The 57,671-nt window shown below is 44.0% G+C and carries 49 protein-coding genes (2 of these 49 cut by a window edge); 46 read left to right on the top strand and 3 right to left on the bottom strand.

Features of this window, described 5'->3' with window-relative positions:
- From NQ541_RS10230 to purD, 24 genes are all read left to right on the top strand, one after another.
- Positions 1 to 1,133 carry the 3' portion of a GldG family protein gene (locus tag NQ541_RS10230; protein ID WP_005609888.1) on the top strand. It extends 298 nt beyond the left edge of the window, so 1,133 of the gene's 1,431 nt are visible here — the last part of the coding sequence; the start codon falls outside the window, past its left edge; the stop codon is at positions 1,131 to 1,133.
- A gap of 9 nt (positions 1,134 to 1,142) precedes the next feature.
- Complete coding sequence (locus NQ541_RS10225) at positions 1,143 to 2,039, top strand: DUF4340 domain-containing protein (RefSeq protein ID WP_005609889.1); 897 nt, start codon at positions 1,143 to 1,145, stop codon at positions 2,037 to 2,039.
- 81 nt (positions 2,040 to 2,120) lie between these two features.
- Positions 2,121 to 2,528, top strand: coding sequence for a zinc ribbon domain-containing protein (locus tag NQ541_RS10220; protein ID WP_005609890.1), 408 nt, complete (start codon positions 2,121 to 2,123; stop codon positions 2,526 to 2,528).
- 136 nt (positions 2,529 to 2,664) lie between these two features.
- Positions 2,665 to 3,411: a J domain-containing protein gene (locus NQ541_RS10215; RefSeq protein WP_005609893.1), complete on the top strand. Its 747-nt coding sequence runs from the start codon at positions 2,665 to 2,667 to the stop codon at positions 3,409 to 3,411.
- A 184-nt stretch (positions 3,412 to 3,595) separates the two neighbouring features.
- The gene (locus NQ541_RS10210; RefSeq protein WP_207635036.1) at positions 3,596 to 4,492 is read left to right on the top strand and encodes a polysaccharide deacetylase family protein; all 897 of its coding nucleotides are present in this window, start codon (positions 3,596 to 3,598) and stop codon (positions 4,490 to 4,492) included.
- 23 nt (positions 4,493 to 4,515) lie between these two features.
- Positions 4,516 to 7,230: a translation factor GTPase family protein gene (locus NQ541_RS10205; protein ID WP_005609896.1), complete on the top strand. Its 2,715-nt coding sequence runs from the start codon at positions 4,516 to 4,518 to the stop codon at positions 7,228 to 7,230.
- Positions 7,227 to 7,907, top strand: a complete 681-nt coding sequence (locus tag NQ541_RS10200; protein WP_005609898.1) for a response regulator transcription factor — start codon at positions 7,227 to 7,229, stop codon at positions 7,905 to 7,907. Before NQ541_RS10205 ends, NQ541_RS10200 begins: the two co-directional genes overlap by 4 nt.
- Complete coding sequence (locus NQ541_RS10195; protein ID WP_005609899.1) at positions 7,907 to 8,845, top strand: sensor histidine kinase; 939 nt, start codon at positions 7,907 to 7,909, stop codon at positions 8,843 to 8,845. Before NQ541_RS10200 ends, NQ541_RS10195 begins: the two co-directional genes overlap by 1 nt.
- Before the next feature lie 87 nt (positions 8,846 to 8,932).
- Positions 8,933 to 9,598 carry an ABC transporter ATP-binding protein gene (locus NQ541_RS10190; RefSeq protein ID WP_005609900.1) on the top strand — a complete coding sequence of 222 codons (666 nt, stop codon included), beginning with the start codon at positions 8,933 to 8,935 and terminating at the stop codon, positions 9,596 to 9,598.
- Positions 9,595 to 12,309 carry an ABC transporter permease gene (locus tag NQ541_RS10185; RefSeq protein WP_005609901.1) on the top strand — a complete coding sequence of 905 codons (2,715 nt, stop codon included), beginning with the start codon at positions 9,595 to 9,597 and terminating at the stop codon, positions 12,307 to 12,309. Before NQ541_RS10190 ends, NQ541_RS10185 begins: the two co-directional genes overlap by 4 nt.
- 86 nt (positions 12,310 to 12,395) lie before the next feature.
- Positions 12,396 to 13,037 carry a CD225/dispanin family protein gene (locus NQ541_RS10180; RefSeq protein ID WP_005609903.1) on the top strand — a complete coding sequence of 214 codons (642 nt, stop codon included), beginning with the start codon at positions 12,396 to 12,398 and terminating at the stop codon, positions 13,035 to 13,037.
- A gap of 9 nt (positions 13,038 to 13,046) precedes the next feature.
- Complete coding sequence (locus tag NQ541_RS10175) at positions 13,047 to 13,511, top strand: DUF2752 domain-containing protein (protein WP_005609904.1); 465 nt, start codon at positions 13,047 to 13,049, stop codon at positions 13,509 to 13,511.
- A gap of 226 nt (positions 13,512 to 13,737) precedes the next feature.
- Positions 13,738 to 14,664: an orotidine-5'-phosphate decarboxylase gene (gene pyrF / locus NQ541_RS10170; RefSeq protein WP_005609906.1), complete on the top strand. Its 927-nt coding sequence runs from the start codon at positions 13,738 to 13,740 to the stop codon at positions 14,662 to 14,664.
- Positions 14,665 to 14,691: 27 nt separating this feature from the next.
- Positions 14,692 to 15,474: a dihydroorotate dehydrogenase electron transfer subunit gene (locus NQ541_RS10165; RefSeq protein ID WP_005609907.1), complete on the top strand. Its 783-nt coding sequence runs from the start codon at positions 14,692 to 14,694 to the stop codon at positions 15,472 to 15,474.
- Positions 15,474 to 16,376 (top strand): dihydroorotate dehydrogenase, encoded by a 903-nt coding sequence (locus NQ541_RS10160; protein ID WP_005609909.1) that lies wholly within the window; start codon positions 15,474 to 15,476, stop codon positions 16,374 to 16,376. The genes NQ541_RS10165 and NQ541_RS10160 overlap by 1 nt, the downstream gene beginning before the upstream one ends.
- A gap of 13 nt (positions 16,377 to 16,389) precedes the next feature.
- Positions 16,390 to 17,070: an orotate phosphoribosyltransferase gene (gene pyrE / locus NQ541_RS10155; RefSeq protein ID WP_005609912.1), complete on the top strand. Its 681-nt coding sequence runs from the start codon at positions 16,390 to 16,392 to the stop codon at positions 17,068 to 17,070.
- 13 nt (positions 17,071 to 17,083) lie between these two features.
- Positions 17,084 to 17,233 carry a hypothetical protein gene (locus NQ541_RS10150; protein WP_005609915.1) on the top strand — a complete coding sequence of 50 codons (150 nt, stop codon included), beginning with the start codon at positions 17,084 to 17,086 and terminating at the stop codon, positions 17,231 to 17,233.
- 54 nt (positions 17,234 to 17,287) lie between these two features.
- Positions 17,288 to 17,758, top strand: a complete 471-nt coding sequence (locus tag NQ541_RS10145) for a VanZ family protein (RefSeq protein WP_005609920.1) — start codon at positions 17,288 to 17,290, stop codon at positions 17,756 to 17,758.
- Complete coding sequence (locus NQ541_RS10140; protein ID WP_005609923.1) at positions 17,736 to 18,107, top strand: hypothetical protein; 372 nt, start codon at positions 17,736 to 17,738, stop codon at positions 18,105 to 18,107. Before NQ541_RS10145 ends, NQ541_RS10140 begins: the two co-directional genes overlap by 23 nt.
- Positions 18,108 to 20,264, top strand: a complete 2,157-nt coding sequence (locus NQ541_RS10135; RefSeq protein WP_005609926.1) for an aminopeptidase — start codon at positions 18,108 to 18,110, stop codon at positions 20,262 to 20,264.
- A gap of 13 nt (positions 20,265 to 20,277) precedes the next feature.
- Entirely contained in the window at positions 20,278 to 20,790 is a 513-nt protein-coding gene (gene purE / locus NQ541_RS10130; protein ID WP_005609927.1) for a 5-(carboxyamino)imidazole ribonucleotide mutase, read from the top strand.
- Positions 20,791 to 20,802: 12 nt separating this feature from the next.
- A complete protein-coding gene (purM, locus tag NQ541_RS10125; protein ID WP_005609931.1) occupies positions 20,803 to 21,828 on the top strand; it encodes a phosphoribosylformylglycinamidine cyclo-ligase in 1,026 nt (341 codons plus the stop codon).
- Positions 21,822 to 22,448 carry a phosphoribosylglycinamide formyltransferase gene (purN, locus tag NQ541_RS10120; RefSeq protein ID WP_005609934.1) on the top strand — a complete coding sequence of 209 codons (627 nt, stop codon included), beginning with the start codon at positions 21,822 to 21,824 and terminating at the stop codon, positions 22,446 to 22,448. The genes purM and purN overlap by 7 nt, the downstream gene beginning before the upstream one ends.
- A gap of 152 nt (positions 22,449 to 22,600) precedes the next feature.
- Positions 22,601 to 23,875: a phosphoribosylamine--glycine ligase gene (gene purD / locus NQ541_RS10115; protein WP_005609937.1), complete on the top strand. Its 1,275-nt coding sequence runs from the start codon at positions 22,601 to 22,603 to the stop codon at positions 23,873 to 23,875.
- Positions 23,876 to 24,262: 387 nt separating this feature from the next.
- Here purD and NQ541_RS10110 read toward each other — a convergent pair whose 3' ends face one another.
- On the bottom strand, positions 24,263 to 25,219 hold the full coding sequence (locus NQ541_RS10110; RefSeq protein ID WP_023920915.1) for an Rpn family recombination-promoting nuclease/putative transposase: 957 nt from the start codon (positions 25,217 to 25,219) through the stop codon (positions 24,263 to 24,265).
- An 876-nt stretch (positions 25,220 to 26,095) separates the two neighbouring features.
- A complete protein-coding gene (locus NQ541_RS10105) occupies positions 26,096 to 26,692 on the bottom strand; it encodes a GTP pyrophosphokinase (RefSeq protein WP_005611516.1) in 597 nt (198 codons plus the stop codon).
- 423 nt (positions 26,693 to 27,115) lie between these two features.
- Between NQ541_RS10105 and NQ541_RS10100 the strand changes: the two genes are divergently transcribed.
- The 6 genes from NQ541_RS10100 to NQ541_RS10075 all read left to right on the top strand — a co-directional run bounded on the left by NQ541_RS10100 (position 27,116) and on the right by NQ541_RS10075 (position 37,354).
- Positions 27,116 to 27,928 (top strand): aldo/keto reductase, encoded by an 813-nt coding sequence (locus NQ541_RS10100; RefSeq protein WP_023920916.1) that lies wholly within the window; start codon positions 27,116 to 27,118, stop codon positions 27,926 to 27,928.
- 110 nt (positions 27,929 to 28,038) lie between these two features.
- On the top strand, positions 28,039 to 28,347 hold the full coding sequence (trxA, locus tag NQ541_RS10095; RefSeq protein ID WP_005611525.1) for a thioredoxin: 309 nt from the start codon (positions 28,039 to 28,041) through the stop codon (positions 28,345 to 28,347).
- Between the two features lie 166 nt (positions 28,348 to 28,513).
- A complete protein-coding gene (locus tag NQ541_RS10090) occupies positions 28,514 to 31,891 on the top strand; it encodes a PD-(D/E)XK nuclease family protein (RefSeq protein WP_005611529.1) in 3,378 nt (1,125 codons plus the stop codon).
- Positions 31,892 to 31,976: 85 nt separating this feature from the next.
- On the top strand, positions 31,977 to 35,747 hold the full coding sequence (addA, locus tag NQ541_RS10085) for a helicase-exonuclease AddAB subunit AddA (RefSeq protein ID WP_005611538.1): 3,771 nt from the start codon (positions 31,977 to 31,979) through the stop codon (positions 35,745 to 35,747).
- Positions 35,744 to 36,010, top strand: coding sequence for a DUF1294 domain-containing protein (locus NQ541_RS10080; protein WP_005611539.1), 267 nt, complete (start codon positions 35,744 to 35,746; stop codon positions 36,008 to 36,010). Before addA ends, NQ541_RS10080 begins: the two co-directional genes overlap by 4 nt.
- Positions 36,011 to 36,151: 141 nt before the next feature.
- Positions 36,152 to 37,354, top strand: coding sequence for an LL-diaminopimelate aminotransferase (locus tag NQ541_RS10075; RefSeq protein WP_005611540.1), 1,203 nt, complete (start codon positions 36,152 to 36,154; stop codon positions 37,352 to 37,354).
- Positions 37,355 to 37,486: 132 nt separating this feature from the next.
- Here the strand turns inward: NQ541_RS10075 and NQ541_RS10070 are convergent, their stop codons facing one another.
- Positions 37,487 to 38,095, bottom strand: a complete 609-nt coding sequence (locus NQ541_RS10070; protein ID WP_005611541.1) for a TetR/AcrR family transcriptional regulator — start codon at positions 38,093 to 38,095, stop codon at positions 37,487 to 37,489.
- A 477-nt stretch (positions 38,096 to 38,572) separates the two neighbouring features.
- Here NQ541_RS10070 and NQ541_RS10065 point away from each other — a divergent pair, with 477 nt between their 5' ends.
- The 16 genes from NQ541_RS10065 to NQ541_RS09990 all read left to right on the top strand — a co-directional run.
- The gene (locus NQ541_RS10065; RefSeq protein WP_023920920.1) at positions 38,573 to 40,663 is read left to right on the top strand and encodes an efflux RND transporter permease subunit; all 2,091 of its coding nucleotides are present in this window, start codon (positions 38,573 to 38,575) and stop codon (positions 40,661 to 40,663) included.
- 14 nt (positions 40,664 to 40,677) lie between these two features.
- A complete protein-coding gene (locus NQ541_RS10060) occupies positions 40,678 to 43,173 on the top strand; it encodes a YhgE/Pip domain-containing protein (RefSeq protein WP_005611545.1) in 2,496 nt (831 codons plus the stop codon).
- Between the two features lie 167 nt (positions 43,174 to 43,340).
- Positions 43,341 to 43,559 (top strand): small, acid-soluble spore protein, alpha/beta type, encoded by a 219-nt coding sequence (locus NQ541_RS10055; protein WP_005611550.1) that lies wholly within the window; start codon positions 43,341 to 43,343, stop codon positions 43,557 to 43,559.
- 89 nt (positions 43,560 to 43,648) lie between these two features.
- A complete protein-coding gene (locus NQ541_RS10050) occupies positions 43,649 to 44,317 on the top strand; it encodes a WecB/TagA/CpsF family glycosyltransferase (RefSeq protein ID WP_005611552.1) in 669 nt (222 codons plus the stop codon).
- 235 nt (positions 44,318 to 44,552) lie between these two features.
- Positions 44,553 to 45,644: a PucR family transcriptional regulator gene (locus NQ541_RS10045; protein ID WP_044940796.1), complete on the top strand. Its 1,092-nt coding sequence runs from the start codon at positions 44,553 to 44,555 to the stop codon at positions 45,642 to 45,644.
- 35 nt (positions 45,645 to 45,679) lie between these two features.
- The gene (gene ftsE, locus NQ541_RS10040) at positions 45,680 to 46,366 is read left to right on the top strand and encodes a cell division ATP-binding protein FtsE (RefSeq protein WP_005611556.1); all 687 of its coding nucleotides are present in this window, start codon (positions 45,680 to 45,682) and stop codon (positions 46,364 to 46,366) included.
- Complete coding sequence (gene ftsX, locus NQ541_RS10035; protein WP_044940799.1) at positions 46,356 to 47,306, top strand: permease-like cell division protein FtsX; 951 nt, start codon at positions 46,356 to 46,358, stop codon at positions 47,304 to 47,306. Before ftsE ends, ftsX begins: the two co-directional genes overlap by 11 nt.
- Positions 47,307 to 47,316: 10 nt before the next feature.
- A complete protein-coding gene (locus NQ541_RS10030) occupies positions 47,317 to 48,438 on the top strand; it encodes a murein hydrolase activator EnvC family protein (RefSeq protein ID WP_005611561.1) in 1,122 nt (373 codons plus the stop codon).
- Between the two features lie 126 nt (positions 48,439 to 48,564).
- A complete protein-coding gene (locus NQ541_RS10025; RefSeq protein ID WP_005611564.1) occupies positions 48,565 to 49,779 on the top strand; it encodes a S41 family peptidase in 1,215 nt (404 codons plus the stop codon).
- A 429-nt stretch (positions 49,780 to 50,208) separates the two neighbouring features.
- A complete protein-coding gene (aspS, locus tag NQ541_RS10020; protein WP_044940802.1) occupies positions 50,209 to 51,540 on the top strand; it encodes an aspartate--tRNA(Asn) ligase in 1,332 nt (443 codons plus the stop codon).
- 126 nt (positions 51,541 to 51,666) lie between these two features.
- Positions 51,667 to 52,851, top strand: coding sequence for a hypothetical protein (locus tag NQ541_RS10015; protein ID WP_005611568.1), 1,185 nt, complete (start codon positions 51,667 to 51,669; stop codon positions 52,849 to 52,851).
- A complete protein-coding gene (locus NQ541_RS13255; protein ID WP_081442968.1) occupies positions 52,848 to 53,033 on the top strand; it encodes a hypothetical protein in 186 nt (61 codons plus the stop codon). The genes NQ541_RS10015 and NQ541_RS13255 overlap by 4 nt, the downstream gene beginning before the upstream one ends.
- A gap of 39 nt (positions 53,034 to 53,072) precedes the next feature.
- Complete coding sequence (gene gatC, locus NQ541_RS10005) at positions 53,073 to 53,366, top strand: Asp-tRNA(Asn)/Glu-tRNA(Gln) amidotransferase subunit GatC (protein ID WP_044940817.1); 294 nt, start codon at positions 53,073 to 53,075, stop codon at positions 53,364 to 53,366.
- Positions 53,367 to 53,382: 16 nt separating this feature from the next.
- On the top strand, positions 53,383 to 54,873 hold the full coding sequence (gene gatA, locus NQ541_RS10000; protein ID WP_044940804.1) for an Asp-tRNA(Asn)/Glu-tRNA(Gln) amidotransferase subunit GatA: 1,491 nt from the start codon (positions 53,383 to 53,385) through the stop codon (positions 54,871 to 54,873).
- A 2-nt stretch (positions 54,874 to 54,875) separates the two neighbouring features.
- Positions 54,876 to 56,309 carry an Asp-tRNA(Asn)/Glu-tRNA(Gln) amidotransferase subunit GatB gene (gene gatB / locus NQ541_RS09995; protein WP_005611575.1) on the top strand — a complete coding sequence of 478 codons (1,434 nt, stop codon included), beginning with the start codon at positions 54,876 to 54,878 and terminating at the stop codon, positions 56,307 to 56,309.
- Between the two features lie 303 nt (positions 56,310 to 56,612).
- On the top strand, positions 56,613 to 57,671 hold the start of the coding sequence (locus NQ541_RS09990; protein ID WP_005611576.1) for a discoidin domain-containing protein. The gene runs 4,272 nt beyond the window's last position; only the first 1,059 of its 5,331 coding nucleotides appear in the window; it begins with the start codon at positions 56,613 to 56,615; its stop codon lies beyond the right edge, outside the window.

Here is a 57,671-nt window from a genome sequence, read left to right as displayed (position 1 = left end):
AATATGCGGCACTGTCGGATAAGATCAAGGTGGAATGGATCGACCCGGTTCTGCATCCGTCAGCTTTGACAGAATACAATACTTCACAGAATACGATCTATGTATCCTGCGAGGCAACAGGAAAGTCGACAACCATTTCTTTTGATAAGATCCTGGTATCAGATTCTTCTTCTTATTACTATTCAGGTTCATCGAGTTATACCTCCTTTGATGGTGAGGGACAGCTCAGCAGTGCGGTAAACTATGTGACCAGTGATGTCCAGAAGAAGATCTATACTGTAACAGGACATGGAGAGGACTCCCTTTCTACAACGATCACGGATCTGATGACAAAGAATAATTATACAACCGAGGAACTGAATCTTCTGATGAAAGATTCTATACCGGATGACTGTGATCTTCTGTTGATGGATGGCCCGACGAATGATCTTTCTGATGATGAGGTCAGCCTTCTGAGCGGATATCTTGGAGAAGGCGGCAAGGTGATGTGTCTGTTGGGAGATACAGGACTTGATTCTTTACCGAAACTTGCAGGACTTTTGAAAGATTATGGAATTGAGGGGGCAGATGGTTATATCGCAGATCCACAGAGATGTTATCAGAATCAGCCGTATTATATTTTCCCGGTACTGAATTTATCCGGTGATATGGCAGACGGAATCAGTTCTCAGATGGTACTTCTGATGAATTCCCGCGGACTGACGACAACGGATCCGGCAAGAGATACGATCACAACGAGTGCCTTTATGACAACTTCTGAGCAGGCATATGCAGTGACAGAAGAAGATCAGAAGCAGGGAACGTATGACCTGGGAGTGGTTGCAACTGAAACGATCAGTTCCGACAGTACTGAGAGCAAAGAGAGCAGACTGACGGTTATCTCTGCAGGCAGCCTGATCGATCAGCAGATCACGGATGCATTTTCACAGCTTGAAAATACGCAGGTATTTATGAATGCAGTGACAGCAAACTTTGACGGTGTGACCAATCTTTCTATTGAGGCAAAGAGCCTTACAACAGAGTACAATACTGTTCAGCATGCAGGTGGATTCAGCATTCTCGTTGTATTTGGTATTCCGGCAGTGGTTCTGATCGGTGGTTTTGTCGTATGGTTCAGAAGAAGAAAGGCCTGAGGTGTCAGTATGAAAAAGAAAAAAGGACCATTGATTTTAACAGGAGTGCTGGTCATCCTTCTGATTGTTTATTTTGGACTAAGCTCCTGGAATAAAAAGCAGGATAAAAAAGAGGAAAAAGAAACGGTCAAAGTGACGGATCTGGATGAGTCAACGATCACTGCGATCAAGTATCAGGTGGCAGCAGGTGAAATGTCTTTTGAAAAAGAAGGAGATACCTGGTATTATTCAGAAGATAAGGATTTCCCGTTGAAGCAGAGTAAGCCGGAGGCGATCGTAAAGGCGGCTGCCCAGATCACCGCGGACCGGAAACTGGAAGACGGAGACAGCCTGGACGCATATGGACTGGATGACCCGAATTATTCCATTGAGATCACGGAAGAAGACGGAACAGTAACAACGGTCAGCTTTGGAGATTCTACCGGAACAGATTATTATGTAACGGTGGGCGATACCGGTACAGTCTATACGGTCGCATCCAGCGTGCTGGATGATTTCAAGACGGAGTTGTCTGATTTTGCACAACTGGATGAATATCCGAGCATCGGAAGCGGCAATTTGAAAAAAGAAGTAATCACGGAAAATGGAACGACTACGACCTATGATTCAGAAAATGAAGATCAGGAAGAAGAGATCGCTGCGGTTGCAGGCGGACTGGGTGCGGTGTCACTGACAACGGTTGCTGATTATTCTGTGGAAGATGCAGACCTGGCAGGCTATGGACTGGATGAAGCCAGTCGGATCACGGTTGAGGCTACTTATACAAAGAATGAGGATGAAAAGACGATGAAAATGTATATCGGCAGTGAAGATGGAAACGGAAACCGTTATGTGATGCTGGATGGATCGAAGATCGTCTATCAGATTTCAGACGAAGTATGCAAAAATGTTCTGAATCAGGAATAATTTTAGATTTATTTAATTGACTTTGATTGAAAAACGGAGCAGAATAAAGTCCATATTAATTTAAGACAGGAAGTGCAGATCATGAAAGAAAAGTTTATGCGGTTTATGCAGGGAAGATACGGTGTGGATCAGTTATCGAAAGCATTGCTGGTGATCGGTCTGATCAGTGTATTGCTGGCTTCGTTTTTCAGGGGAAGTCTTATTGGGACAATTTTTTACTATGTCGGATGGTTCCTGATCATTTACTGTTATTTCAGGATGTTCTCAAAGAATGTATCAAAGCGTTATGCGGAGAATCAGGCATATCTTGCAAAGTCGTACAAGATCCGTTGCTTTTTTGCAAAGCAGAAAGATCTGTTCCGGCAGAGAAAGCAGTATCATATTTATAAATGCCCGGGATGCAGTCAGAAGATCAGGATTCCAAGAGGCAAAGGAAAGATCGAGATCCGTTGTCCGAAGTGTGGCACAAAGTTCATGAAAAAGAGCTGAGTAAGTATTTGTTATTACTTGTCACTACCTTCTGTTGTTATGTGGCACAAAGTTCATTAAAAGAGCTGAGAAAGTGCAGGCAGAATGTGGGAAAGCGGACAGTGGAAAAAGAGAATGAGAGGAAATTAAGAAAAAGATGTCAGATCCATATCAGATTTTAGGAGTAGACCAGAGTGCATCGGATGAGGAGATTAAGAAGGCATACAGAAAACTGAGCCGTCAGTATCATCCGGATGCGAATATCAACAATCCTCATAAAGATGAGGCAGAGGCTAAGTTCAAGGAAGTCCAGCAGGCATATCAGCAGATCATGGATGAGCGGGAAAAAGGCTACTCTTCGTCAGGAGCAGGAGGCGGTTCACAGGGCAGCGGATACGGTGATTATGGTCCGTTTGGCGGCTTTGGCGGTTTTGGAGGTTACGGGAATTTCGGTGGCTACGGAAACGGGACTTCCGGAAGAACAGCAGGTATGAGCGAGGAAGATGCACATCTGCAGGCGGCAGCCAATTATATCAGAAGCGGACATTTCAGGGAGGCACTGAATGTCCTTGACGGAATTGCAAACCACAGTGCCTTATGGTATTTTCTGAGTGCTTCTGCAAATTCGGGACTGGGCAATAACGTGACGGCACTGGAGCATGCCAGGGAGGCTGTCCGGCTTGATCCTCAGAATATGCAGTATCAGATGCTGCTGCAGCGGCTGGAAGGCGGTGGAAGCTGGTATCAGACACGACAGACGATGTATGGATTTCCGGGTACATTTGATAACAGTTATTGCGTGAAGTTATGCGTGGCAAATCTGATGTGCAATCTTTGCTGTGGCGGAAGCGGTCTCTGCTGCGGCGGAGGTAATTATGGTGGAGGCAACGGAACATTTCTGTAAAGTGCAGGAAAGAAATGTAACAATTCTTAATGAAAGCGTTCATCTTTTTTAAAATTTGTATTTTATAATAGGCATCAGTCGGGTAAGAAGCATCAGTCAGGAGTTTTCCCCGGCTGATGTTTTTTCTATATGGATTGATTCATGATCCGGGAAAACCCTATTACGAATGAGGAGCAGATAATAGATGGAAGAACACAGAAGAAGTCGTCAGAACCGGTATGGAAGGATTTTATGTGGACTTGTATTTTTTGCACTTTGCGGTACAATTTTCTGCATGGGATTGAATGCGAAAGAAGCAAGACAGGAGGCCAGAAAAGCTGAGGCTGTAAAAGAGGCAGAGGCAGAAAAGAAAAAGGCAGAAAAAGAAGAAAAGAAGAAAGAAAAAGAAGCAGAGGAGCAGCGGAAGAAAGAGCTTTCGGTGCAGCCGGGTGTTGCAGTGGGGACAACGGAAGCGAGTGATGAAAAGATTGTATATCTGACATTTGATGACGGCCCTTCGGAGAATACGCAGAAAGTGCTGGATATACTGGATCAGTATGATGCCAAAGCAACTTTTTTTATTACGGGGCAGAAACCGGAGTACCGTCCGATGATAAAAAAAGCATATGATGCAGGGCATACGATCGGTCTGCACAGTTTCTGTCATGATTATGAGACCGTATATTCTTCAGAAGAAGCGTACCTGAAAGATCTGGAAGAAGTGGGAGAGATCGCAAAGGAGCAGATCGGATTCGTCCCGTGTTTTATCCGTTTTCCGGGTGGCTCGTCCAATACGGTTTCAAGGAATTATATGGAGGGAATCATGAGTGTACTTGTGCCGAAAGTACTTGAGCTGGGATATCAGTATTATGACTGGAATGTCAGCAGCGGGGATGGAGGAACAGCTACGACAGAGGAAATCATTGCACAGTCGGAGACAGACAAGTATCATCAGGTAATGCTGCTGTTTCATGATGCAGCAACAAAAGAGACAACGATCGAGGCATTGCCGACCGTTCTGGAGTATTATAAAAATCTTGGCTATTCTTTTAAAGCAATCGACAGAGAAAGCCTGGTTGTGCATCATCAGGTGAATAATTAAGGAGAAGGAGAAAGAGAAGATTTATGAGCGGACAGGAAAGAAAAACAGGAAAAAGAGTACTCAATGTTGGCCTGCTGGCTCATGTAGATGCAGGAAAGACGACCCTTTCGGAAAGTATTCTTTATCAAAGTGGTGCAATACGAAATTTAGGCAGGGTCGATCATCAGGATGCTTTTCTGGATACAGATGAAATGGAACGGGAACGTGGAATTACGATCTTTTCCAAGCAGGCGGTGCTTACCTGGAAAGATACGGAGATCACATTGCTGGATACACCGGGACACGTTGATTTTTCAGCGGAGATGGAGCGGGTACTGCAGGTGCTGGACTGTGCGGTGCTGGTGATCAGCGGGGCAGACGGTGTGCAGGGACATACGGAGACTTTGTGGAAACTTTTAACAAGATACGGAATACCGGTGTTCCTTTTTGTGAATAAAATGGATCAGGAAGGGACGGACTGTGGAAAACTTCTTGCAGAACTGAAATCCCGGTTTTCAGAAGGATGTATTGATTTCGGCAGAGTGGAAACCGGAGCAGAAGAAGTGATCGAAGAGATTGCAGTGTGTGATGAACAGACGATGGAAGAATATCTTGAGAAAGGCAGTGTCGCCGCTGCCTCGATCCGCCGGCTGGTCGCAGAAAGAAAGATTTTTCCATGCTATTTTGGTTCGGCGTTACATTTGCAGGGTGTGGAAGAACTGATGAACGGGATCTGCACATATCAGATGCAGAAAGAATATCCGGCAGTATTCGGAGCGAAGGTTTATAAGATTGCGAGAGACGGTCAGGGAAACAGGCTGACTTACCTGAAAGTGACCGGTGGCACGCTGAAGGTGAAGGATGTGATCGGTGAAAATGGTGATAAGGTAAATCAGATCCGTGTATATTCCGGTGAAAAGTATGAGCTTCTTTCGGAGGCAGATGCGGGAAAAGTCTGTGCAGTGACCGGTTTGGCGGAAACATATCCGGGGCAGGGACTTGGAGCAGAAAAAGATTCTGAGCTGCCGATCCTTGAGCCGGTGCTGACGTACAGGATCATTTTGCCGGATGACTGTAATGTTCATACGATGTTAAGAGATTTGAAGCTTTTGGAGGAAGAAGAGCCGGAACTGCATGTCGTATGGATCGAAAAGAGTCAGGAGATCCATGTGCAACTGATGGGCGATGTGCAGATTGAAATCCTTCAGAGAATCATAAAAGAACGCTTTGGAGTACTGGTTGAGTTCGGGGAAGGCAGCATTGTCTATAAAGAGACGATCGCAGCACCGGTGGAAGGTGTCGGGCATTTTGAACCGTTACGCCATTATGCAGAGGTACATCTGCGGTTAGAACCGGGAGAACGCGGATCAGGAATACAGTTTGATTCAGAATGCAGTGAGGATGTGTTGGATCGGAACTGGCAGCGGCTGGTGCTGACCCATCTGGAGGAAAAGGAACATAAAGGAGTTCTGACGGGATCGGTTATTACAGATATGAAGATCACACTGACTTCAGGAAAAGCCCATCTGAAGCATACGGAGGGCGGGGATTTCCGACAGGCAACTTACCGGGCTGTGCGGCAGGGACTGAAAAAAGCAGAAAGCGTACTGCTTGAACCGTATTATGAGTTCAGGATCGAATTACCTTCTGAAAATGTGGGACGTGCCATGACGGATATACAGAACCGTTTCGGAAAATTTGAGGCACCGGAAACGTTGGGAGAAATGACTGTGCTGACGGGAATTGCACCGGTATCGACTTTAAGCGGTTATCAGAAAGATGTCATTGCATATACAGGTGGAAGAGGAAGAATTTCTCTGACCCTGAAGGGGTATGATCTCTGCCATAATCAGGAAGAAGTTGTAGCGGCGAGAGGGTATGATTCAGAGCTGGATCTTGCGAATCCTACCGGTTCGGTCTTTTGTGCCCATGGTGCAGGATTTGTCGTGGACTGGGATGAAGTCGAAGAATATATGCACATGGAACGCACACTGGATCAGACGGGAGAAGAAGGACTTGCGGAAGTCACACTTCCGAAGCGGCGGCATTCCAGTATTGAACTGACACAGGAGGAACTGGATGCAATTTATGTAAGAACTCCTGATCCGGTGAAGCAGAATCATGGTCCGGTGACAGTCTGTGCAAAGGAAAAGGACAGAGAACCGGGCAGTGCCTATACAGATCCGAAATGGGAAAGACGCAGACGGGAAAAGGAAGTCCGACAGGAATATCTTCTGGTGGATGGATACAATATCATTTTCTCATGGGAGGAACTAAGAGAGCTGTCCGAAAAGGATATTGGTGCGGCACGCGGGAAACTTGCGGATATCTTAAGCAACTATCAGGGATACAGAAAATGTACGCTGATCCTTGTGTATGATGCATATAAAGTTGAAGGCAATCCGGGTGAAGTGATGAAATATCATAATATTTATATTGTCTATACCAAAGAGGCGGAAACGGCAGACCAGTATATCGAAAAGACTGTAAGACGGATCGCAAAGGATGCTGCTGTAACTGTGGCAACTTCAGACGGACTGGAGCAGGTGTTCATCTTAGGACAGGGTGCGAACCGGATGTCTGCTCCGGGACTGAAAGAGGAAATTGAGAGGACGCTGGCAGAAGTCAGAGGTGAGCATCTTGGAAAGAAGGGCAGTGTCGGAAATTATCTTTTTGATTATCTGGATGAAGAGACTGCAGAGGAGATGGAAAAAGTCCGACTGGGGAAAGCAGGAAAGAATGGACGGGATAAAAAATGACAATCGGGATTATTGAAGATGACCGCCTGTTAAGCCGGTCTTTGAAAGTCGTGCTTGAGAAGGAAGGTTATCGGACTTTGCAGGTTTATACAAAGAAAGATGCAGGGCAGATTCTGCAGGGAACAGAGGAGCTTTTACTGGTTGATATCGGTCTCCCGGACGGAAATGGTATGGAACTGTATCACACCCTGATGAAAAAATGGAACAGAAAGATCCCCGCAATTTTTCTGACGGCAAGGGATGAAGAGCAGGAAATGCTGAAAGCATTTGACCTGGGAGCAGAAGATTATGTTGTGAAACCATTTTCCATGAAAGTGTTATTAAAAAGGATTGAAGTAGCTTTCAGACGAAACCGGGGAGAAGATGCCGGTGAACAGATTCTGAAATGCAGAAATCTCAATCTGTATCCACAGCGAAAAAAGGCAGTGTCAGGGGAGAATGAGATATCTCTTACGGCAAAAGAGTATCAGCTCCTGGAATATCTGATGAAAAATCAGGGGCAGGTTCTGACCAAAGAAAATATTTTGGAGCATGTATGGGGAATTGATGGTCAATATGTAGTTGATAACAGTGTCAGCGTGCTGGTCGGCCGTCTGCGGAAAAAGATTGAAGCTGCGGGAGAACGGCCGTATATTCAGAACGTATTTGGACTGGGATACCGGATGGAGGAAGAGTAATGGATCTGACAGAAATTTTGTGGTGGAGTGCTGGGATGTTTCTTTTGGGGATTCTTGCCGGGGCGGCCGGAATGTACCGGGTTCAGAGAAAAGAACGAAGCCGGGAATTAAAGAAGATATCAGATACTGTGCAGCGAATGACCAGCGGAAAAGAACTCCCCGATTTTTCTGACTGCGAAGAGACAATGGATTCCAAAATCCGGCATCAACTGCTGCGGCTGCAGGAAATTTTAGTCAGTCAGAAACAAGATGCACAGAAAGAACGGAAAGAACTTCAGGAACTGATTTCGGAAATCGCACATCAGATGCGGACACCATTGACAAATCTGAAAAATTATCTTGACTTTTTATCAGAAGAAATCGAAAAGAAAGGGACAGAACCGGAACTGTCTTATCTGAAAGCCATTCAGAGCAGTGAAGAAAAAATTTATTTTCTGACAGAGCATTTTATCCGTATTTCAAGATTAGAGCATGGTCTGATTCAGATCAGAAAAGAAGAGCGGGATCTTCTTAAGACTCTGCGGAATGCACTTGGTCAGATTTTGGATCAGGCAGAGAAAAAAGAAATCCGGTTCGAGTTTGAACTTCCTGAGAAAATGCATGTGATGCATGATGCAAACTGGCTGGGAGAAGCGATTTTTAATCTGTTGGATAATGCGGTGAAATACAGTCCGCAAAATGGAAAAATAAAGATTAGCCTGCAGGAAAATGAAATGTTCACAACTTTCAGTATCAGAGATTACGGAATCGGAATCGAACCGGAGGAAAAGAATCTGATCTTTCAGAGATTTTACCGCGGAAAGCGGGTGACGGATGAGGAAGGCTTTGGAATAGGTCTGTATCTTGCAAGAAAAATCCTATTTTTACATGAAGGACTTTTAACGGTAAAGCGGTGTGAACCGGGAGTAGAAATGAAACTGTCTTTGCCACGGCAATAAAAGATTTTGCATTGTTAGAAATTTGTTAGATTTGTTCTTTAAAATAATGGCAGGAGAAAAAGAACAGATCAGAGGAGAGGAAGGACAATGAAAATCGTAAAAGCGGTGAATCTGAAAAAATATTTTGTTACAGAGAATTACGAAGTACATGCAGTGGATGGTGTTACACTGGAGATAGAAGAAGGAGAGTTTGTGGCTGTTGTCGGAACATCAGGGAGTGGAAAAACTTCACTTCTCAATCTTCTGGGAGGCCTGGATGTGCCGGACGAGGGCGGAGTATGGATCAGAGGAAGCAGTCTGAAAGATATGGAAAGCGAGGAACGGACCATTTTCAGACGAAGGAATATCGGGTTTATTTTTCAACAATATAATCTGATCCCGATGATCAGCGTCTATGAAAATATCGTGCTGCCCCTCCGCCTTGACGGTGCAGAGATCGATCAGGAGTTTTTTGAAGAGCTGACGGGAACACTGGGACTGAAGGAAAAACTCGGGCAACTGCCGGAAACGCTGTCAGGCGGTCAGCAGCAGAGAGCAGCGATAGCAAGAGCCTTAATGACAAAGCCGGCGATTGTCCTCGGAGATGAACCAACGGGCAATCTGGATTCTGTGACCAGTATGGAAGTTGTGGGACTTTTGAAAAATTGTGCAAAGAAATATCATCAGACTGTGATCCTTGTGACACATCAGGAAGAAGTTGCACAGATGGCGGACCGGATCATAAGGATCGAGGACGGGAGGATCGCAGAATGATTCCGAACAATAATCAGGAGGTTCTGTCCATACTGGCAGAGAAGTTAAGGAAAAAGAACCGTGGGCGTAATATGGTACTGCTCTGTGCGGTGGCGGTCGGAATTGTTACACTGACACTGATTTTCGGAACTTCTGCCGGAAAGATCCAGGCAGAGTATACGAAAGCGGTACGCCGGGCAGGTTCAACAGCATCAGCAGTACTGGAAAATGCGACAGAAGACCAGTACCGGCAGATCTGCTCCCTGAGTTATATAAAGAATGCAGGGAAAAGAGTGAGAGCCGGAAGAGCAGAGAGCGGGGAAAAGAAGCTCGGTGAGATCAGTCTGTTAGATCAATCTGCATGGGAAAAAATCATCCGTCCTGCTTATACAGATCTTCAGGGGCATTACCCAAAAGAAAAGCAGGAGATCATGGTCTCTGTAAAAATGCTGGAGGATCTGGGAATCACTGAGCCGACGGCAGGAATGAAAATCCAACTGACGGTAGTGACCGGATGGCAGGAGAAAAAAGAAGAACTATTTTACCTGAGCGGGTGGTATACCTCATATACAGATTCGGGTTCTAAAGCTCAGCAGGGATATATTTCTGAAAAAAAGGCGGCAGAGTGGGGAATCATATCGGAGAAAAATTCGGAGATACTGATCTGTCCATCAGACCGGATGAGCCGTGAAGAGGCAGAAGAACAATTATATAAAGATGTAAAACGGACGGATACAGGACAAAGAATTACCGTGACAGATCCTGCATTTCTGACAGCGGTAGATCAACTGACCGGAAGTTATGAAATGGCAGTTCTCGGAGTGATTTTGATTCTGGGCGGAGTCTGGTTTCTTATCCATAATATTCTCGAGATTTCCATGATCGGGGATATCCGTCAGTTTGGATTGCTTTATACGATCGGAACAACGAAAAAGCAGTTGCGGAAAATCTGCCACAGGCAGATGGCAGGCTGTATGCTTGTGGGAAGTGGACTCGGAGTGGCGTTTTCAGTGCTTCTTTTATTCTTTGGTATTCCCGGTCTGCTGGGGCAGGAATATCTGCGGGAATATGGTGGCACAAAAGAATTTTCCGTATTTCGACCTGAAATCCTGATCGCAGCAGTTGGTTTTACCCTGCTGATCATTGAAGCTGCCATTCAAAAAAATATGAATCGGATGATCCGACTTTCCTGTATAGAAAGCATGCATTATACAGGAAAGCAGAACCGCAGTCGAAAAAGACGAAGTACAGAAAGGCAAAACGAAAGGAACAGACGAAAGATATCAGCAGAGCTTCCATTGCTGGCATGGAGAAATGTGACAAGACAAAGGGCAGGATTTGTGCTGACGGTGCTGTCATTGTTTTTAGGAGTGGAAACACTGCTTTGTACAGTTGTGGTTACGGGTGGAAGTGATGCAACGAATATCTATATGCAGAAACCGGATTTTATCCTTGCGGGGGATTTTTGCGAGGAGGCAAAAGAAGGAATCAGGAGTGAACCGGATGAAGAGGCACTGGACCCATTGGTGACGGATGCAAATACAGCAGATTTGCTGTGGAATAATAAAACGGATGACTTTGCTCCGGATTTTGCACCCATTTCTGAATCAGTGAGAAAAAAGATCCTGGCTCTGAAAGGTGTGGATCGGGACAGATCAGAGTGTACAGAGGGAGCTTATATGAACGCAGTGATTTCGGAAACAGGGTGGAGTCCTTTTTCTGATGAATATTTCAGAGTGAGTGCAGAAAGCTCAGATGAAGGAGAAGAGGAGACCGATGTAGAAAAATCAGATACAGAAATGGAACGTTCCGGTTTCCCGGAGACAGTGCATATTTTGAGTGAAAAAGACATGGACAGCCTGAAAGAGTATGCAGAAGAAAAAAATCTGTCAGTGGATATGGCTTCAGTAGAAGATGGCAGAGGAGTACTGATTTATCAGGAATATGGCTTCACACCGGAACAGAAAAAAATGACAGCAGAAGTAAAGGGAGAACCGGTAAGTTTTTGCAGTCCTGGATCGGAGTATGATAAAGAGTCTGCAGAAGTCTTTACTTTAAATGGATATTTGGATGGGAGAGCAAAAGATTTTCCAGAACTGAAACTGGGCTGGCATGGAGAAAATATGGTGTTCTTTCTTGTAAGTGAAAAAGGATTTGAACGACTGGGAATAGAAAAAGAAACCTTTTATATGGAAGTGAATGTGAAGGCGGGACAGGAGCAGGAAGTAAAATCAGCGATCAGAGCCATTCTCACAGAAGAAAATCAAAGAAGGACGGATCAGGGAGAAAATGGGATTCTGCTTCTTTGCAGATCGGATCTGCTGAAAAGAATGTCCGACCGGATTCATGGAAATCAGATGATCCTCGGGAGTATCGGAATGATGCTGCTATTTGCAGGACTGACCAATTATTTCAATGTAATGATTATGGGAAGATATTCAAGAAAGCAGGAACTGGCTGTGATGGAGAGTATCGGAATGACAAAAAAGCAAAAAAGGAAGATGTTTTTCTGGGAAGGAAACTGGTATTTTCTCTTGATGGAAGTGCTTGTACTGACTGTCGGAACAGGCATCCTGTGGCTTGTCAGACTTTATATGGAAAAGCAGGCTGTATATTTCAGATTTCAATATCCGGCAGGATGGCTGGCAGGAATCAGTCTTGGTATGCTTGGGATACTGGCTGGCAGCTGTTGTTCTTTCAGACGGGGAGAAAAGGTTCACTGTACGCAATGATATGGACAGATGAAAAAATAATAGAAAAAACTATATATTTTGTCGATTTAGTGATATGATAAAAGAAAAATGAGAGAGGTGCAAATATGAATTGTAAGAATTGTTATCAGGAAATTCCTGATGGAAGTAAGTTCTGTCCACATTGCGGTGCGAAGCAGAATGAAGTACAGCCCAATGCAGAACAGGAAAATGCAGTGAAGAATGATCCGGTACAGGCAACGGGGGCAGCAAAGACAACTGAAAATGCAGCGGGTTACCAGGATGTATCAGGTTATCAGAATAACGGCGGCTATCAGGATGCAGCAGGTTATCAGAACAACAGCGGTTATCAGGATGTATCAGGTTATCAGAACAACGGCGGCTATCAGGATGCAGCAGGTTATCAGAACAACAGCGGCTATCAGGATGCAGCAGGTTATCAGAACAACAGTGGTTATCAGAACGTGACCGGTTATCAGAATAACGGGCAGAAACCGGAAATTAATTATGTACCATATCTGGTACTTTCCATTATTTCCACAGTATGCTGCTGTCTTCCGTTCGGTATCGTAGGTATTGTATTTTCAGTGAAGATCAACAGTGCAATGAATGCCGGTAATTATGAAGAAGCAGCTCAGAATGCAAAGATGGCAAAAATATGGACGATTGTATCTTTTGTAGTCGGACTGGTTGTAGGAATTTTATACTTTATGTTTGGAATAATAGTAGGAATTGATAATTATTATTAAGAGGCCGAAATGCAAAGGGTGATAAAATTAAGAAACTGGTTTGCACAAAGCCGGAAAAACCGGATTTTATTTCTGGCAGTGATCGGGTGTATGGCAGGGATTGGAGCAGGCTATCTGTATTTCCACAATCCGTTAAAATATCCGCTGCCATGCCTTTTTCACGTGATCACGGGATTGTACTGTCCGGGATGTGGAGCAGGGAGAGCGAGCTACAATATCCTGCATGGAAATTTTCTGACTGCTTTCTGCTACAATCCGGTCATGGTTTTTCTGCTGCCGTTTCTCGGAATTTATTTTGTGACGGTTGCAGCAGACTGGGCATTGACAGGAAAGAATCATGTGGATAAAAAGATCAATCCTAAAATACTTATAGGGATTTTAGTTTTTCTTCTGATTTTCGGAGTGATCAGGAATCTTCCATTTTATCCGTTCAGGCTGTTAGTGCCGGGAGGACTGGCAGAAGTTCTTATGTAAAATTGAATGAGAAAGATAAAAAGTACTTTGAAGCAATTCAGAGTACTTTTTTGCCCTTAAAAAAGCTTTAAGAAAATTCAGCAAAGAAATCCTGTGATCTGAAAAAAGAAATTCTAAGATGTCGGTTGTGAAAATGCAGGGGAGTATGGTATTATATAGGTTGAATGTAAATGACGATACTCAAAAGGCGGATCGTCTGGCTGAAGGAAAGATGGAGGAATGAACAATGATTAACAAACTGGTAGAAAAGATCAAGAAAACCGGAGCACCGATCGTAGTCGGACTTGACCCGATGCTGAGTTATATCCCACAGCATATTTTAGATAAGGCATATGCAGAATACGGAGAGACTCTGGAAGGGGCGGCTGAAGCTGTCTGGCAGTTTAATAAGGAAATTGTAGACAAGACTTATGATCTGATTCCTGCTGTTAAACCTCAGATCGCGATGTATGAGCAGTTTGGTATTCCGGGACTGGAGGCATTTAAGAAGACTGTGGATTACTGCAAGTCAAAAGATCTGGTTATTATCGGAGATGTAAAAAGAGGAGATATCGGGTCAACTTCCGCAGCATATGCGACCGGACATCTTGGAAAGATAAAAGTAGGAAGTAAAGAGTATGTTCCGTTTGGAGAAGATTTCGCAACAGTCAATCCATATCTGGGGTCCGATGGTGTGAATCCGTTTATTGATGTATGTAAGGAAGAAAAGAAAGGACTTTTCATTCTTGTTAAAACTTCCAATCCGTCCAGCGGAGAATTTCAGGACAGACTGATCGACGGAAGACCGCTATATGAGCTGGTTGGAGAGAAAGTTGCCGAGTGGGGAGCTGAGTGTATGGGTGATGAGTACAGCTATATCGGAGCTGTTGTAGGAGCAACCTATCCTGAGATGGGAAAAGTACTCAGAAAGATCATGCCGAAGTCTTATATTTTAGTACCGGGATATGGAGCACAGGGCGGAAAAGGAAAAGACCTGGTTCATTTCTTTAATGAAGACGGACTGGGTGCGATCGTAAATTCTTCCCGTGGAATTATCGCAGCTTATAAGCAGGAAGCTTATGCAAAATTCGGAGCAGAGAATTTTGGCGATGCATCCAGAGCAGCAGTAGAAGCGATGATTGCAGATATCAGCGGGGCACTTGCAGCAAAATAAGTGAAGTTCAGGTAAAAGGAGTACAGTATGGCAAAGCAGAAAGAGAATGCGGTGGTAGCATCTCAGGAGCAGCTGGCAGACGGAATCTACAGCATGTGGATTCAGACGCAGGCAGCAGACACGGCAAAGCCGGGGCAGTTCATTTCCATGTATACGACAGATGGAAGCAAGTTACTGCCACGCCCGATCAGCATTTGTGAGATCGACCGTACGCGGGGAATGCTTCGGGTGGTTTATCGTGTGACAGGAGAAAATACAGGAACGGAGCAGTTTTCAAAGCTGAAATCAGGGGATACGATCCCGGTGATCGGACCGCTTGGGAATGGATTCCCGTACGAAAAAGCAGAAGGAAAGAAAGTCTTCCTGATGGGAGGAGGAATCGGTGTACCACCGATTCTGGAGCTGGCGAAGCAGATGAAGTGTGAAAAGAAGCAGATCCTTGCAGGATACCGGGATGCACAGACTTTTTTGAAAGAGGAGTTTGAGGCAAACGGAGAACTGTATATTTCCACGGAAGACGGAAGTGTCGGAACAAAGGGAAATGTTATGGATGCGATCCGCGAGAATGGACTGAAAGCAGACATGATTTATGCGTGCGGACCAACGCCGATGCTGCGTGCCATTAAGCAGTACGCAGAAGAGCAGGGAATCGAATGTTACATTTCCCTGGAAGAAAGAATGGCGTGTGGAATCGGTGCCTGTCTTGCGTGCGTATGCAGGTCAAAAGAAAAGGATGCCCACAGTAATGTGAATAATAAGCGGATCTGTAAAGACGGTCCGGTATTCCTGGCGACGGAGGTGGAGATCTGATGGATATGAGTGTAAAGATAGCCGGAGTAGAGTGGAAGAATCCGGTGACAGTTGCATCAGGAACATTTGGCTCAGGAGAAGAGTTTTCTGAATTTGTTGATCTGAACCGCCTGGGAGCTGTAACGACCAAAGGTGTGGCAAATGTGCCATGGCCGGGAAATCCGACACCGCGTGTGGCAGAAGTTTATGGTGGAATGATGAATGCCATCGGATTGCAGAATCCGGGGATTGATCTGTTCTGCAAAAGGGATATCCCGTATCTGAAGAAGTTTGATACAAAGATCATTGTGAATGTCTGTGGTCATGCACCGGAAGAGTACCTGGAAGTGGTAGAACGACTGGCGGATGAGCCGATCGATATGATGGAGATCAACATTTCCTGCCCAAATGTGAATGCAGGTTTTCTCGCTTTTGGGCAGGATGCAAAGCATGTAGAAGAATTGACCGGACAGATCAAAAAGATTGCGAAGCAGCCGATCATCATGAAGCTGACGCCGAATGTAACGGATATTACTGAGATCGCAAAGGCTACAGAGGCAGGAGGAGCGGATGCAGTTTCCCTGATCAATACACTGACCGGTATGAAGATCGATATCAACCGGAAGACATTTGCCGTAGCAAATAAAACCGGGGGAGTTTCAGGTCCGATCGTAAAGCCGATCGCAGTCCGTATGGTTTATCAGGTGGCACAGGCGGTCAATATTCCGATCATCGGAATGGGTGGCATTTCCTGTGCGGAGGATGCGATAGAATTTCTGCTTGCAGGAGCAAGTGCGGTGTCGGTCGGAACGGCAAACTTCCATGATCCGGCAGTGACTTTGAAGGTGATCGACGGAATCGAGGCATATATGAAAAAGAATGGCTTTGAGACTGTAAAAGATATGGTTGGAATTGTAAAATAGGAGGACAGGAACGATGGAAGCATACAAGAAAGAATTTATCGAATTTATGGTAGAGAGTGATGTTCTGAAATTCGGAGATTTCACACTGAAAAGCGGAAGAAAATCTCCATTCTTCATGAATGCAGGAGCATATGTGACAGGTTCTCAGTTAAAGAGACTGGGTGAATATTATGCAAAGGCGATCCATGATACATACGGGGATGATTTTGATGTATTATTCGGACCGGCATATAAGGGTATTCCGCTGGGAATCGTTACTGCGATCGCATACAGTGAACTTTACGGAAAAGAAGTCCGTTACTGTTCAGACCGGAAAGAGGAAAAAGATCATGGAGCGGATAAGGGAAGTTTCCTTGGCAGCAAATTAAAAGACGGCGACAGAGTCATCATGATCGAAGATGTTACAACATCCGGTAAGTCCATGGAAGAAACTGTTCCAAAGGTAAAAGGTGCGGCTGATGTAACGATCGTAGGACTGATGGTTTCACTGAACCGTATGGAAGTCGGTAAAGGCGGCGAAAAGTGTGCATTGGATGAAATAAAAGAACTTTACGGATTTGATACAGCGGCGATCGTTACAATGGAAGAGGTCGTAGAGTGTCTGTATAATAAAGAGTGCAACGGCAAAGTTGTCATTGATGATACATTAAAAGCGGCGATCGACGCATATTATGAAAAGTATGGAGTAAAATAAGGAGACACATTTTATGGAAAAGGCATATCGTACAATGAAGAACAGTGGTGCAGGCAGTATTGTAATTGGAATTATCATCCTTGTGACAGGTGTGGCTGCGGGAGTCATTTCCATTGTGAATGGTGCAAGTCTGTTAAAAAATAAGAACGAGATTACATTTTAAAAGGGCAGTCCCCTCCCGGGAAAAGGAGGGGGCTTTTTATGAAGGTGCAGGATTTTGACGAATAAAGAAGCGAAGAGAGTCAGGACGCTGGGAAAGGTTCTGTTTATTTTATATATATTTTTTCTGGTATACTTCCTTTTTTTATCAGATTGGTATGGCAGAGAAGGCGTGATGGAAGATTATCATTATAATCTGGTTTTGTTCAGGGAAATTAAACGGTTTATTCTTTACCGCAATCAGTTGGGAACATTTGCGGTATTTTCTAATCTGTTTGGAAATATACTTATTTTTATGCCTTATGGCTACTTTCTTACAATGGCGGGGAAAAGAAAAAGTTTCTTTAGAACGTTATTTTACAGTATGGGTCTGAGCCTGGGGGTAGAAGTGATGCAGTTGCTTACAAAAGTTGGAAGTTTTGATGTAGATGATATCCTGCTCAATACTGTTGGCGGAGTACTGGGATTCCTCATCTATATGACAGGAGATCTGATAAGGAGAAGACATGTTCGGAATAGGAAAAAGTGAAGAAGAACGTCGTAGAGAAAAAGAACGAAAGAAACGCGGGATGAGAAAGTATGGACAGTCCTACCTGAAGCCATCGCGGAGAGGAAGTATTTCCTGCTGGTGTACCGGAGGTTCACTGGTGATTCTGGCAGGATGTATTTTATATGCATTCCTTTCCAGGGGGAAAGCGGCAGGGATTGTGGGAGGACTTTCAGTGGTATCCTTTGTGATTGATATATATGGAATGTACTGTGCAGTACAGGGATTTTTAGAAAGAGACAGACGGTATTTAAATTGTAAAATCGGACTTGGTGTTGGTGTTATCACGCTGATCTTATTTATGGCAATCTTGGTAGGAGGTCTTGGATAGATGAGTTTATCAGAAATTCAGAAAGAAAGAAATGAACAGTGCCGGGAAAGGCATGAACTGGCGGTCAACCGGATCCGGTCTATGGTGACGGAAGAGACGGTCGAGAAGGCATACGTGGGATATTTTCAGGATGTGGCATTATTTTTACTGGAGCTGGAGAATACAAGACGGAAAGTAGCTTCAGGAGAATGGGAAAACTACACGCTGGAGCAGATGCGTAGCTTAAATGAAATACTTTACAGTGACATTCTGGATAAAAATTATGAACGGAGTTATGCAAATCCGGAATATGCAGTGAGCAGTTTTGGAACAGAAATGGGACAACTGCTCAGTTTACTTTATGCAGAATTGCGGGGCGGCATCTCTTATGCGTTTGAGGAGAAGACAGATTATCTGACCATTCTGTATGAGTTATTTATCGAGGTGTATAACTGTTTTGAGAATGCTGCACTGGAGGAAGCATCGGAACAGAGCACAGCGGATGAAAAAGAAAGCGGAGCAGCCGGGGCAGAGAAGCAGATTCCATCCGCAGAACAGATCCGGGAGATCTTATACTGGTATGCCAGTGATTACTGCGATGTATTTCTTGCAGACCGGATTCTGGAGCAGATCGATCCGTCCTTTTCTTTTGCGGCAGATCTGATCGAGACGGCGGACCTTGATTCGGATGAATATTTATACCGTTTTGGCGAGTACATTTCCAAAAATGAACTGGGAACAGCACATCATCTGAGAAATCTTCCGCAGGAGACTTTACAGAAGATGGCAGATGTCTATACAGAAGGTTACCGGATCGGATTTATTAATACCGGAAAGGATCTGTCAAAAAAGAAGGTCGTAAATATCCGCTACAGCCTTGGATTTGAAAAAGTGGTTCGTCTGGCGATCGAAAATTTTAAGAAGATGGGACTGAAGCCGGTGATTTACCGTGCCGCTGCCAGTGTGATCACAAAGAGAGAGCATCATAAGATCGGGTATTATGGCTGTATCGCGAACCAGCAGTACGAGTATGACCACCGGCAGGATCAGGCATTATTTATGGATAAGCGGTATATTGAGCGGAAACTGGAAGTGATGAAGACCGTCTACGAACAGAACCGGGAACTGGCAGCAGGATTTGCAGGTCCGGCAGTCATGGAGATTTTTGGAGAGACGCCGTTTTCACCGATAGCGAAAGACTCTGCCCCGGCTTATTCGGAGGCACAGAGAAGTCTTGCACTTCTTTATGACAGCCGTTCCGGGCAACTGACGAATGAATATATCAAAGGAGATGAACGCAGTTTTACGATCATCGCATATCCCGTTCCTGAGATTGGTTCAGACTATGCAGAGATTTTCAACGAAGTGATCCGCATTAATACACTGGATGCGAAACTGTATGAGCAGGTGCAGCAGACCATGATCGATGCCCTGGATCAGGGAGTCTATGTCAGGGTCAAAGGAAAAGGAGAGAATCAGACCGATATGCATGTAGAACTGTACCGGCTGAAAGACCCGGCAAAAGAGACGATCTTTGAAAATTGCGTGGCAGATGTCAACATTCCGGTAGGGGAGGTATTCACATCACCGGTACTGGACGGGACAAACGGAGTCCTGAATGTCAGCAAAGTTTATTTAGATGGTTTACAGTACCGCAATCTGAAACTTACGTTCAAGGATGGAAAAATCACAGATTATACGTGTGACAACTTCTCAGACGAAGCCGAGAACCGGAAATATATTTATGATAATGTACTGAAAAATCATGAGACTCTTCCTCTGGGAGAGTTCGCCATCGGAACGAATACGACTGCCTATGTGGTGGCAAGAAAATATGGCATTGAAGATAAGATGCCGATCCTGATCGCAGAGAAGACAGGACCTCATTTTGCGGTGGGAGATACGTGCTATTCCTGGAGTGAGGAAATCCGTGTATACAATCCAAATGGAAAGGAAATCGTTGCGAAAGACAATTCCTGCTCGCTTCTGCGAAAGGAAGATGTATCCAAAGCATACTTCAACTGTCATACAGATATAACCATACCTTATGAAGAGTTAGAAGAAATAAGTGTAGTGACAAAAGACGGCACAGACATTATACTATTAAGAGACGGAAGATTTGTATTACCTGGCACGGAAGTGCTGAATGAACCATTAGAAAAGGATACAGACCACTGAAGGAGGAAATGAAATGCCAAAAGTAGGAATTGTCATGGGCAGCGACTCAGATCTGAAAGTAATGAGCAAGGCAGCGGCAACGTTGGAAAAGTTCGGCATTGATTATGAGATGACGATTATTTCAGCACACCGTATGCCGGATGTATTTTTTGACTGGGCAAAGGCAGCCGAAGGAAAAGGAATCAAAGTGATCATCGCAGGTGCAGGAATGGCAGCTCATCTGCCGGGAATGTGTGCGGCGTTGTTCCCGATGCCGGTCATCGGAATCCCGATGTCAGGAAAAAATCTTGAGGGGATGGATGCACTTTATTCTATCGTTCAGATGCCACCTGGAATCCCGGTTGCAACAGTTGCCATCGACGGAGGAATGAATGCGGCAATTCTTGCAGCAAAGATGCTTGCAATGTCCGATCCGGAACTTCTTGAGAAATTAAAAGCGTACTCTGCCGAGATGAAAGAGACGGTTCAGGCGAAGGCAGACCGGCTTGCAGAAGTAGGTTATGAAGAATATCTGAAAGAGAAATAAGGAGATAAAATTATGGATTATAAGACATCAGGTGTTGATATCGAGGCAGGATACAGATCAGTGGAACTGATGAAAAAATATGTAAAAGAGACGATGAGACCGGAAGTTCTCGGAGGACTCGGCGGATTTTCAGGTGCATTTTCACTTGCAAAGATCAAGGAGATGGAAGAGCCGGTTCTGCTCTCAGGAACAGACGGTTGTGGAACCAAGGTAAAGCTTGCAATGGTGATGGACAAGCATGATACGATCGGTATTGATGCGGTTGCCATGTGCGTGAACGATATTGCATGTGCAGGCGGTGAGCCACTGTTCTTCCTGGATTATATTGCATGCGGAAAGAATTATCCTGAGAAGATCGCATCCATCGTGAAAGGTGTGGCAGAGGGATGTAAGCAGTCGGATGCAGCACTGATCGGTGGAGAGACGGCAGAGCATCCGGGACTGATGCCGGAAGATGAGTATGATCTTGCCGGATTTGCGGTAGGTGTATGCGACAAAAAAGAGATGATCACGGGAGAAAATCTGAAAGCGGGAGATGTCCTGATCGGTATGGCATCCTCCGGTGTGCATAGTAATGGATTCTCTCTTGTAAGAAAAGTGTTTGATATTACGAAAGAGTCACTGGATACATATTATGAAGAACTTGGAACTACTTTAGGCGAGGCTCTTCTTGCTCCGACAAGAATCTATGTAAAGGCACTGAAGAGTATTAAAAATGCGGGAGTTACTGTAAAGGCATGCAGCCATATCACAGGCGGCGGATTCTACGAGAATATTCCGCGTATGCTCAAGGACGGTACGCACGCAGTAGTGGAAAAGGACAGCTATCCGGTACCACCGATTTTTGCAAAGCTTGCGAAAGACGGAGAGATTGAAGAGCAGATGATGTATAATACGTTCAACATGGGACTCGGAATGATTCTTGCTGTTGCTCCGGAAGATGTAGAGAAAACCATGGATGCGATCCGTGTAGCCGGAAATGCACCGTATGTAGTAGGCAAGATCGAAGAGGGCGAAAAGGGAGTGACCTTATGCTAAGAGTTGTAGTGATGGTTTCCGGCGGCGGAACAAATCTGCAGGCGATCCTGGATGCGGTGGATGCAGGCAGGATTACGAATACAGAGATCGTCGGAGTTATCAGCAATAATAAAAATGCATATGCACTGACGCGGGCTGCGGAACATGGGATCAAGGCAGAATGTATTTCGCCGAAGGATTATGAGTCCAGAGCAGAATTTAATGAGGCATTGATCGGGGGCGTAGATTCCTATCAGCCGGATCTGGTCGTACTGGCAGGCTACCTGGTGGTGATCCCTCCGGAAATGATCGCAAAATACAGAAACCGGATGATCAATATTCATCCTTCCCTGATCCCGGCTTTTTGCGGAACAGGATTTTACGGACTGAAAGTGCATGAGGCAGCACTGGAACGTGGCGTAAAAGTAGTTGGTGCTACCGTGCATTTTGTAGATGAAGGGACAGATACAGGTCCGATCATTTTACAGAAAGCAGTAGAAGTAGAGAACGGAGATACACCGGAGATCCTTCAGCACAGAGTGATGGAGCAGGCTGAATGGAAGATCCTTCCAAAAGCGATCGACCTGATCGCAAATGGCAGGGTGAAAGTAGAAGGTCGCAGAACCGTGATCGAAGATTAAAGAATATCACGTGCAGAAGCAATGCACAGGAAAATGCGTCTGCTAAGAGCAGGCGTGTTTTTCATTTTAACAGATTGCAACAGATATTTTACAACTTTAAATAACAGGATGATCACGCAGCAGTTGCGTGGCGAGTTCAGGAGGAGAAGACCATGAAAATATTAATCGTAGGAAGCGGCGGAAGAGAACATGCGATTGCAGCAAGCGTTGCGAAAAGTCCAAAGGCAGAGAAAATTTACTGTGCACCGGGAAACGCAGGAATTGCAGAGTATGCAGAATGCGTAGCGATCGGTGCGATGGAATTTGAAAAGCTGGCAGCATTTGCAAAAGAAAAAGAGATTGATCTTTGTATTGTCGGAATGGATGATCCATTAGTTGGAGGACTGGTTGACACACTGGAAGAGGCAGGGATTCGCACATTCGGACCAAAGAAAAATGCAGCGATCCTGGAGGGATCTAAGGCATTTTCAAAAGATCTGATGAAGAAATATCATATCCCGACAGCAGCTTATGAGAATTTCACAGACCCGGATGCTGCAATCGCTTATCTGGAAAATGCGAAATTCCCGATCGTTCTTAAGGCGGACGGACTTGCACTTGGAAAAGGTGTACTGATCTGTCAGGATTTAGAAGAGGCAAAAGCCGGTGTAAAAGAGATCATGCTGGATAAGAAATTTGGTTCTGCAGGAAATGAGATGGTCATTGAAGAATTTATGACGGGACGTGAAGTTTCAGTTCTTTCCTTTGTTGACGGAAAGACCATTAAGACTATGACCAGTGCCCAGGATCATAAGAGAGCCGGTGATGGAGATACCGGACTGAATACAGGCGGTATGGGAACGTTTTCGCCAAGTCCGTTCTATACGAAAGAAGTGGAGGACTTCTGCAACAAATATATTTACCAGGCAACCGTAGATGCGATGGCAGCAGAGGGACGCCCGTTCAAGGGAATCATCTTCTTTGGACTGATGCTTACGGAAGATGGTCCGAAAGTACTGGAATATAATGCCCGTTTTGGTGATCCGGAGGCACAGGTTGTATTACCACGTATGAAAAATGATCTCATTGAGGTAGCTGAGGCCTGTATCGATGGAACGTTGGATCAGATCGATCTTCAGTTTGAAGATAATGCAGCAGTATGTGTGGTACTGGCATCGGACGGCTATCCGGTTAAATATGAAAAGGGATTCCCGATTGAAGGACTGGATGAGTTCAAAAAGCATGACGGATATTACTGCTTCCATGCTGGAACAAAGTTCAACGAGGATGGAAAGATCGTGACAAATGGTGGCCGTGTCCTCGGAGTAACTGCAAAAGGAAAAGACTTAAAAGAAGCCCGTGCAAATGCCTATGCAGCAACAGAGTGGGTGAAGTTTGAGAATAAATATATGCGGCATGATATCGGAAAGGCGATTGATGAGGCGTAAATTTGTAGTTGTTGAGGTGAGATGCTTGTAAATCAGAAAGCTTCTTTGTGGCGAATCGGACGCGGAAAGCAGAGATATTCCTTCGCAGTGCAGGCTCGCTTTACCTCAGCCCGTTGACCGTTTGTAACTCGAAAGTGGAAATCTTCGTGCAAAGGCACTCGATTTACTTTCTCTAACAAACGCTGCAAAGTGTCTTCGGAACGCTCCTGCTAATGCACCTGCTTAGGAACACCCTGCTTTCCGCTGGCAGTCGCAGTAAGAAGTTTTTCTGACTCCACAGCGTATCCACTCAACAATACAAAATTTAAAAGATAAAAAAAGCCGGTTTTCTATTTCTTCTTGAAATTTCGTGTTTGTTGGGATATTTTCCCCCAACAAACATAAAATTTATCCAACTACAGCCAGTATCCTGCTAATTCCATCAACAGGTTCTCTCAGTACTGCTGCAATCGCATCTAAAGAATAACCAAGTTTTTGCATTTGAAAGGCGACATCTTTTTTATGGGCTGCTTCTCCCCGTTCCATACCATCCTGAACGCCATCATTATAAATATCTTCCAGTGCTTTACACATATCCAGTTCCTCCTTTTCTTCCTTCTCTACGTTTATCTCCATAAGCTGCCGGGAATTTAAGAATGCTCCAAGTGCATGATAAGTCTCCAGATCCAGCTTTTGGAAATAGTCTTTATGATTTGCCAAATATGTACGCAATGCGTATTTATCCTGACTACATTGTAGCATACCGAAGATGATTTGTAAATCACTTTGAAAAGATTCTAAATTTTTCAGTCTTCTGACATCGACGAGGTTAATGTGATAATTGGGAAGATACTTTTTCATCAGTTCCGCATGGCTCTTTTCTGTACCAAGATCGAACATCTGATGCAGTTCCAAAGGTCCATCCCATTCCTCTGTCCCATAATAGAAGATCAAAGTAATCACCGGGATGAGTTTATCATTTTTTTGAAAGCGGGAAAGAAATTCAGCCGAAGAAAGACGGGGTGGATGTTCTTTCCATTTGACCCGCACCTGTTCCGCATATTCCATGCTGTCATAGAGCATTACTTTCAACGGTGCAGCGTAATGAATGGCAGTCTGTGATTCCACCGCCAGCAGCATCAGCACAGCCTGATCCTGCCAGTTCATGATGATATCGCGGTATTGCTTTTTTACAATATTTTTCCCCTGAGCGTCCTGAAGACTGACTGCGGTTGTCTCCGGGCTGGGGTGAAGATTCTCCGGCAGGATCACGGCTTTTCCCTGAAATAAAATGGCATTGAACAGGTCTGCGAACCGTTTCGTATCCTTAAGCCAAAGATTAACATTTACATCTGCTTGTCCCATAGGCAAGTCCTCCTTAATAAAAATATAATCGTTATCATCAAAATGAAAATCTCTGACCGAAATGGTCTTGAAATATGAAATGCTCTCCATACTGGACATCAGACGTAGAAAATGGGAATTGGATCTGTCTGAGATTTTGATGTGAGATGAGTATAAGATAGTGTAAGAAAAAAATCAATTAAAAGAGTTTAAAGTTTGTATGAAATAAGTATAAAATTTGTATTTGTTGGGGTGAAAATATCGCGACAGCAGGAAGTGTTTCTGACAGAAGAGCGTTCATATCCGCCCTTGTTGTTGCATCGCAGTGCAGGATCCGCTTTACCTCAGCCCGTTGACAACTTGTAACAGGAATGTGGAAACACTCGTGCAGAGGCACTCCTGTTTACGTTCCTTAACAAGTTGGGCAAAGTGTCTTCGGAACGCTCCTTGTCAATGCACTGCTCACGCAACAACAAGTGTGGATATTAGGCTTTTCAAGTCAGAAAACTTTCCTCGCATCAGGATATTTTCTTTCAACAAATACGAAATTTCAATAAGAAATAAAGAGCCGAAAGGCTATCAACCCTTTTGAAATTTGTATTGTTGAGTGAATACGCTGTGGAGCTAAAAACTTCTTATCGAGATGGTCAGCGGAAAGCAGGATGTTCCTGAGCAGGTGCATTAGCAGGGAGCGTTCCGAAGACACTTTGCAGCGTTTGTTAGAGAAAGTAAATCGAGTGCCATTGCACGAAGATTTCCACTTTCGAGTTACAAACGGTCAACGGGCTGAGGTAAAGCGGGTCCTGCACTGCGAAGGAATATCCCTGCTTTCCGCGTCCGCTTCGCCACCAAGAATTTGTATGTCTTCTAAGCGTATCACCCCAACAAATACAAATTTCACCCACAATTCTCACTATACACTTCAAAGGATTTCTCAATCCCATCAAGTATTTCTGCATACTGCCGGAAAGCACTTTTCATTTCGAGTTCATCAAAGGGCTGGGATTTATAGCAGATCCGGTGTTCCATGGCAGCCCAGAAATCCATGGAAATGGTGCGAAACTGAATTTCCACCGGATAGTATTCCATGCCATCCAGTGAATAAATAGGAACTCCCAGTACAAGATGATAGCTCCGGTAACCGTTCGGTTTTGGATGTCGGATATAATCTTTTTCGCAGACGAGGATCAGGTCAGTCTGCTTTTTTAATGATTCAGCAAGCTGATAAATATCGCGTTCAAAAAAGCAGATAACGCGGATACCGGCAATATCTTTCAGTAATGTGCGTGCATCCTGCACACTTCCGTTAGAATGTTTCTTTTTTAATTTATTTTCCATACTTATTTTTTCCTTGATCCGGTGGGTGATTCCATGGATTGGCCGGACATCCTCATTGTCAGCGGCACAGTGATTTAAAATCTCCAGTCGGGTAAGGATCAGGTTCATGGCATCTGTATAAGGATGGATCAAAGTATGATATTGTTCATTTGTCATAGAATTTATACTCCCTTCAATTCGATTGACAGACTCCCCTTAATGTCAGATGTTATTTTAGGATGAAAATGTGATAAAAAAGTGCTGGAAATATTATGAAATTATAAAATTATGTCGGGGTCAAAAGCCCCCGACTTTGATGCCTACGGATTGCTCCGTGCTACGCACTCCCACAATCCTACCCAATATTCGCATATCGTGGGATTAACATCCCACTTTTATGCTCATATCGGGGCGGGTCCTAAGGTCTTTCACCCACCTATGAGCAAGCTCATGTGGGCTTAGACCTTTTGACCCTGGCATCATAAAATAATATCTGTATTGATAACGCAATGCGGATATGGTAAGATACAGAAAAGATTTAACCGCAAGAAAAAGTATGTTATACTGTAGTCGTATCGCAAAATGAAAGGGAGGCTTATTATGTTTCGATTAAATAATGGTGTTGAAATTCCAGAGATGGGTCTTGGTGTCTATAAGATGAATGCGGGAAAAGAAATGGACGATGCAGTAAGATATGCATATGAACAGGGTTATCGCTTATTTGATACGGCTCAGATGTATAAAAATGAAAGCGGACTGGGTGAAGCGTTAGAGAAGAACCGGATTCCCAGGCAGGATATTTTCCTGATCAGCAAGGTAGATAATTGTAACCAGGGGTATGGGCGGACGATTGAAAGCTTTGGAGAGTCTTTAGAACGCCTGAAGACGGATTATCTGGATTCGTTTCTTGTACACTGGCCGGGACAGAACCGGGAAAGAATGCTTGATACATGGAAAGCAATGGAAAAGCTGTATACTGATGGAAAGGTCAGGAGCATAGGTGTATGCAATTTTGAAGTCTGCCAGTTGGAGTATCTGCTGGCAAATTGTAAAGTCAGACCGATGATCGATCAGATTGAGCATACGCCGTTTATGCATGATGAGAAATTACTCGGATTTTGCAGAGAAAATGAGATTCAGGTCATGGCATGGGGACCTTTATTGCGGGGAAATCTGGACGAGGATGAGATTGGCAGGATGGCTGCGGGATATAATAAGACGTCTGCTCAGTTATTGTTGCGTTGGAATGTCCAGCAGGGGATTATCCCAATTCCAAAGTCGAAAAATAAAGAACGGTTATTGCAGAATATTTCGATATCCGATTTTGAGATTACGGAAGAAGATATGAAAAGGATGAATGCAATGAATCAAAATAAAAGAACAAGTTATGATCCGATGGTATTTGATTTTTAGAAAAAAGTGCTTATTTTCAGGTGAAACTGGAGATTAATAAAAAAGAAAAGTTAAAATGCAGAAAAATGCAGGAAAGTAACTTAGTGATTCGTTTATAGGAGGAAAGAAAGATGTCAGTTGTTAAGTTAACGGTAGAAAATTTTGAGCAGGAAGTTCTTCAGGCGGAAAAGCTGGTACTGGTAGATTTTTATGCAGACTGGTGTGGACCTTGTAAGATGATGAGTCCGATCGTGGATGAGATTGCTGAGGAGGAATCGGAAATCAAAGTGTGCAATATCAATATTGATCAGGCGATGGAGATTGCACAGAAATACCGAGTAATGAGTATCCCGACCTTTATTGCGTTTAAGAACGGTGAGGAAGCAGGCCGACAGATCGGTGCAGTATCAAAAGGTGAGTTGTTAAGTCTTATAAAGTAAAGCAGTTCATCGATACAGGAACGATACAAAGTGATTGCGGACAACGGGCAGATGCAGGAACGGTGTGGGAAGAGTGACCGGTCTGTATCTGCTTTTTATACCAAAGTATGCAGAAGAAACTGCCGGTGGCAGATGCTCTGTATACCATAGCATTTGGAGGAAATGAATGTCACTACAGTTTATTTTGGGAAATTCAGGAAGTGGAAAATCTCATTATCTTTATCAGCAGATCGTGAATGAATCAATGGAACACCCGGAAAAGAATTATCTGGTTCTTGTACCGGAGCAGTTTACCATGCAGACGCAGAGAGATTTATGTGCGGCACATCCGAGAGGCGGCATCATGAATATTGATGCATTAAGCTTTATGAGACTGGCATATCGCGTATTTGAAGAAGTCGGCAGGGAAGAACAGCCGGTTCTTGATGATGAGGGGAAGAATCTTGTGATCCGGAGGATTGCGGGGAAGCTCGAGGATGACCTGAAAGTATTGAAAGGAAATCTGAAAAAGCAGGGATATATTAGTGAAGTAAAGTCTGTTATCTCAGAATTTGTACAGTATGGTGTTGATTTTGACAAGCTGGATGACTTTATGGAGGGACTCAGTCAGGAAAGTTATCTTTATTATAAATTGCAGGATATCCGTAAAGTATATGAAGGATTTGAAGAGTATCTGCGGGATCGTTATATTACCAAAGAAGAGATGTTGGATGTACTGGCGAGAGCGGTATGTGACTCAGAACTTCTTAAGGGGAGCGTGATCGCACTGGATGGATTTACGGGATTTACTCCGGTTCAGATCCGGCTGATCTCAGAACTTTTAAAAGTCAGTGAAAAGGTGATAGTTACGGTTGAAATTGACCGCAGGGAAGATCCTTTTATTTATCGGCATCCTTACCAGCTTTTTGCGTTGAGCAAGCAGATGGTTACATCTCTTGTAAAGACTGCACAGGATGCAGGGGCAGAGGTTGAAGAATCGGTCTGCCTGTATGAAAAAGTGCCATACCGGTTCAGAGAAAATCCTGAGATGGCATTTTTAGAATCGGAACTTTTCCGTTATTCAAGGAGACAGTATAAAAAGAAAAAAGAAGAATCGGAAACCTGCAGCGGAGCAATTTCGCTTCATGAGACGAAAAATCCGAGAGAAGAAGCCAGGTATGTGGCAGAATCAATCCGAAAGCTGGTGCGTGAAAAAGACTACAGATATCGGGATATTGCGGTTATAGCTGCGGATCTGAACCTGTATGCGGATGCATTGGAGAAAGCGTGTGAATTATTTGAAATTCCGGTTTTTATGGATCATAAAAAAAGTATTTTGCTCAATTCATTTGTAGAATATCTGCGGAGCCTGCTGGCGATGGCAGAACAGAATTTTACCTACGAAAGTGTATTCAGGCATTTGAGGACCGGATTGTGCGGTTTTACGGATGAAGAGATTGACCGATTGGAAAATTATTGTCTGGCACTGGATATTAAAGGGTATAAAAAATGGCAGCAGGCGTGGGTCAGAAGAACTCCGTCAACCGGAGAAAAAGAACTGGAAGAACTGAATCATCTGAGAGTGATCTTTGTAGAAAAGACGATGGGACTGATACAGGTTCTGAAGCAGAAGAAAAAGACTGTCAGAGATGTGACGCAGGCAGTATATGAATATCTTGTTCAGGAAAAGCTGCAACAGAAAATTACACAGTTGGAGAAAAAATTTCAGGACCGGGGAGAACTGGCACTGGCGAAAGAGTATGCACAGGTATACAGGATCGTTATGGAATTATTTGATAAATTTGTAAGTCTGCTGGGTGAAGAAGAAATCGCTCTGAAAGATTACTGTGAATTACTGGATGCAGGACTGGAAGAGGCGAAGGTAGGAGTCATTCCGCCAAGTCTTGATCAGGTTATGATCGGAGATGTAGAACGTACAAGGATCAAGAATATCAAAGCTTTATTCTTTGTAGGGGCAAATGATACACTTTTACCGGGAAATACAGGAGTGGGCGGATTGTTGTCTGAATGTGACCGGGAGCAGTTTCAGAAGAAAGAAATCTCACTTTCTCCGGGAGCAAAAGAAAAGATTTATATTCAGAAATTTTATTTGTATTTAAATCTTACCAAGCCGACAAAATTTCTCTTTTTATCCTGGGCAAAAGCGTCAGGAGAGGGAAAATCTCTCCGACCGTCGTATCTGATCCAGGAGTTGATGCGGTTGTTCCCGGATTTAAAACCGGTGGATGAGGAAGAAAAGTCATGGCAGCAGTGTGAGATGACAAGAAGGACCGGGATTCTCAGACTGGCGGAAGGGCTGAGAGAAAAAGAACAGGGACTGGATGCACAATGGAAAGAACTTTATACATGGTTTGCAGGCGATGAAAAAAGCAGATCCGTGGTTGAAAAGCTGTTGAGAGCAGGATTTTATAAAAAAGAAGCCGGTATGCTGGGAAGTCAGATGGCTGAAAAGCTGTATCTTGATCCTGAACGCGTGAGTGTGACGAGGCTGGAAAAGTTTGCTTCCTGTGCCTATGCTCATTTCCTGAGTTATGGTTTACGGCTTTCTGACCGGGAAACCTACGGATTTGAGGCGATGGATCTGGGAAATATTGCACATCAGGCATTAGAACGTTTTGCAAGAAAAGCAGAGGAAGAGAAACTGGACTGGGTAACAATGCCGGAGGAACGCAGGACAGAGCTGATAGATGAAAGTGTGGAAAGCAGCGTTCTGGATTATGGAAATACAGTCCTGTTTTCAAGTGCAAGAAATGAATATATGATCTATCGGATCAAGCGTCTGATCCGCCGGTCTGTATGGGCATTGACCCGACAGATGGAGCAGGGAGATTTTAAACCGGCAGGATACGAATTTAAATTCGGAAGTGGTAAGATCGACAGGATTGATACGTGCGAAGATGAGAACCGGGTTTATGTCAAGGTGACAGATTATAAGACGGGAAGAAAGGTCTTTGATATTACTTCTTTCTATCATGGTCTTCAGCTTCAGTTGCCGGTGTATCTGAATGCAGCATTGGAAGCAGAGGGAAAGAGATATCCGGGAAAGGAGATAGTTCCTGCAGGAATTTTTTATTACAGGATACAGGATCCGATCGTGGCAAGAGAAAAGACAGACGAGAAGACGGAAGAAAGTATTTTAAAAGAACTGAAACTGGATGGGCTTGTGAATGGTGAAGAGGAAGTAATTGAACATCTGGAGGCGAATCTGACAGGAAGTTCGTTATATTATCCGCTCCGCAGGAATCAGAATGGATTACTTGGGAGTGCATCAAAAGCTCTTCCACAGGAGAAGTTTGAGACGGTACTTGCTTATACCAGGTCGAAGCAAAAGGAACTGAAAGCGGAGATGTATGAGGGAGAGGTAAGTGCATTGCCGTATCTGCTTGGTGAGGATACAGGATGTGATTTCTGTGCCTGCAAAGATATCTGCGGATTTGACCAGCGGATTGAAGGGTGTGAATACCGTCAGTTGCAGAAATATTCACTGGAAGAAGCAGTCGAATGTATGAAGGAAAAGCTGGGAATAAAGAAAAGTCAGAAATAAAGAAAAGCCAGGGATAAAGAAAAGCCAGGGATAAAGAAAAGTCGGGAGTAAAAAAGCCGGAAATAGAGAAGGAGACATAGGCAGTATGGCAGTGAAATGGACAAAAGAACAGCGGCAGGTTATTGATCTGCGTGACAGAAATATTCTGGTTTCGGCTGCTGCCGGTTCAGGAAAGACAGCAGTACTCGTTGAGAGGATCATCTCAAGGATCACGGATGAAAAGAATCCTGTGGATGTGGATAAGCTGCTTGTTGTCACATATACAGAGGCAGCGGCAGCCGAAATGAAAGAAAGGATCGCGGCAGCGATTGAAAAAAAACTGGAAGAATTTCCGGGAAATCTGAATCTAGAGCAGCAGGCATCGTTAATACATAGTGCGATGATCACTACGGTGCATAAATTCTGTCTGTCGGTAATCCGGGATCATTTCCATGTGATCGGAATCGATCCGTCATTCCGTGTGGGAGAAGAAGGGGAGCTACGTCTGCTTAAACAGGATGTACTGGATGAAATGCTGGAAGAACATTATGCAAAAGATGAGGAAGAGTTCCGGGAATTTGTGGAAAAATATGGAACAGGCAGAACGGATAAAAAGATTGAGGAACTGATTCTTCAGTTGTATGAATACTCAAGAAGTTATCCTGATCCACGTCAGTGGCTGATCTCCTGTGCAGAAGATTATGAAATTGACAGAGAGCATTTGGAAGATTCAAGAATGGTGCATACAGTGGAAGAACGTGTCAGACAGCAACTGGGCGATCTGTATGGACTGGTCAGACAGGCGATGGAAATCTGTCAGCTCCCGGCAGGTCCGTATATGTATGCAGAGGCATTGGAATCAGATGAAAAAGAACTGAAAAAGCTGGAAAGGGCAGACTCTTATGAGAAAATGAGTGAGGTTCTGATGGATTTCAACTGGAAAAAGCTTTCGGGTAAAAAAGATGAGACTGTCGATGCGGAGCTGCGGAAATCCGTCCAGGCTGTCCGGAAGCAGTTGAAAGCTCTGATTGATGGGATTCAGAAATCTTATTTCTATGCAACGGCAGATGAATGGGTTGCAGATATGCAGGATTCCGCTCAGGCAATGAGGACGCTGACCGGACTGGTACAGGAGTTTGCTGACCGGTTTGATGAAAAAAAGCGGCGGAGAAATATGATTGATTTCAGTGATATGGAGCAGTTTGCACTGGCAATCCTGACGAGAAATACAGAGGGGAAAATCGTGCCATCTGCGGTTGCTGAAGAATATCAGGAGCGGTTTGCCGAAGTGATGGTGGATGAGTATCAGGACAGTAATCTGGTGCAGGAAACGATCCTGACGAGTGTGTCAGGGATGAGTAAAGGCAGAAATAATATGTTCATGGTAGGGGATGTAAAGCAGAGCATATACAGATTCCGTCTCTCAAGACCGGAACTTTTTATGGAGAAGTATGATACTTACAGTGTGGAAAGCAGTCCCTGTCAGAGAATTGATCTTCATAAAAATTTCCGAAGCAGGAAGGAAGTACTGGACAGTACAAACTATCTTTTTGAAAAGCTGATGTTCCGGGAATTTGGAGGGATCGAATATGATGAAAATGCGGCTCTGTATGCGGGAGCAGAGTTTCCACCGATACCGGAAGATGCCGTCTTTACGGATAAGACAGAAGTTCTGATCTTTAATCAGCAGGATATGAAGGCAAGAGATGCCAAAGAGGCTGAGGCAAGAATGATCGCACGAAGGATCAGGGAAATGATGGGATCGGGATATATTTATGATAAAGGCAGTGATTCTTTTCGAAAGATACAGTATAAGGATATTGTAATCTTAACGCGGAGTATCCAGGGATGGGCAGAGAGTTTTTCAGCAGTGCTGGCAGAAGAAGGAATCCCGGCATATTCAGTGAGCAGAGAGGGGTATTTTGAAACGTATGAGATCAGCGTCCTTTTAGACTATCTGCGGATTCTGGATAATGCGAGGCAGGATCTTCCACTGACAGCAGTGTTGACTTCACCATTTGTCGGGCTGGATGCGGAAGAACTGGCACAGATCCGGCTGGCATATCCGAATCTGCCATTTTACGAGTCTGTCTGGCTGTGTGGGGAAGAAAAAACGGAAGAAACCGGAGCAGACGGGAGTGGAGAAACCGGAGAAAAAGAAAAGAAAGAAAAGAAAAAATCAGATGCAGAAGCGGAAAACCGCAGCGGAGAGATTTCAGAAGCGGTCAGAGAAAAGCTGGCAGAGTTTACGAGGCAGGTCAGATACTTCAGAAGCATACTTTCCTATACTCCGATCCATGATCTGCTGGCAAAGATCCTTGAAGAGACAGGATACCGGACTTTTATTGCTGCGATGCCGGGAGGAGAGCAGCGGATTGCAAATGTGGAGATGCTGATTGAAAAGGCGTGTGCATTTGAGGGGACAAGTTATAAAGGACTTTTTAATTTTGTCAGATATATTGAGCAGTTGAAAAAATATAATGTTGATTATGGAGAAGCCGGAATTATGGATGAACAGGCAGATACGGTACGCCTGATGAGTATCCATAAAAGTAAAGGACTGGAATTTCCAATTGTATTTGTAGCGGGAATGGGAAAAAGTTTTAATATGCAGGATCAGAGGGGAAGTATTGTGATCCATCCGGACTGGGGAATTGGAATTGATGCAGTTGATCTGGAACAGAGAACGAAAAATCCAACTTTTCTGAAAAGAATGATACAGGAAAAAACAAAGCTGGAGAATCTTTCGGAAGAACTGAGAGTTCTTTATGTTGGCATGACCAGGGCAAAAGAGAAGATGATCCTGACCGGTACAGCGAAGCTTGGGGAAGAAGAACTTCTGGCATTGGAAATGATGGAAGATATAATAAAAAGAGAAGAAAAGCAGAATAGCTGGAAAGCAGATGAAAAAGATTCGCTTGCACTGTATCAGATGGAAGGGGCAAAGACCTGCTTTGACTGGATCTTACCGGCACTGATGAGAGATTGGAAAAAGGCAGAAAAATGGATACAGGTGCGGCTTGTTACAAGAGAAGAATTATCCTATGGGGCAGCAACAGCAGGTCAGGCAGAAGTACTGGCGAGAGAAGTGCTGGAACACTGGGATACAGAAAAGTCGTATATGCCGGAATGGAAAGAGCTTCTGTCAGAACAGATGAATTATACTTATCCTTATTTACAGGAAGAGCAGATGAAATTGAAATTTACAGTCTCAGAACTGAAAAAGAGAATTTACGCAGGAGAACAGATGCGTGAAATGCAGGAAGACGGTGGCGAGGAACTGTATCAGGAACCGGAAATTGTTCCGTTAGTACCGGGATTTATGCAGGATCAAAAAGAAGGCCTGACCGGGGCGTCCAGAGGAACTGCTTATCATAAGCTTATGGAATTATTAGATTTTACCAGGCAATATACGGAAGCTGCTTTGAAAAATGCAGTGCATGATTTTGAAAAGAAGAAAAAGATGACTTTGGAGATGGCAGCCTGTATCCGCATATCTGATATTTTATTATTCCTGGAAAGCAGCAGTGGAAAAAGAATGTCAGCGGCAGCCGGAAAAGGGAAGTTATGGAGAGAGCAGCCTTTTGTACTGGGGGTGGATGCAGATCAGGTCTATCCGGGATTTTCCGGTGAGCCAGGAAGTCAGGAAAAGGAAGTGATTCTTGTTCAGGGAATTATAGATGCTTACTTTGAAGAGGAAGACGGGATTGTAGTACTGGATTATAAGACGGACAAGGTGAAGAGTGCAGAGCAGTTGAAAGAACGTTATCATGCACAGTTGGAATATTATGCACAGGCATTGGAGGGGCTTCTTGAAAAACCGGTGAAAGAAAAGATTATCTATTCATTTACGCTAAGAGAGGAGATCAGGTTATGAAATGGCTTATGTATTATCTGATCGTGGTGAATTTGTTGACCTGGATCATCTACGGAATTGATAAGTGGAAGGCAAAGCGACGTGCGTGGAGAATACCGGAGAGAACACTGTTGCTTTTGGCGGCTGCCGGTGGCTGCACAGGGGCATTGGCAGGGATGCTGATGTTCCGGCACAAGACAAGAAAACTGAAATTCATGATTGGAGTACCGGTTATTTTTGTAGTGGAAAGTATTTTCTTTGTATATATTTTTCTGAAATTGTGACAAATTGCACATAGAATAGTCAGAAAAAGCGGTCCAGAGAATGGATTTTTAGAAATTGCAGTCAGCTTCTTTTCTAATTGGAGAAATTCTGCTAATATTACTTACAGAGTACTTTAGTCGGTTAAAGAAAGGGAGAGAAAAATGCCAAAGTTAAATGAAAATTATCAGAATGTAAAAGACAGCTACCTTTTTGCAGAAATTGCCAGAAGAGTAAAAGTATATGAGGAAACGCATCCGGACAAAGCAGATCAGATCATTCGTCTTGGAATCGGCGATGTAACTCTTCCACTTACGAAGAGCGTGATCGAGGCACTTCATGAGGCAGTTGATTCCCAGGCGGTGTCTGAGACATTTATGGGATATGGCCCAGAGCAGGGATATGAGTTTGCACGCAAGGCGATTGCAGATTATTATGCAAGGAATGGCATTGAGGTTGATCCTGCAGCAATTTTTATTTCAGACGGAGCTAAGAGCGATACAGGAAATATCACAGAACTTTTTTCAAATGATAATGTAGTTCTTGTCCCTGATCCGGTTTACCCGGTTTATGTGGATACAAATACGATGGATGGAAAGAAGATCATCTATATGAACGGAACGGAGGAAAATGACTTCCTTCCGATGCCGGATGATAAAGTAAAGGCAGATATCATTTATCTTTGTTCTCCGAATAATCCGACCGGAGCAAGCTACAATAAAGAGCAGTTGAAAGCATGGGTTGATTATGCCCTGAAGAATGATTCGGTAATCCTTTATGACTCTGCCTATGAGGCATTTATTACCGATCAGGATCTTCCACGGAGTATTTATGCTATTGAGGGTGCAAAAGAATGTGCGATTGAATTTTGCTCTCTGTCCAAGACAGCAGGATTTACAGGAACTCGTTTCTCCTATACGGTTGTTCCGACAGAGCTGGTGTTTACGGCTTCTAATGGAGCAACATTAAGTCTTCATGACATGTGGAACAGAAGGCAGTCTACAAAATTTAACGGTACGCCATATATCATTCAGTATGCGGCAGCAAGGGTCTTCACAGAAGAGGGCATGGCAGAGTGCCAGCAGAATATTGAATACTATAGAGAGAATGCACGTATGATCGCAGAAACTCTGAAGAAGAAAAATATCTGGTTTACAGGTGGGGTAAATTCTCCATACATCTGGTTTAAATGCCCGAAAGAGATGGAATCCTGGGAGTTCTTTGATTATCTGCTTGAGAATGCACAGATCGTGGGAACACCGGGAGCAGGGTTTGGTGAGAATGGAAAGAATTATTTCAGACTGACTTCCTTTGGAAAGCATGAGAAGACAGCCGAGGCAATGAAGCGTTTTGACGAATTATTTTAGGAATTGTTTCAGAAATTGTTTCAGGTTATCGGTAAAAAGGTTCTCCGTATCAGGCAATGTCTTAACGAAATGATCTACGTGAGAAAAACTGAAAAAAGAATGTTGAGGGCTTTTGCTCCCAACATTCTTTTTTTAAACCGGAGTTTCTGTAATATATACTTTGCAGATCTGCCTGAGTGCGGCGTGCATATAAGGCATATATTCTTCCATCGACACCGGCTCGTTATGAAGAATACAATTATAGCTGGTAGAACTGATAAATTCGATCAGGGTGAAGAGTAAAAGTTTTGGAGAAGAACATTCTACGTGATACCGCTGTAAGGAATCGAGATAGTGGTTGTAAAACTTCTGGGAAACCAGCGATCCGGTTCCGACCGCATCCTGAAATACTCCCCACGAAAGGTTCTTGGAAAGAAATTTCATCAGTCCCTGCTGATTTTGAAAGCGTTCAATGATATAGTCCGTTACAAAAAGAATTTCTTCCTCGAAGTCAGGGATAACGGCAGCATCCAGTGCCTTATGTGCATCGTCAAAAAGCTGGCTGGCTTTAAATGCGATCAGCTTATCCCGCAAGTCATATTTATCTTTAAAATACAAATAAAAAGTTCCCTTTGCCAGTCCGGCCTGATTTACAATGTCGGATACGGTTGTCTTTGCAAAGCCTTTTCCTGTAAAAAGGTCAAATGCTGTCTGAAGTAGTGTATTCATTTTCAATTTTTTATTATCTTCTACTTTTCCCATATCCAGTTGCCTCCTTTATGATAATAAAAATGATGTCGGGGTCAAAATCCCCCGACTTTGATGCCTACGGATTGCTCCGTGCTACGCACTCCCACAATCCTACTCAATATTCGCATATCGTGGGATTATCATTCCACTTTTATGCTCATATCGGGGCGGGTCCTAAGGTCTTTCACCCACCTGTGAGCAAGCTCATGTGGGCTTAGACCTTTTGACCCTGGCATCTAAAAATTCATGACGATAAATTTTATCAAATTAAAATATCTGCCTGCACACCAGAGTATTTTACTACCAGATTCTGCAGAAATTCAAGCAGATTTTTTACTGATTTCTCTTTCTAGTATGGCACATTTTTCGTGAAAGTCAATAAAAAATGACTAAAATTCATTTTTTTGATCTTCTAATATTGACTATTAGTCATTTTGAGCTATACTAGAAGAGGCTAAAATATATGAGACAGTTTAGGAGATGATACAAATGGTCAAAGTTGGCAAATGGATTGCCAGGCACAGGGTTCTGATGCTGATCGTCGGATTCCTGCTGATTATTCCGTCAGTGATCGGAATGGCAAAGACGAGAGTAAATTATGATTTGCTCAGTTATCTTCCAGAACATCTGGAGACAGTAAAAGGTCAGGATATTCTGGTGGATGAATACGGGATGGGAGCATTTTCCATGGTCGTGGTCGAGAACATGGATCTGAAAGATGTTCAAAAACTGGAAGAAAAATTTGAGAATGTTTCTCATGTAAAGGATGTTTTGTGGTATGATGATGTTGCGGACATCAGCCTTCCGGTAGAGATGATCCCAAGCAACCTGCGAGAAGCCTTTTTCAAGGGTGATGCAACGATGATGCTTGTATTATTTGATAATACGACATCTTCAGATGACTCCATGGATGCAGTCGGTGAGATGAGAAAGATCGCAAATGAGCAGTGCTTTATCAGTGGAATGACAGGTGTTGTAGCAGATATCAAGAATCTGGCACTGAAAGAACTTCCGATCTATGTTGTGATCGCAGCACTTTTAAGTCTGATTGTTCTGGAACTGACTTCGGGTTCTTTCGTTGTTCCGATCCTGTTCCTTCTGAGTATCGGACTGGCGATTCTCTATAATCTGGGAAGTAATGTTTTTCTGGGAGAGACTTCCTATATTACGAAAGCACTGACAGCGGTTCTGCAATTAGGAGTTACGATGGACTATTCCATTTTCCTGTTGAACAGTTATGAGGAGAATAAAAAGCGGTTTCCGGGAGAGAAGGAGCGTGCCATGGGGCATGCGATCGCCAATACATTTAAGTCTGTTGCAGGAAGTTCTGTGACGACGGTTGCCGGATTTGTTGCCCTGTGCGTGATGACTTTCGCACTTGGACGGGATCTCGGAATCGTTATGGCGAAAGGTGTACTGATCGGAGTGGTCTGCTGTGTAACAGTTCTTCCGTCACTGGTACTGGTTTTTGACAAACCGATTGAAAAGACGCAGCATAAACTGCTTTTAAGCAACATGGATAAGCCTTCTGCATTTATTACAAAGCATTATAAGGCATGGATCCTTATTTTTCTGCTCCTTCTGTTCCCTGCGATTTACGGAAATAATCATACTAAGATTTACTATAATATTGCAGAGTCTCTTCCGGAGACATTGGACAGTAATGTGGCGAATGCAGAACTGAAGAAAGATTTCAATATGAGCAATCTGCACATGGTCATGATGGATAAGAACATGGATGCAAAGCAGAAAAAGAAGATGCTTGAAGAGATTGATGAAGTAAAGGGTGTCAAATGGACAATCAGCATGAATTCTCTGATCGGTCCGACCGTACCGGATTCCATGATCCCGGATGACATGAAAGAGATGCTTCAGAGCGATGATTGTGAACTTGCCTTTGTATGCTCAGAGTATGAGTCGGCAACAGACGAGGTCAATACGCAGATTTCAGCCATTGATAAGATCGTGAAGTCTTATGACAAGAGTGGAATGGTCATTGGAGAAGCTCCACTGATGAAGGATCTGCAGGATGTAACGGATGTGGACTTAGTGAATGTAAATGCTATTTCCATTGCAGCGATTTTCCTTATTATCATGATCATATTCAAGTCGATCTCCCTGCCGATTATTCTGGTAGCGGTAATTGAGTTTGCAATCATGGTTAATATGGCAATCCCGTTCTATCAGGGAACCAGCCTTCCGTTTGTGGCAAGCATTGTAATCGGAGCAATCCAGTTGGGAGCAACGGTAGATTATGCGATCCTGATGACAACCCGTTATCAGAAAGAACGTCAGCGTGGAAGAGAGAAGATGGAAGCAATCAGTATTGCACATAAGACCAGTATGCCGTCTATTATCAGCAGTGGACTGAGCTTTTTCGCAGCAACATTCGGAGTAGCCTGCTACTCACAGGTAGAGATGATCGGTTCGATCTGTACCCTCCTTGCAAGGGGAGCGATCATCAGTATGATCGTAGTTATCATGATCCTGCCTGCAATGTTTATGATATTTGACAAGGTAATATGCAAGACCTCGATTGGTTTCCTCGGGTCAAAAAAGAAACCCGCAGAGGTGAAATAGAAGGGAGTTAAATTATGAACAAGAACAGAAAAATCAAACATAGCCTTACAACTTCGCTTGCTGTTGGAATGTCAGTCATGATGGGAGCGGTTCCGGTTTATGCGGCAGGAAGCACAGATACGCAGGATGTATATAAGGAAGAAACGGTTTATGTCAATGCAGATGCGACAGGAAATAGTGACGAGGTGACGGTATCTGACTGGCTGAAAAATTCTGGAAGTGTATCGGGAAACCTGACTGATGAAAGTATTTTGAAAGAGATTAAGAATGTCAAAGGTGATGAGACATTTACGGAGAATGGAGATCAACTGACCTGGAATACTGCAGGAGAAGATATTTATTATCAGGGTACGACAGATAAGGAACTTCCGGTATCCGTAAAACTGACCTATTTTTTGGACGGCAAGGAAGTAAAACCGGATGAGCTGAAGGGAAAGAGCGGACATCTCAAGATCCAGGTACAGTATACAAATAACGAAAAGAAGACCGTCACAGTGGATGGAAAAGAAGAGGAAGTTTATACACCATTTATCATGATGACCGGAATGATCCTTCCGAATGAAACTTTCAGCAATGTAACGATCGACAATGGAAAAGTTATTTCAGACGGAAGCCGTAATATTGTAGTCGGATTTGGTATGCCGGGACTGAAAGACAGCCTTGATCTGGATGAAGAGACAACAAAAGAAGCTGAGGATAAAGGCGTAACGATTCCAGAGAATTTTGAGATGGAGGCAGATGTAACTGATTTCACAATGTCTTCCACCTTTACAGTTGCCCTGACAGATCTGCTGGATGATATGGATATGGATAATATCATAGATGTTGATTCACTGAAAGATTCACTGAATGAGCTGGAAGATGCTGCACTGGAACTGGTCAGCGGATCAGGAACACTGGCAGATGGTGCTTCCACACTGGCAGACGGAGTGAGCAGCTATACAGCAGGTGCAGATGAACTGAATGCGGGCATTCAGAAATATCTTGGCAGCAACGGAGAACTGAACGGCAGCGTGACAGAGTATGTCAATGGAGTAGGCAAAGTTGTCAAAGGCGTTAAAGACTATACAAGTGGAACTAATGCACTGGCAAATGGAGTGACTTCCTATGTGGTAGGCGAGCAGAAGATTGCAGCAGGTGCCGCACAGTTATCTCAGTTAAGCAAAGGTCTGGAGCAGGTGCAGACAGCCGTAGATACATTGAGCAAAGCGGCTGACGGAAAAGGAGAGGCAACAGACGATCTGGTGATCGCAGCCAACCAGCTTGCAGCAGGTACAAAGCAGTTACAGGCAGTACTTGGCTCAGAGGAAGTGACAGCACTTCTGACGCAGGTGAATGGTATGGTGACAACCGGAAATGAACTGATTTCTGCAACGGAATCTCTTTCTGCAAGTCTTCAGACAGGAATTGCCACACCGGTAGCCAATATTGCAGCAGCACTGACCGGAATGGAAACACAGCTCAATGCAATCAATACCCAGCTCGGAACACTGCAAAGTGACTGTGAGACAGCGGTTGCAGATGTCAATGCGAAGATTACAGATTACAATACAAAAGTGGATGCAGCACAGGCAGCAGCCAATACAAGCAAGACGCAGATTGCAAATGCGATCAGTGCATTGCAGGTTCAGTTAAATGCGACAACAGATGAGTCAGTAAGAGATCAGATCAGTACAGCAATTACGGCACTTCAGAATGCACAGACTGCTGCAGACGGACTGAACAATGTGCAGAAAGCATCTGCGATCACGGTCAGTGTACCGACCTTTGACCTGTCAGCCATCACAAGCGGGGCAGCAACGCTTCAGACAAATCTGAAGACATTTAAAGAGACTGCAGCAGCATTACAGCAGCAGCTTCCGGAAATGCAGAAGAAACTGGATGCTATTGCAGCAGCAAAGGACAGTCTTCCGTCAGATTCAATCAGCCAGCTTACAGCATCTGTGACTCAGTTGAATCAGGGAATGCAGGGACTGAATACCGGACTTGGAACTCTTTCAGGCGGACTTGGACAGTTGAATACATCTGTTCAGGCACAGTTCCCGACAGCAATCCAGGGAATTACTGAATTGAATGGCGGATTTATGCAGCTCGGATCTTATAATACTTCTCTTCTTTCAGGTGCAGAGAAACTGAAAGGAAGCAGTTCAACACTGGCAGCCGGAGCAGGAACGCTGCAGAGCGGAACGAACCAGCTTGCATCCGGTCTGAATACACTTGGTTCACAGATGTCAGCCGGTGCAGCGAAACTTTCAGCCAACAGCAATGCACTTCGTGAAGGAGCTTCCTCACTTTCAGAAGGAGCAAAGAAGCTGGCAGATGGTATGGATCAGTTCGATAAAGAAGGAACAAGTAAATTAAAGAGTACAGTAGAAGACGAATTCGGAGATGTACTTGACAGACTCAAAGCACTGACCTCTGATGACTGCACCTACAATACATTCAGTGGTAAGGACAGCAAGATGGATGGAAGTGTAAAATTTGTGATCGAGACAGAAGCAATCGAATAATTGACGATTCACTTATATTTGTATCATCTTATAAAGAGGGACGGAGCAGATACTTGACCGGTATCTGCTCCGTCCTGTTCGTTTTACGGGCAGATGACAGGAATCAGTTTTTCAGTATAATCTGATCTGATCGGGAAATACTTCTAAAAAAAGAAAGAAGGCAGAATATGGGAAAGAAAAAAGAAAAACCGATCAATTTAAACGAACTGGAAGAGGAAGAAAAAATGAAGTATGAGATTGCGGAAGAACTGGGACTGTTAGACCGGGTACTTGCACAGGGCTGGAAATCACTTACTTCCAAAGAGACCGGGAGGATCGGCGGACTGGTGACAAAAAGAAGACGGACGCAGGAGAACGGGACAGCACAGACGGAGGAAAAAAGATAGAAAACCGGAAGCAGAAAGGTCTTATTTTGACAAAACCACTCATTTTTGATAAAATGCTCAGAATGGGGAGCATGGTTGGGTGATTTATTATGATAGAAAAGATGAATATATTTGATGTGGAGATTCCAATCCTGACAGCAAAAGAAGCGATGATCCGGGCGATGCAGTATCTTGAGAGTGAGTCAGTGGATACGATCGAGCTGGTTTCCATGGATATGCTGATGAAAGAAAGAGAAAATGCACAATGGAAAGAGCAGATCAATGCACTGACGATGCTGCTGCCGGAGAATACAGAGATCCTGAAAGCGGCAGAGATAGAAAATGAAAAGCTGTTCCGGGAAACTGAAGAGAACGTTTTCCTTAAGATGTTCATGAAGTATATGCAAAAAAATCATAAAAAAATATTCCTGCTTGCAGACAGTGAGGAAAATCTGGGAAAAGTAGAGGCGGTTCTGTCCAGGCACAACCGGGGAATCCGCGTTACCGGGCAGATGGTGATTTCGGAGAATGAAGAGCAGATCCAGGATGCGATCAATGCCATCAACGGAACGGAGACGGACTGTATCCTGTCGGTGCTGCCGTCCCCGTTTCAGGAACGGTTTATTACGGCAAATAAAGCCCTTCTGAATGTACGGGTCTGGCTGGGAGGCGGCTGTGCGTTCACAGGGCATCTGGATGAGATAAAATTGAGGAACCGGATCCGTTTTTTTATTCAGAAGAAAATTTTCAGATATCATGTAGAACAGGAAAAAGAATAACGGATTTGCCTGGAAATAAGATCTATATTCGGAAAATTGTGAACTATGCTAAGTCTGAAAATATGAATTTTTTGTAAAAAATTCAAAAAAATGACTAAAATAAAAGGATTTACTCTTTATTTTTTTGCAGTTTTGACTTAATATACTAAGTGGAAATGTGTACGTAAAAAAAATCGACACGAAAGGTATGTGTAAATTGCACATATCGAAGAACGGATGGAATGGAGGAAAAAGGATGATTTCTAATCAGATACTTCAGAATACGATTGAAGGATTGAAGGGGATTTCCAAGGTTGATTTTTGTGTGTTAGATACAGAGGGGAAGGAACTGGCAGCTACAGGCGAGGTAGATAAGAACTGTTCGGATGCAGTGCTTGCATTTGTAGAGTCCCCTGCAGACAGTCAGGTAATCCAGGGAAGACAGTTCTTCAAGATTTTTGATGAGCAGCGTCTGGAATATGTGCTTGTTGCCAATGGAGACAGCGAGGGAGAATATATGCTGGGAAAGATCGCAGCATTCCAGATCCAGAGTCTTCTGGTTGCATATAAAGAGAGATTTGACAAGGATAATTTTATCAAAAACCTGCTTTTGGATAACCTTTTGCTGGTGGATATTTATAATCGTGCCAAAAAATTACATATTGACACGGAAGTGAAACGTGTTATCTTTATTATTGAGACATCCCACGAAAAAGACAGTGCGGCTCTTGACAATGTGCGGAATCTTCTCGGAAGCAAATCCCGCGATTTTGTAACTGCGGTAGATGAGAAGAATATCATTGTTGTAAAAGAACTTTCAGAGAAAGATGGAAATAAAGAACTTGAAAAAATGGCGAAGGATATGCTGGATCTGCTCCGGTCAGAGGGAGGCGACGAGCAGGTGCATATAGCATATGGAACGATGGTCAACGACATCAAGGAAGTTTCCAAGTCTTATAAAGAAGCCAAGCTGGCGTTGGATGTGGGCAAGATCTTCTTTAGCGAGAAAGATATCGTTGCCTATACAACTCTTGGAATCGGCAGACTGATCTATCAGCTTCCGCTTCCGTTGTGCAAGATGTTTATTAAGGAGATTTTTGAAGCAAAATCTCCGGATGACTTTGATGAAGAGACATTGACTACCATCAATAAGTTCTTCGAGAACAGTCTCAATGTATCAGAGACATCCAGACAGCTTTACATCCACAGAAATACTCTGGTATACAGACTGGATAAACTGCAGAAGAGTACAGGACTTGATCTGCGTGTCTTTGAGGATGCGATCACGTTCAAGATCGCTCTGATGGTAGTGAAGTACATGAAGTACATGGAGTCATTAGAATACTAGGAATTTTGCGGAGTATGGATAATTAGGAGGAACATATGATTGAATTAAGAAACGTGAAGAAGGAATACTCCAAGGGCAATGCGGCTCTGAACGGGGTATCCGTAAAGATCGAGCGGGGAGAGTTCGTCTTCATCGTTGGTGACAGTGGATCGGGAAAGTCAACCCTTATCCGTCTGATTATGAAAGAACTGAATCCGACCGATGGTACGATCATCGTGAACGGACAAAACTTAAACCGTATGAGACACCGGAATATTGCAAAGTACAGAAGAGGACTGGGAGTTGTATTTCAGGATTTCCGGCTTCTGAAAGATCGGAATATTTATGAGAATATTGCATTTGCATTGCGGGTGACAGAGACACCGAGCAAAGTGATCAAGAAAAAAGTACCGGCTGCTTTGTCACTGGTAGGACTTGCACAGAAGTACAAGTCGTTCCCGAAGGAACTTTCCGGAGGAGAGCAGCAGAGAGTTGCGATCGCAAGGGCGATCGTAAATGAGCCTGCCATCCTGCTGGCGGATGAGCCGACAGGTAACTTGGATCCAACGAACTCCTGGGAGATCATGAGCCTTCTGAAAGAGGCGAATGAGCGTGGAACAACCGTGCTTGTTGTCACGCATAATCAGGAGATCGTAAATGAGATGAACGAACGCGTCATTACTATGAAGCAGGGGGTCATCGTCAGTGATGAACGAAAAGGTGGGTATACAGATGAGGATTAGTACGATTGGATACGTTGGAAAGCAGGGAGTTAAGAGTATTTGGAGAAATAAGATGTTCTCTCTGGCATCCATTGCAACGATGTCAGCCTGTATCTTCCTGTTCGGATTATTTTTCTCGATTCTTGTAAACTTTCAGTATATTATTCGAAGTGCTGAGGAAGGTGTGGCAATCACGGTCTTCTTTGATGAAGAAGCTACAGATGAACAGATTCAGAAGATTGGGAAGGAACTGAAAGCAAGAGACGACGTTTCAGAAGTAAAATATATTTCAGCAGAGCAGGCATGGGAGGATTTCCAGAAGGATTATTTTGGGGATAACCCAGAGCTTGCAGAAGGATTTAAAGATGACAATCCGCTGGCCAATTCAGATAACTATGAAGTTTATATGAAGACGACAGACAACAACCAGGATCTGATCGCGAGAAGTAAATCTCTTTCTTCTACGCAGCAGGATCTGGTTAAGTTTGCACAGAGTCTGGATGGAGTGTCGAAAGTAAATAAATCAGATGTTGTAGCGAATACACTCTCCAGCGTTAATATGCTGGTTGCGTATATTTCCATTGCGATCATTGCGATCCTGTTGGGAGTGTCAATCTTCCTGATCAGCAATACGGTTACAATGGGTATTACAGTCAGAAAAGAAGAGATCGCTATTATGAAATATATTGGTGCGAAAGACTTTGTTGTAAGATCACCGTTCGTGATCGAGGGTCTGATCATCGGTATCTTTGGCGCAGCGATCCCACTGGGACTTTTATATGTACTTTATGATAAGGCAGTTTCCTATGTCATGGAACGGTTCAGTATTCTGAAGAATATTATTGATTTCCTTCCGGTAAATGTAGTATATACATACTTATTGCCAATCGGACTTATCATGGGGATCGGAATTGGTTTCCTTGGAAGCTTCTTTACAGTACGCAAGCATCTGAGAGTATAGGAGGAAGCCTATGAAAGGCCGGATGAGGAAAATTACAGGAATTTTGCTGGTGTTCGTCCTTTGTATCGGAACAGCATCGCAGTCCGGTGCGGTTACGATTGATGAAGCTGAGAAAAAAGCAGATCAGCTTGAATCGGATAAAAAGAAAGCAGAAGAAGAAAAGAAGACGCTGTCGGAGAAACTGGATGAGATCATTAAGAAAATGAATGAGACGCAGGAGCATCTGACCGCCAAAGAGGATGAAATCTCCGATGCGGAAAATGAATTGATTCAGGCTCAGATCGCGGAAGATGATCAGTACGACAGCATGAAAAAGAGGATCCGTTATCTTTATGAAGGCGGTAATACACAGTTTCTGGAAATGATGATGACGAGCAGTTCGATCACAGATCTGCTGAATAAAGCCGAGTATGTGGCAAAGCTGTCTTCTTATGACCGGGATATGCTGGTTGAGTTTCAGGATACGGTGAAAACTGTACAGGACAAAGAGGCAAAGCTTCAGGAAGAATATAAAAATCTGAATACGCTGCAAAGTCAGCTCGTAGAGCAGCAGACGCAGGCTCAGGAGATGATCAGCAGTAAAGAGGCACAGATCGCAAGTATCCAGACGCAGATCCAGCAGAATGCTGATACGCTCAAAGAACTGAAGGAGAAAGCAGAGCAGGCAAGACGGCTGCAGGAGGAGCAGGCAAAGTTGAATAGTGGAGGAAGTTCTTTTAAGCCGTCGGCCAGTGGGAATGTGGTCAGTGGAAATGGATATTTTACGCATCCGTGTCCGGGTATGACCTATCAGTCCAGCTATTTCGGTGAAGTCAGGGCATTTGATCCAAGACCTCACAAGGGAAATGATTATGCAGCTCCGGCAGGAACACCGACTTATGCGGCAGCAGCAGGAACTGTGGTGATCGCGGGATGGAGCAACAGTGCCGGGAACTGGGTCGTGATCAATCATGGAAATGGTCTCGTAACGAAATATATGCATCATAGTGCAATCTGCGTGGCAGCAGGGCAGAAAGTTGCAAAAGGACAGCAGATCGGATATGTTGGATCAACGGGATATTCGAGTGGTGCACATCTGCATTTCCAGGTAGAATTAAATGGAACAGCAGTAAATCCAAATACATATTTGTAGTATGCTGACCAGAAGCAGAAGATGACAGATACGTCATCAAAGGAAGAACTGAGGGAGGACAGAGCGGATAAATGTCTGCTTTGTCCTCTTTGTGCATAGAATATAAAAGGATGAAAGGAGTCAGGAATGGAAGAAAATACAGGCAGAAAGAAAAGTGGTTTTGCGGCAGGACTGCTGACCGGAATTGTGATCATGGCGGTGATCTCGATCCTTGGATTTGGAGGATGGTATATCGTGAACCGGAACAGCAGCGGTTCTTATACATCAGAAAATGTAACAGAGGGAGATGTGTCAAAGAAGCTGGATAAGTTAAATAAGCTGATCGACAAATATTATCTGTATCAGGATGAAGTGGATCAGGATGCACTGGTAGAGGGAATCTATTCAGGTTATGCAGCAGCACTGGGAGATCCCTATACAGTTTATTACAATAAAGATGAGACGAAAGCATTGATGGAATCTACCAGCGGCACATTTTCCGGTGTCGGAGCAACGCTGACAAGAGATGCAGATACGAAAGCAGTGACGATTGTGAATGTCTATCAGGATTCTCCGGCTGAAAAGGCAGGTCTGAAGGCAGGGGATATTCTGGAAAAGGTAGATGACCATGAAGTTGGTGATGAAGAACTGGATACGATCGTATCCTGGATCAAAGGGGAAAAAGGTACGGAAGTAACGTTATATGTCCTGAGAGACGGGAAGGAAGAGACGCTGACTGCCACAAGAGATACGATCGAGGCACAGACAGTTGAGTATGAGATGAAGGATGGCAGGGTTGGTTATATCCGGGTATCAGAATTCGATCTGGTGACATACGATCAGTTTAAAGCAGCACTGGATGATCTGGAAAATCAGGGAATGGAAGGTCTTGTGATCGATCTGAGAAATAATCCGGGAGGAAATCTGGATGTTGTCTGCAATATGTTGAAGCTTCTTTTGCCGGAAGGAACGATCGTTTCCACGAAAGATAAAAATGGTAAGACGGATAAGATCACGTGTGATGGCACGAATGAATTTAAAAAGCCGCTGGCAGTTCTTGTGAATCAATACAGTGCAAGTGCATCGGAGATCTTCAGCGGTGCGATCCAGGATTATGGCACAGGAAAGATTGTCGGAGTAACGACCTATGGAAAAGGAGTTGTGCAGCAATTACTGGATCTGGGAGACGGAACGTGCTTTAAAGTAACGATCGCAGAATATTATACTCCAAGTGGAAAAAGCATCAATAAAAAAGGTGTTGAGCCTGATATAGAAGTGGAATATCAGTATGACGAAGCCGATCCGAAGAAGGATAACCAGTTGGATAAGGCATTGGAAACAGTCAGCGAAGAATTAAAATAGAGCAGAAAAGTGAAGATTAAAAATTAAAAAAAGAACTTGCAATTAAAAAAGCAGTGTGCTAATATTTAAACCAAGTTTTAACAGGCTAACGTGTTAAAATAGATAAAAGCGAGGAGCAAGACTCTGATCTTCAGAAACTGACAGGAAGCAGGCATCACCGACTGAGAGTGCCGGACAGCGGAGCAGATCAAGGGAACACTTGGGAGCCGGCTGTCTGAAAGATCAGTAGGGCAGCACGTTTAGCAGGCGTTATCTGCAAAGAGGGGAATTCGAAAGAACTGACGAAAGAGCAGACAGAGGATTCAATGCGGGTGGTACCGCGGATATTATATTTGATAATTTCCGTCCCGGGATACTGTTGTATCCCGGGACTTTTTCTATTTAGAAAAAAGCTTCACCGGGATGCTGGAATCTGAAAGGAGAAGTAAAATGGAGCTTGTAACAGGAGTAAAAAAGAAAGAGACGCTGGAATTAAGAGAACTGCTTGAAGCAGGCAGAATCGGAACTGAAGTCAGAGTGAATGGTGCGATCCATACGATCAGAGATATGGGAACCGTTGCTTTTATCATTCTGAGAAAAAGAGAAGGCCTTGTGCAGTGCGTTTATGAAGAAGGAGTTTCAAAATTTAACTTGAAAGATGTGAAAGAAGCAGATACAGTAGAAGTATCAGGGATGCTGGAGCGATCGGAAAAAGCTCCGAACGGGATTGAGATCCGGTTAGGAGAACTGAAGATTTTAAGTGAGCCTGCAGAGCCAATGCCGCTTCCGATTTCAAAATGGAAATTGAATACATCTCTGGAAGCAAAATTAAATTACAGACCAATTTCTCTGAGAAATATCAGAGAGCGTGCAAAATTCAGGATTCAGGAAGGTATTGTAAGAGGGTTCAGGGATTTCCTTTATCAGGAAGGATTTACAGAGATCCATACTCCGAAGATCGGTGCGAAAAGTGCTGAGGGAGGAGCAAACCTCTTCCGGCTGGAATATTTCCACAGACCGGCGATCCTTCAGCAAAGCCCGCAGTTCTATAAGCAGATGATGGTTGGCGTTTTTGACCGTGTATTTGAGACTGCTCCGGTATTCCGTGCAGAAAAGCATAATACCAAGAGACACCTCAACGAATACACCAGCCTGGATTTTGAAATGGGATATATCGACGGATTTGAAGATATCATGGCAATGGAGACCGGATTTCTTCAGTATACGATGACCCTGCTTGAAAAAGAGTATGCAAGAGAGCTGAAGATCCTGAATATTCAAGTACCGAAGACGAAAGAGATCCCGGCTGTACGATTTGATGAGATCAAGAAACTTGTGGCAGAAAAGTATGATCGAAAGATTAAGAATCCATTTGATCTCGAACCGGAAGAGGAAATGCTGATCAGCAGATATGCAAAAGAAGAATGGGATGCGGATTTCGTATTTGTAACGCATTATCCGTCAAAGAAGCGTCCGTTCTATGCAATGGATGATCCGGCAGATCCGACTTATACGCTCAGCTTTGACCTGCTTTTCAGAGGAATGGAGATCACAACGGGCGGACAGCGTATTCATGATTATCATGAGCTGCTTGCGAAAATGGAAAAGCGTGGCATGACGGACGAGGGAATGGAGCAGTATTTAAGTGCATTTAAGCATGGAATGCCGCCACATGGTGGACTTGGAATCGGTATGGAACGTCTGACAATGAAGATGATGAACGAAGATAATGTGCGTGAGACAACCTTGTTCCCGAGAGATTTGAGCAGACTGGAGCCATAGTAGCAGAGAGTGTGGCAGACCGACAGCGACACATAGATGGTGACAGAGAGCATAGCAGACCGATAGTTATAAGGAATGTGATGGAAAGCAAGAGACCGTTGTGGACAGAAAAGCGGAGGAGTTCAGATGAAAAAGAGAAGATGTTATCTTTGTGGTGGAAAACTTGTAAATGGAAGATGTACACTTTGCGGTCTTGATAATACAAAAATTGAGCGGAAAAATTACCGCCTGAATGAAAGCAGCTTTGACGGAAAAGGGATTGAGGCAAAGCATTTATGTGAATCCCATAACGGAAAGCCGTCCGGTGGGCTGAACCGCCAGGGGCAGGCTTCCTGGCAGAGCGGACGAAACCAGCAGGGACAGAGTTCCTGGCAGAATGGACAAAATCAGCAGGGACAGAGTTCCTGGCAGAGCGGACAGAACTGGACGCAGACGGGCAGGAAAAAGAAAAAGTCCGGAAAGCAGAAAAAGGGATGGATTTCAACAATCATTGTATTGCTGATGATTCTGATCAGTATTGGCGGACCGGCGATCAGTTTTGTGACGACAGAGATAAAAAATAAGATTGATCAGATCAATAACTCTGGTGATGATAACTGGTGGAGTGGTTCAGAAATCGATACAAGTGTGGACGAGAATGATCCGTATGAGTTTGTAACGAGAGAGTTATCCGACAGTGGAGAGGTTTACGATACAGAGCTTGGATATGGTGAATATGTTGTGGGAACAGATATTCCGGAAGGAACTTATGAAGTAACACTTCAGTCAGGATACGGTTCGTTTCAGACCGATGATCCGGACAATTCCATTTATCTGTATGGATATTTCTCTGAAAATGCATCTGATGAGGATGAAGATATTACTGAAATGGAAGATGTAAGATTGTATGAGGGGGCCCATGTCATGATCGGAGAAGATGTGGTACTCGCCTTCCATACGGAGAATGGTCAGACCGGACAAATGCAGTCAGAAGATAATCCGTTGAGTGTGACGTATACTCTCCAGCCGGAAAAGAAGTATACTGTCGGAAAAGAGATTCCGGCAGGGGTGTATGATGTCTCGGGAACAAAAGACTGGGCTGTGATGGAGTATGAGATCTATCTCGGAGAACTGTATGATGAGGAATATGACAGCCTGAATTATCAGAATTATTCGATCATGGTAGAATCGGGAAGTGAAAATGCAATCTATAAAAATGCAGTACTGACGGAGGGAACGGAAATCACCGTGACAGGAAAAATGATCCTGACACCATCCAAAAAGATCGGAAGTCAGGACTATGAAGCATTTTATGATATTTACAGAAAATGATGTCGGGGTCAAAAGCCCCCGACTATGATACCTACGGATTGTTACGCACTACGTGCTCCCACAATCCTACCCAACATTCGCATATCGTGGTGCTTACGCCCCACTTTTATGCTCATATTGGGGCGGGTCACAAGGTCATTCTACCACTCGTGTGCGAGCACACGTGGTGTCAGACCTTTTGACCCTGGTATCAAAAAATGAAGTGAGAAAGGGTGACAGAATTGGCAAATAAAATCTCAGACGAAACGATAGAATATGTTGGAATCCTTGCAAAACTGGAACTTTCGGAGGAAGAAAAAGAAGCCGCCAAAAGCGATATGGAGCAGATGCTGGATTATATAGATACTTTAAATGAACTGGATACTACCGGGATTGAACCGATGTCTCATGTATTTCCGGTGCAGAATGTATTCAGGGAAGATGTTGTAACAAATGGTGATAATAAAGAGAAGACGCTGGCAAATGCACCGCTTCGGAAAGAAGACAGCTTTGAAGTGCCGAAGACGATAGGTTAAAGGGAGTGAGATGAAGATGGATTTATTAAAACTTACAGCCCTTGAACTGGGCAGAAAAATAAAAGCCGGTGAGGTGACAGTCAGAGAAGCAGTCCGGGCAGTAATCGAGCAGGCAAAAGAAGTAGAGCCAACAATCAACAGTTATGTGACACTGGATGAAGAAGTGGCCTATGCACAGGCAGATGAAATTCAGAAAAAGATTGATGCAGGAGAACTGACCGGCCCGCTGGCAGGAGTTCCTGTGGCGATCAAAGATAATATGTGTATTGAAGGACAGCTTACAACATGCAGTTCCAAAATTCTTTCCGGTTTTAAGCCGACTTATACAGCACAGGCGGTTGAAAACCTGAAGAATGCAGGAGCCGTCATTCTCGGAAAGACGAATATGGATGAGTTTGCCATGGGAAGTACGACGGAGACTTCTTATTATGGACCAACGAAAAACCCTCATAATACAGCTCATGTTCCGGGAGGTTCTTCCGGTGGATCCTGTGCGGCAGTGGCTGCGTGCGAATGTTATTATGCACTTGGTTCTGATACCGGTGGATCGATCCGTCAGCCAAGTTCCTTTTGCGGAGTAGTGGGACTGAAACCGACGTACGGTACAGTTTCCCGTTATGGACTGGTGGCATATGGTTCTTCACTGGATCAGATCGGACCGGTGGCAAAGGATGTGGCAGACTGTGCAGCAATCCTGGAAGTGATCGCATCCCACGATGAGAAAGACAGTACGTCGATCGAACGGGATGACTGTGATTTTACAGAAGCACTGGTGGAAGATGTAAAAGGACTCAGGATCGGAATCCCGAGAGATTATATGGGCGAAGGACTGGATCCCGAAGTAAATCAGGCAGTCATGCAGGCAGCGAAAGTGCTTGAGGAAAAAGGTGCAGTGGTAGAGGCGTTTGACCTGGGACTCGTAAAATATGCGATTCCGGCATACTATACGATCGCAGCAGCAGAGGCAAGTTCCAACCTGGAACGTTTCGACGGAGTAAAATATGGATATCGTACCAAAGAGTATGAGGGACTTCACAATATGTATAAAAAGACCCGTTCCGAAGGATTCGGAGCAGAGGTAAAGAGAAGGATCATGCTGGGATCTTTCGTATTAAGTTCAGGATATTATGATGCCTATTATCTGAAAGCATTGAGAACAAAAGCCCTGATCAAGAGGGAGTTTGACCGTGTATTTGAAAAATACGATCTGATCTTAGGACCTGCTGCCCCGACAACAGCACCGGAGCTTGGAAAGAGTCTGGATGACCCGATGAAAATGTATTTAGGAGATATTTATACGATCTCTGTCAATCTTGCCGGACTTCCGGGCATGAGTATCCCGGTAGGAAAAGACAGCAAAGGGCTGCCGGTGGGAATGCAGCTCATTGGAAATGTATTCGACGAAAAGACGCTGATCCGTACCGCATATACTTATGAATGTGCGACAAAGAAAGTGCATGAAGTTCCTGCACAGATCGGACGGACAACGGAAAAGGAGGTACAGTAATCATGGCAAAGCAGTATGAGACAGTGATCGGGCTGGAAGTGCATATCGAACTGGCAACAAAGACAAAGATTTTCTGTGGATGCAGTACTGAATTTGGTGGGGCACCGAATACGCATACCTGCCCGGTCTGCACCGGTATGCCTGGGTCGCTTCCGGTATTGAATAAGCAGGTTGTAGAATATGCGATGGCGATCGGACTTGCAACAAACTGTAAGATCACGCAGGTATGTAAATTTGACCGCAAGAACTATTTTTATCCTGATAATCCGCAGAACTATCAGATTTCCCAGCTTTATCTTCCAATCGCACGAGATGGATACGTAGAGATTGAAAGCGGAAACGGAAAGAAAAAAGTGCGGATCCATGAAATGCATATGGAGGAAGATGCAGGAAAGCTCGTTCACGATGAATGGGATGATACATCACTGGTTGATTATAACCGAAGCGGAGTTCCGCTGGTAGAGATTGTATCAGAGCCGGATATGCGTTCCGCTGAGGAAGTGATCGCATATCTTGAGAAACTCCGTATGATTGTACAGTATCTGGGAGCATCGGACTGCAAGCTGCAGGAGGGATCTATGCGTGCGGATGTAAACCTTTCTGTTCGGGAAGTTGGTTCGGATACATTTGGTACAAGAACGGAAATGAAAAACCTGAACTCCTTTAAAGCAATTGCTCATGCAATCGATGGAGAGCGTCAGAGACAGATTGAGCTGCTGGAAGAGGGAAAAGCGGTAATCCAGGAGACAAGAAGATGGGATGATAATAAGGAACATTCTTATGCGATGCGTTCCAAAGAAGATGCACAGGATTACCGTTACTTCCCTGAACCGGATCTTGTACCGATTGTGATCAGTGACGAATGGATCGAAAAGATCAGGGAACAGCAGCCGGAACTTCGGACAGAGAAGCTGGAGCGTTACAAAAAAGAATTTGACATCCCGGAATATGATGCAGAGATCATCACAGAATCCAAGCATATGGCAGATCTTTTTGAAGCGACGACTGCGATCTGCAATAAGCCGAAAAAAGTATCCAACTGGCTGATGGTAGAGACGATGCGTCTGATGAAAGAACACGGCATGGAAGCAGAAGACCTGAAGTTCTCACCGGAGAATCTGGCGAAACTGATCGAGCTGGCTGATGCCGGTACCGTAAACAGTTCTGTGGCAAAAGAAGTATTTGAACAGATCTTCCTGAATGATATTGATCCGGATGTATATGTAGAAGAGCATGGACTGAAGACAGTCAATGATGCAGATGAACTCAGAACGACGCTGGAGAAAGTCATTGCTGACAATCCACAGGCAGTCGCTGATTACAGAGGTGGAAAAGAAAAAGCACTCGGTGCATTGGTCGGACAGACGATGAAAGCCATGAAAGGAAAGGCAAATCCGGGAATGGTCAACAAAATGCTCCGGGAAATGCTTGGATAATAACTGAAAATAGTTTTTCATCATTTCTAATAATAAAGTAAGGTGTTTATGACCTGTCTCAGATAATCCGATGCATAGGATATCAGGTCATAAGCACCTTTATTAATATACCAGTCTAATCAAATCCCTTTCACTAAACGGATGCGAGACAGATCCGAATAGTTCCGAATCAGACAAAAAACAGCAAAAAAATGTGGGGGGGGGGTGACAAGATTTGAGAGGAAAAAAGAGATACAATAAAGTAGGATGTATCTTAATATAAATAAGATACTCACGAAAATGGGAGGAAGGAGATAAGTTTCTATGATGAAAGGGAAACTAAAAAAAGCGGTTGCACTTGTGACAGCATTAAGCTGTGTGCAGATTTCACCGCTTGCAGTGACTGAAGTAGAAGCCGCACAGGATGCAGTCAGTGCTACGAAGAGTGGAAATATTGTGACCATTGGAAATGATAAGCTCAGCCGTGAGTTCAGTATTTCTGATGACAGGCTTTCCACGACAAAAATTGAGAACCTGCTTGGAAATTCAGTGTTCACACCGGGAGAAAATTCAGAAGAATTTGTGATTAAGACGCTGGATGAGACAAGTAACGGGGCAGTTTCATTGGAAGAATATACGACCAGTGAGGGAAATAGCAGTCAGATATTAGACGGGATTACCGATACAACAGGCAATTTCTGGTGTTCTAATTCGGATGATATGAAACTGGTAGTAAATTTTGGATCAGAAAAAGAAGTAAAAAAAGTGGTTTATACACCGCGTTATGATAATAGTGCGAAGTATAACTGTACCGGACGTCTGACCAAACTGAAGATCCAGTACTGGGATGGCAGTGCATGGCAGGATGCAACGGTTGGTGGAAATGCAGAAATTTCACTGACAACCGATGCAAATACAAAGCCGGATGCGATCGAGCTGGATGAAACAGTGACGACATCCAAGATCAAACTGGTTGGTATTGAGTCCTACCACTGGCAGGATGCAAACCGGAATAAGTTTATGAATGTCGGAGAACTGGATGTGCAGGATACAGCCGGAACAACTGTTCTTGACAAAGGTACACAGATTGCCGGAAAAGAAATCAAATCCAGTGAACTGACACTGAAATCGACTTCGATTGATGATACAACAGCAGTGATCAATGATGTCAATAAGACCGGTAAGATGATTACTTTTGAATTTGATCCGGTTCAGATGGGAACAGGCGAAGCCAATATTACAGAAAAGATTGTCATGTATGATGGGGATCATTTCATGCGTAAGTTCCTGGAGATTGACAGTGAAGATAAGGATGTCCGCATGGATTATATCGATGGCGAGCATCTGACAGTCACAGACAGCGATAAGACATGGACTGTTCCG

Source organism: [Ruminococcus] lactaris ATCC 29176 (genome assembly GCF_025152405.1).
Classification (GTDB): Bacteria; Bacillota; Clostridia; order Lachnospirales; family Lachnospiraceae; genus Mediterraneibacter; species Mediterraneibacter lactaris.
Note: the sequence above shows the minus strand (reverse complement) of the source record. Positions and strands in the feature narration are given on the sequence as shown.

Coding starts and splice junctions, on each gene's coding strand:
- NQ541_RS10220 (WP_005609890.1), top strand. CDS start 2,121: ATGAAAGAAAAGTTTATGCGGTTTATGCAGGGAAGATACGGTGTGGAT.
- NQ541_RS10160 (WP_005609909.1), top strand. CDS start 15,474: ATGGATATGAGTGTAAAGATAGCCGGAGTAGAGTGGAAGAATCCGGTG.
- NQ541_RS10060 (WP_005611545.1), top strand. CDS start 40,678: ATGAACAAGAACAGAAAAATCAAACATAGCCTTACAACTTCGCTTGCT.
- ftsX (WP_044940799.1), top strand. CDS start 46,356: ATGAGGATTAGTACGATTGGATACGTTGGAAAGCAGGGAGTTAAGAGT.
- addA (WP_005611538.1), top strand. CDS start 31,977: ATGGCAGTGAAATGGACAAAAGAACAGCGGCAGGTTATTGATCTGCGT.
- purE (WP_005609927.1), top strand. CDS start 20,278: ATGCCAAAAGTAGGAATTGTCATGGGCAGCGACTCAGATCTGAAAGTA.
- NQ541_RS10045 (WP_044940796.1), top strand. CDS start 44,553: ATGATTTCTAATCAGATACTTCAGAATACGATTGAAGGATTGAAGGGG.
- NQ541_RS10165 (WP_005609907.1), top strand. CDS start 14,692: ATGGCAAAGCAGAAAGAGAATGCGGTGGTAGCATCTCAGGAGCAGCTG.
- NQ541_RS10110 (WP_023920915.1), bottom strand. CDS start 25,219: ATGGGACAAGCAGATGTAAATGTTAATCTTTGGCTTAAGGATACGAAA.
- purM (WP_005609931.1), top strand. CDS start 20,803: ATGGATTATAAGACATCAGGTGTTGATATCGAGGCAGGATACAGATCA.
- purN (WP_005609934.1), top strand. CDS start 21,822: ATGCTAAGAGTTGTAGTGATGGTTTCCGGCGGCGGAACAAATCTGCAG.
- NQ541_RS10065 (WP_023920920.1), top strand. CDS start 38,573: ATGGTCAAAGTTGGCAAATGGATTGCCAGGCACAGGGTTCTGATGCTG.
- NQ541_RS10190 (WP_005609900.1), top strand. CDS start 8,933: ATGAAAATCGTAAAAGCGGTGAATCTGAAAAAATATTTTGTTACAGAG.
- NQ541_RS10070 (WP_005611541.1), bottom strand. CDS start 38,095: ATGGGAAAAGTAGAAGATAATAAAAAATTGAAAATGAATACACTACTT.
- NQ541_RS10225 (WP_005609889.1), top strand. CDS start 1,143: ATGAAAAAGAAAAAAGGACCATTGATTTTAACAGGAGTGCTGGTCATC.
- ftsE (WP_005611556.1), top strand. CDS start 45,680: ATGATTGAATTAAGAAACGTGAAGAAGGAATACTCCAAGGGCAATGCG.
- NQ541_RS10215 (WP_005609893.1), top strand. CDS start 2,665: ATGTCAGATCCATATCAGATTTTAGGAGTAGACCAGAGTGCATCGGAT.
- NQ541_RS10080 (WP_005611539.1), top strand. CDS start 35,744: ATGAAATGGCTTATGTATTATCTGATCGTGGTGAATTTGTTGACCTGG.
- NQ541_RS10100 (WP_023920916.1), top strand. CDS start 27,116: ATGTTTCGATTAAATAATGGTGTTGAAATTCCAGAGATGGGTCTTGGT.
- NQ541_RS10150 (WP_005609915.1), top strand. CDS start 17,084: ATGGAAAAGGCATATCGTACAATGAAGAACAGTGGTGCAGGCAGTATT.
- gatB (WP_005611575.1), top strand. CDS start 54,876: ATGGCAAAGCAGTATGAGACAGTGATCGGGCTGGAAGTGCATATCGAA.
- NQ541_RS10195 (WP_005609899.1), top strand. CDS start 7,907: ATGGATCTGACAGAAATTTTGTGGTGGAGTGCTGGGATGTTTCTTTTG.
- NQ541_RS10205 (WP_005609896.1), top strand. CDS start 4,516: ATGAGCGGACAGGAAAGAAAAACAGGAAAAAGAGTACTCAATGTTGGC.
- NQ541_RS10180 (WP_005609903.1), top strand. CDS start 12,396: ATGAATTGTAAGAATTGTTATCAGGAAATTCCTGATGGAAGTAAGTTC.
- NQ541_RS13255 (WP_081442968.1), top strand. CDS start 52,848: ATGATGTCGGGGTCAAAAGCCCCCGACTATGATACCTACGGATTGTTA.
- NQ541_RS10025 (WP_005611564.1), top strand. CDS start 48,565: ATGGAAGAAAATACAGGCAGAAAGAAAAGTGGTTTTGCGGCAGGACTG.
- NQ541_RS10135 (WP_005609926.1), top strand. CDS start 18,108: ATGAGTTTATCAGAAATTCAGAAAGAAAGAAATGAACAGTGCCGGGAA.
- NQ541_RS10055 (WP_005611550.1), top strand. CDS start 43,341: ATGGGAAAGAAAAAAGAAAAACCGATCAATTTAAACGAACTGGAAGAG.
- NQ541_RS10210 (WP_207635036.1), top strand. CDS start 3,596: ATGGAAGAACACAGAAGAAGTCGTCAGAACCGGTATGGAAGGATTTTA.
- NQ541_RS10075 (WP_005611540.1), top strand. CDS start 36,152: ATGCCAAAGTTAAATGAAAATTATCAGAATGTAAAAGACAGCTACCTT.
- NQ541_RS10175 (WP_005609904.1), top strand. CDS start 13,047: ATGCAAAGGGTGATAAAATTAAGAAACTGGTTTGCACAAAGCCGGAAA.
- pyrF (WP_005609906.1), top strand. CDS start 13,738: ATGATTAACAAACTGGTAGAAAAGATCAAGAAAACCGGAGCACCGATC.
- NQ541_RS10105 (WP_005611516.1), bottom strand. CDS start 26,692: ATGACAAATGAACAATATCATACTTTGATCCATCCTTATACAGATGCC.
- NQ541_RS10015 (WP_005611568.1), top strand. CDS start 51,667: ATGAAAAAGAGAAGATGTTATCTTTGTGGTGGAAAACTTGTAAATGGA.
- NQ541_RS10140 (WP_005609923.1), top strand. CDS start 17,736: ATGTTCGGAATAGGAAAAAGTGAAGAAGAACGTCGTAGAGAAAAAGAA.
- NQ541_RS10185 (WP_005609901.1), top strand. CDS start 9,595: ATGATTCCGAACAATAATCAGGAGGTTCTGTCCATACTGGCAGAGAAG.
- trxA (WP_005611525.1), top strand. CDS start 28,039: ATGTCAGTTGTTAAGTTAACGGTAGAAAATTTTGAGCAGGAAGTTCTT.
- NQ541_RS10050 (WP_005611552.1), top strand. CDS start 43,649: ATGATAGAAAAGATGAATATATTTGATGTGGAGATTCCAATCCTGACA.
- aspS (WP_044940802.1), top strand. CDS start 50,209: ATGGAGCTTGTAACAGGAGTAAAAAAGAAAGAGACGCTGGAATTAAGA.
- pyrE (WP_005609912.1), top strand. CDS start 16,390: ATGGAAGCATACAAGAAAGAATTTATCGAATTTATGGTAGAGAGTGAT.
- purD (WP_005609937.1), top strand. CDS start 22,601: ATGAAAATATTAATCGTAGGAAGCGGCGGAAGAGAACATGCGATTGCA.
- NQ541_RS10030 (WP_005611561.1), top strand. CDS start 47,317: ATGAAAGGCCGGATGAGGAAAATTACAGGAATTTTGCTGGTGTTCGTC.
- NQ541_RS10200 (WP_005609898.1), top strand. CDS start 7,227: ATGACAATCGGGATTATTGAAGATGACCGCCTGTTAAGCCGGTCTTTG.
- NQ541_RS10090 (WP_005611529.1), top strand. CDS start 28,514: ATGTCACTACAGTTTATTTTGGGAAATTCAGGAAGTGGAAAATCTCAT.
- gatA (WP_044940804.1), top strand. CDS start 53,383: ATGGATTTATTAAAACTTACAGCCCTTGAACTGGGCAGAAAAATAAAA.